Genomic DNA, 57,671 nt, shown 5'->3' on the forward strand with positions numbered 1-57,671 from the left:
GATCTCCTCGCTGGACTTCGGCTACCCGATGAACGGCTTCGGCACCGATCCCACGACGATCGAGAACGTCTCCCTGGACAGAACCGGCGGCCACTTCTGGGGCTCCCAGGTCTTCCCCGCCATCTGGGCGTTCTCCGCCTCGAAGGTCTTCCAGGGCATCCGGGTCAACGACGTCGACATCGACGACTCCACCTACGGAGGCGTCATGTTCCAGACCAACTACGTCGGCGGCCAGCCGCAGTTCCCGGTGAAGGACACCATCTTCACCGACATCTCCATCACCAACTCCAAGAAGAGCGGAGACGCCTTCGACGCCAAGTCCGGCTTCGGTATCTGGGCCAACGAACTGCCCGAACCCGGTCAGGGTCCCGCCGTCGGCGAGGCCACCTTCCGCAACCTGCGGATGAGCGGCAACGCCCAGGACATCAAGAACACGACCACCACCTTCAAGATCAACATCGAGTAGCTCCCGAACAGCGGTGAAGGGAAGGGGCGTCCCCGCCGGGGACGCCCCTTCCTGCCGCGCCGGGCCCCACCGCGATGACCGGCGCGCGGCTCCGGCGCCGAAGACGGCGTCCGGATCCCGCCGGTCTCCCAGTCCGGCCCGCGTCACGCTGCACACATGAATCCCGCCTTCCCTCCCCTTCCCATCCCCGCCGAGGCCCTGAAGGAACTGCGCGTCCACGACGACGCCGGGAACCCGCCACGCCCGTACCCGGACGACGAGGGCGGCGCACCGCTGCGCTGCTGCCTGCGGTCCAGTACCCGGGGCGAGTGGATCGCCCTCGTGTCCTACGCCCCGCTGCGCCGGTGGGCGGCGCGGACGGGCGCCGATCCCGGGGCGTACGACGAACAGGGGCCGGTCTTCATCCACGCCGAGGACTGCGGCGGCCCGTCCGACGAGCACCCCGGCTACCCCTGGGCACGCCCGGGAGCCCTGCGCGTCCTGCGCCGCTACGACGGGCGAGGCCGCATCACCGGCGGCCGCATGCTGGAGCTCCCGGACGACCCCCACGCGGCCTTCGAGCACGCACTGGCCGAGGCGTTCGCCGACCCCGGGACCGCCCAGGTCCACGTCCGTGCCGTCGAATACGGCTGCTACCACTTCCGTGTGGACCGCCCCTGACGGCGCCATACCGGGCGGGGCGCCCACGCCCCGCCCGGGAGCCACAGGGCGTGTGCGGTGGCGCGCGGAGCAGACCGTCGCCGGCAGGCGGCCACCTCCCTGTCGGCGTGGACCCAGCTCACGGGGCGTGATCCCGAAGCAGGACACGTACGCCGTCACCGCCGCCGCGCCGCGGTCGGCCGCGTCACCGCACGCCACAATTCCGGCGACAGCGGCGATCATCCCCGGAATACTGGTCGCCCATGGACGAGGTCGAAGTCGTCGTCGCCCATTCCGAGCGCGCGACCCTGCGCGTCGGCGACGTGTTCTTGAAGGTGGACGCCGATCACGCGCGCATCGACGTCGAGGTCGAGGCGATGGCCCTGGTGCCGGTCCCGACTCCGGAGGTCCTGTGGCGCAAGCGGCCCGTGCTCGCCATCGCCGCCGTCCCGGGGGCGGCGCTCGGCCGGCTCGGTCAGCCGTCGGCCGCATCGCCGGCGGCATGGGCCGCGGCGGGTGCCGCCGTCCGGCAGTTGCACGAGGCACCGCTGCCGCCCTGGCCCGGCCGGCGCCGCCGGGGTCCCGACGAACTGGCGGCCGAACTCGACGGCGAGTGCGAGTCGCTCGTGGCGAACGGCGTCCTGCCCGCCGACCTGGTCACCCGCAACCGCCAGGTCGCCGAGGCCGCGATCAGGCCGTGGACCCCGGTGTTCACGCACGGCGACCTGCAGGCCGAGCACGTCTTCGTCGACGGCGACGAGGTCACCGGCATCATCGACTGGTCCGAAGCGGGCCCGGGCGACGCCCTGTTCGACCTCGCCACCCTGACGCTGGGACACGAGGAGCACCTCGGCGACGTCATCGCCGGTTACGGCGCCGACGTCGACCTCGACGTGCTCCGCGCGTGGTGGTCGTTGCGCAGCCTGCTGGGGGTGCGCTGGCTGGTCGAGCACGGCTTCGACCCGTCCGCGCCGGGCTGCGAGGTCGACGTGCTGAGATCCCGGATGTGAGGCAGCGCGGGCCGGACTGGCGCGCGTGCACCGAGGAGACCCGGCACGTCGGGGACGGCGGGCAGGGAACCCCTGCCCGCCGTCCCCGGCTCCCCGTCCGGTCACTCCTCGGCGGCGGCCAAGGCGGTCAGCTCGCGGTTGACGGCGAGTTGGTGTGCCTCGGCGTCCATGCGCGCCTTCTTCGGGCTCCACCGGCCCGCCATCACGAAGACGAAGGGCAGGAAGACCACCTGGCCGCCGACGCAGATCCACCACCAGGTGCGCCATTCGCCGGGCCCGTCCTTCGACGCCTTCTGGACCTTGGCGCCGTACTCCTGCAGCAGCTTCAGCTGCGGCCCCGCCTTCTGTACGACGGCGAGGTTCTCCGCGCCGACCTCCTTGACCGCGCGGGCGCTCAGTGCGGGAGGGGTGGTGGCCGGGCTGTACTTGTCGAGCTCGGCGAAGAGGTCCGGATGCGCATCCACGATCGCCAGCGCGGGTGCCGCCTGCGCCGAGGCGGCCTTGACCTCGGCGCCGTGCTCCACGAGTGGGGTCACGGAGGTGACCAGCACCGGGATGAAGGCCGCGGAGACGGCGACCACGATGCGCACGGTCCAGCCCCACACCGCCAGACCCGCCGCGGTGGCCGCCGGGTTGTGCTTCTCCACCGTCTCGGTGAAGCTCGCCATCCAGGGCGCGTAGGCGATGCCGCTGAAGACTCCGATGCCGACGAACAGCCAGGCGAAGGTGTAATAGCCGGTCGTCAGGTGGGTGGCGCGGGTGGCGAAGGCCGCGGTCACCGCGATCGAGCCGAGCGCGCCGACGATCATGAAGGGCTTGCGCACCTTCAGCCGGTCCGAGACCAGGCCGACCAGGACCAGGGCGACGGCGTTCGCTCCCCAGTACCAGTTGGCCAGCGCGTTGGTGCGCTGCTCGCTGTAGCCGAAGACGGTCGAGAAGTAGACGACGAAGTTGCCGACCGCCGCGTAGTACAGCAGCAGGAACACGGCGATGGCGAAGGCCGAGCCCAGCACGTCCAGGCGCATCATCTGCCGCCACTCGCCGCGCCGCAGCGCCTCGGTGTCCAGCCCCTTGGCGCGTGCCTCGACCAGTGCCCGGTCCCGCAGGGTCACCATGATCTGGTCCCGCAGTGCCGGGGACAGCTCGCGCAGCGCGACGATCGCGAAGACGAAGACGACGAACCCGGCGATCGCCGAATAGCGCAACTCGTCCTGCCAGGTGGCACTGTCGAGGGTGTTGCTGGTGACGACGGTGACCACCAGGGAGCCGATGACCGGCCCCATCGTCCAGTACCCCATCGCGGTGGCCCGGCCGAGCTGTGGGGAGAAGTCCCTGATCAGCGCCGGGGTGGCGACCAGCACGATGCCCTCGATGAAGCTGACGAGCGCGAAGAGCACCAGGTAGGTGGTCTTGTCCGCCGCGTTCGGCAGACCGAAGAAGACCAGCAGCGCCGCGACCAGCAGTCCGTAGACCACCAGATTCGCCCGGCCCCAGCGGTCGGCAAGACCCGCCACGAGCGAGGCGAAGGCTCCGACCGCGTTGCCGATCACCGAGACCCAGATGAAGTAGCGGTACGTCATGCCGAAGTGCGTGATGATCGACGTCGCCACCGCGTACTGGATGTACAGCATGTAGTACAGGACGACGGTGGTGACGACCACGATCGCGAGGTACACCATGCGGCGGCCGGTGGGCGGATAGTCGGTCAGTTCGCGGCGGTACAGCCGGGCCAGCGGGGTGCCGGCGGCGGCGGAGGGCACATCGGGTGCGGGTCTGTCGGCGGCGGGCGGTGTCGTGGCAGCGGACATGCGGCTCCTCCCGGGGTTTCCGGAGACCGGGTGTTTCGCGTCGGCGCGACGAAGCCTCGCGCCGGCCCGGCTCCGGGAGCGTGGCCAGAGGGTAGTACCGACTGGTCGGTACGCCTAGGGGGTCTGCGCGAGATCATGCACGGCCCGGCTACGCCGAGTCGCGCACCACGAGCTTCGGGTCGAAGATGACCGACGTCGCGTCGCTGCGCGCGCCGTTCATGTGCTCGTCGAGCAGGCGGGCCATCTCGGCCGCCATCTCCTCGACCGGCTGGCGGATCGTGGTCAGCCGGGGCCGGCAGGTCTCGGCGATGCCGGAGTCGTCGAAGCCGACGACGGCGACGTCCTCGGGCACCCGGCGCCCCTGCTCCCGTACGACCTGGCAGGCGCCCTGCGCCATGAGGTCGTTGGCGGCGAACACGCCGTCCGTGTCGGGGTGCCGGGCCAGGAGGTCCGCCGTGGCCGCGAGACCGCTGTCCAGGGTGAACCCGCCCTCGGCGACCGGGACGCAGGGGTGGCCGTGGCGGGCGAGCGTGTCACGGAAGCCCGCGAGCCGCTCCCGGCTCGCCTCCACGTCCAGCGGGCCGCACACGGTGGCGGGGCGGCGGCAGCCGCGCGCGAGGAGGTGCTCCGCCGCGAGGCGTCCGCCGTCCCGGTGCGCCAGGTCCACGTAGCTGAGCGGGACCGGACGGGAGGGGCGGGCGAAGAGCACCGCGGGAAGCCGGGCGTCGGCGAGCAGGGCCGGCAGCGGGTCGTCGGCGTGGGTGGAGACCACGAGGGCGCCGTCGGCGCGGCCCTGGCGCAGATAGGTCACCACCTCCTCCCGGGCCTCGGCGGACTCGGCGAACATCAGGACGGGGTGCATCGAACGGGGGCGCAGGAAGCCCACGATCCCGCTGACGACCCGTCCGAAGAAGGGATCCGCGAACACCGACGTGGCGAAGGCGTTCTGGCCGGCGTCCGTGGTGTCCCCGGCGCCGGAGACCACCAGGGCGACGGTCTCGGACCGCCGGATCACCAGGGAACGGGCGGCCCGGTTGGGCGCGTAACCCGTCCGCGCGATGGCCCCGCGGACCATCTCCTGTATCTCCGGGTCCACGTTGCGGATGCCGTTGACGACCCGGGACACGGTCGCCCGGGAGACACCGGCCTCCCGGGCGACGTCCTCGAGCGTCGGGGCCCGTCTGCTCATGCAGGCACCCTAACGGACCTGCGAGGCCTGCAGTAGAGCGCTCTCCCGGAGCGGGGTCCGCCGCTCCGGGAGAGCCGCGTCCGTCAGGCGTAGACGCCGAACTCGTACAGCGAGTAGCCCCAACCGGTGCCCCGCGCGGTGCCGTTGACGCGGACGTAGCGGCCGGTCCCGGTGACGTCGAAGTCGTCGATCCCGCCGTTGCCGTCGGTCACGGTGTGCACGGTCTGCCAGTTCTGGCCGTCGTCGGAGGTCTGGATGGTGTACGCCTTGGCGTACGAGGCCTCCCAGGACAGCTGGACGTGCCGGAACGTGGTGCGGGTTCCGAGGTCGACCTGGAGCCACTGCGGGTCGCTCCAGTCACTGGCCCAGCGCGTGCTCTGGTCGCCGTCGACCGCGTTGGCCGCCGTGCACGGGCAGTCACCGTAACTCGCCTGGTACGACGAGGCGGTGGCGGGCTTGCCGCGTGCCACGTCGGTGCCGGACGGGACCGGCGGTACGACGCGGATCGAGCGCGTCTCCACGCCGACGTTGCCGTGCCCGTCGGTCGCCTTGACGTAGACCTTCCAGACGCCCGGACGGTCGGGCGCGGTGAACCTCAGGCGGCCGCCGCCGAGGTCGGTGAAGGGCAGTGAGGTCAGGTTCTTGTTCTGGTCGATGTACATGCTGTTGTCGAGGACCTCGTAGGAGATCCGGTCGCCGTCGGGGTCGCCGGCCTGCACGGACAGGACGAGGGCGCGTCCGGCCTGCACCTGGCCCGCGCCGCCCTCCACGGTCAGGCCGGAGATGACGGGCGGGGTGTTGTCGTGGCCGGTGTCACCGCCGTAGGCCCGCTTCACGGCGTAGTACGACAGGCGCCTCTGGCCGGCGGGCAGAAGGTTGAACCAGATGCCGCCGAAGTCGTACTCGGTGCCGTAGTGGAACATCGTCGCGCCGAGCGCAACTCCCTGGTGCCCGGTGACGCAGTTCCACGCACGGGTGTAGCCGTCGGCCTTCGCCTGGTCGGAGGGCTCCAGCGGGACCCCGTTGGCGTCGTCCGGGACCTCCCACTCGCCGGCCGGCCCGGTCTCGGTGACGATGTAGGGCTTGGTGTAACTCCCTTGCTGCCAGGCGGCCTTGACGTCGCAGACCGCGTTGTAGGAGTTCACGGCGTACAGGTCGAGGTCCGGCGCGTTCTTCTTGAAGTAGGGCCAGGCGCCGACCCAGGCGTCGGTGGACGTGACCGGGTGGTTCGGGTCGATGGCGTGGATCTTCTTGGTGATGTCGTTGACGAGGGTGGTGTAGGCGTCGCGCTGCCTCTCCAGTTCGTCACCGCTGTAGCAGTTCTGCAGGCCGAGGACAGACTCGTTGCCGACGTCCCACATGAGCACGCCGGGGTTGTCCTTGTAGGTCTGCACCCACTTGGGGAACTCGTCGAGCACCTGGTTCCGGTAGGCCGTGTCCGTCAGGTAGTTGACGCAGCCGCCGCTGCCGGGACCGCCGCCCGGTTGCAGCCAGAAGCCCGCGATCACCTTGATGCCGTGCGCGGCCGCCGAGTCGAACAGCGGCTTGCTGGTGGCGTCGGTGCCCCAGGTGCGGATCGTGTTGACGCCCATGGACGTGAGGTCGGGCAGGTACTTGTCGGCGTCCGAGACGCTCGGACCCCAGGTCAGGCCCTTGATCTGGTACGGCTGGCCGTCCACGGTCAGCTGCCAGGCGCCCTGGCCGCCGGTGACCTTGACGACGCTGCCCGCGGCGTGCGCCTGGGCGGCGGGCAGCGCGGCGAGGAATCCGGCGGCCAGTACACCGGCGGTCAGGGGTGCCGCGGCGCGGCGGGTACGGGAACGGGTGCGGGGTCGTGGGGTCATGAGAGCGAGCTCCTCACGGCAGTCGGTAGTGCTCGTCGAGTGCGGCGCCCGCCTCCGGGTGGGTCTCGTCGTAGCCGCGTGCGTCGCACTGGAGCCCGCCGACGACGCAGTGGTCGACCAGCGCCTGGAGGGTGCGGTCGTCCCACGCGTTGAAGAAGTCGTAGTGGAAGGTGTGCCCCGTCCCGCTGGAGAGCCGCACCTTCGACATGTCGCCGTTGACCGGGAAGGCCATCTTGAACTCGATCATCGGCAGGGCCACCGGGTGGTCAGCCGGGCAGATGTTGTCGTTCGTGCCGGGCTTGACCACGGGATAGGCCATGTGACTCTTGTGGTCGGGCGTGTCGAGGTACTTGCCGTCCCAGCAACTGGGCGCCTGGAAGCGGATGTTGAGCTGGACATCGGCCCGGTTGGGACAGCTCGCCGGGAACTCGGTGTTGAAGTAGCTGTCACCGCACTCCCAGCCCTCGACGAAGCCGGGGTGGCTGCGGAACTCGTCGGCGCTCTGCAGGGGGCTGCCGACGACGAAACGCAGGCCCTTGGGGAAGGGCCGGACGCTGGTGTAGTCGGTGACGCCGGCCTTGTAGTAGATGACCTGCGGGCCGACGGGCAGGATCTGCTGGTCGCCGTTGTACAGGGTGGGCATCCAGTAGCCGGACAGGTCGCCGGGGGCCTTGCACGTGGTGCCGCCGGCCGACAGCGAGGCGGTGGTGCTGTACGCGTCGGTCGTCGTGTTGCCCATGAAGGTGTGGTCGTGGGACTTGCCCGGCTGCTGCGGGTAGACGATGGGGTCGTCCGGCCTCGTACGGGAGACCGAGCAGTTGGCCTGGAACTCGTGGAAGTAGCGGTGCGGCGGGTCCTGGGTGGACGGCGTCACGCCGGTGACCTGCGGGTTCGCCAGGATGTAGCCGTCGCCGTCCGGATCCTCCGGGGAGGTGGCCGTGGACGCGGCCATCGCGTGACCGGAATGGGTGGCCGCGAACGACCGCGCGGCGGCGCTGTGCGGTGCGGGCGGCCCGGCGCTGACGGCGATGCCGCCGAGGCCGAGCGAGGTCAGCAGGAGCGCGCCGGTGATCAGCGTGGCTGACAGGCCTTTCGATCTCCGTGGCATGGAGACCTCCTCCTGAACGGTGGGGGTGGCAGAGGCCGTCGCCGGGCGACCCCATGACGTGACGTCAGGCGGACTGACGCGAGGGGGCGCCGGGAGACGTTCGGGAGAGCGCTCTCCCGCCGAGGAGTGTTGAGGCCATGTCATCGAGGTGTCAAGGGATCCGGCAGAAGAGGGCCCGGAAAGATTTCAACTCCCCGAGGCTTGCCGGACGTTGGACATCATTAGTTAAATCAAGCCATGAACTAAGCGGTGTGACGGCGCCCTTGACGCATCCGCGGAGGCCGTCATGAGACTCGGATCGGCGGGCGTCGCCTCGCCGTGGCGCGGCGACGCCCGCTCTGCCGCTCACCGGAGCCCTGCGCCTCGGCGGGGGACTCAGTACACCGTGACGTCCCAGTGGTTGCCTTCGTCGCAGTAGAGGTTGCCGGAGGCGGCCTGCCACTGCGGGTAGCCGTCGCCCCGGTAGCCGATGTAGGTGAAGCTGTTGTGCACATAGCCGTCCAGGCACGAGTTGTGCGCCAGGTCGACCTTGTAGCCGTTGTAGTGGCTGTAGGTGCCCGACGCGTGGCCGACCTCCGTGCCGCCCGTGATGTTGATGGCGCAGCCGCTGGCCCGCTTCAGCGTGATCACGGCGTCGACCGTGCCGGAGTTGATCTGGTCGAACGACGTGCACGTCGAGTTGGAGCGAGTGGTGCAGTTGCCGCTGGAGCTCCAGGTGATGCCCGCGGCGGAGAGCTTCGCGGCCGCTGCCGACTGGCTCATCTTGGCGCCGCTGGCCTGGGCGGCCGGAGCCGCGACGGCGAGGGCGGCAGCGGTGAGCAGGGCGGGGACGGCGAGCCGGCGAGGACGGATGGGCACGGAGCCTCCTGCGGTGGGGGGAGAGAGGTGGGACCTGCTGACCTGGCGCCCCCACGCTAACGGGAATCGGCGCTTGGGCAAGTGCGCGTCACCGCCCCGGTCGTGGGCCCGGCGCCGCCCGTGCGGGGCACCGGGGCGGACGCGCGGAGGGCAGGTCGCGGCATGGCTGACGCACGCTTGACGACCACCTCGTTCCTCGTCCCGAACGTCTCGGCTCTGACAGGTATGCCTCTCCCGACGTACGACTCGACGTGCGCGGCGCCACCTGTCCTGCCCGCACCTCCCCGCCATCCCGGACCGCCACCGGGGCTGGTGCGTGCGGCGGCGGGCACCTCGTGGAAAAGGCTCCACGGCGTCCGGCACAGGACTCGCCCCAGAGATATGGACGGCACGTTCATTTCATGGTTATATGAACGCGTCGTTCATTTGGACGCACCTGAAGAGGAGACCCTCATGAGCACCCCCACCCCCGACCGTGTCGCACTGGTCACCGGAGGCTCGGGCGGTATCGGCCGCGTCGCGGCCGAGCGGCTCGCCCGGGACGGCTTCGCGGTCGCCGTGCAGTACGCGGGAAACAAGGCCAGGGCCGAGGAGACCGTGGCCGCGATCACCGCCGCCGGCGGCAGGGCCCTCGCGGTGGGCGGCGACATCGCCGACGAGAGCGCGATGAGCGCGGCCTTCGACGCCGTCGAGTCGGCCTTCGGCGGCATCGACGTGGTCGTGAACACCGCCGGCATCATGATCCTGGCCCCGATCGCGACGTTCGACCTCGCCGACCTCGACCGGATGCACCGCACGAACATCCGCGGCACCTTCGTCGTCTCCCAGCAGGCGGCCCGCAGGGTCCGCCCGGGTGGCGCGATCGTCAACGTCTCGACCTCCGTGGTCCGCACCCAGTTGCCGGGCTACGGCGCCTACGTCGCCAGCAAGGCCGCGGTCGAGGGCCTGACCCTCATCCTCGCCCGTGAGCTGCGCGGCCGGGACGTCACCGTCAACGCCGTCGCACCCGGCCCCACCGCCACACCGCTGTTCCTCGACGGCAAGGACGACGCCACCATCGCGAACTTCGCCAAGGCGACCCCGCTGGAGCGTCTCGGCGAGCCCGGGGACATCGCCGAGGTCGTCTCGTTCCTGGCCGGTCCCGCGCGCTGGGTCAACGGACAGGTCCTCTACGCCAACGGCGGACTCGCCTGACCCCCGCCGCGCGCACCACCGGGCCCCCCGCACTGTCATCGCGGAAAGGAACACCTCCATGTCCACCACCGGCAACGTCGTCGTCATCACCGGCGCCTCCAGCGGTTTCGGAGCACTCACCGCCCGTGCGCTGGCGGACGCCGGCCACACCGTCTACGCAGGCATGCGCCAGACCACCGGCCGCAACGCGCCCCAGGTCCGGGCCGCCGCCCACTACGCCGACGAGCACCACGTCGACCTGCGCTCCATCGAACTCGACGTGAACTCCCAGCACTCGGTCGACACCGCCGTCAAGGGGATCGAAGCCGAGCACGGCCGCGTCGACGTGCTGATCCACAACGCCGGGCACATGGTGACCGGGCCCGCCGAGGCCTTCACCCCCGACCAGCTGGCCGAGCTCTACAACGTGAACGTCCTGTCCACCCAGCGCGTCAACCGCGCCGTGCTGCCGGGCATGCGCCGGCGCCGGCGAGGACTGGTGCTCTGGGTGTCCAGCAGCAGCGTCAAGGGCGGCACCCCGCCCTACCTCGCCCCCTACTTCGCGGCCAAGGCCGCCATGGACTCCCTCGCGGTGTCCTACGCCGGCGAACTCGCCCGCTGGGGCGTGGAGACCGCGATCGTCGTCCCCGGCTCGTTCACCAGCGGCACCAACCACTTCGCTCATGCCGGCCACCCCGACGACCCCGCCGTCGAGGCCGAGTACGAGAGCCGGTACCCGGGCCTGGTGGACCAGATGGCGACCAAGCTCGCCGCCCTCGCTCCCGAGGACGCGCCCGCGTCGCTCGTCTCCGAGGAGATCGCCCGCATCGTCGCCCTGCCCGCCGGAAAGCGCCCCTACCGCGTGCACGTCGACCCCGCCGACGACGGATCCGAGGAGGTCTCCAAGACCGCGGACCGCATTCGCCGGGGCTTCCTCACCCGCATCGGCCTCGCCGACCTGCTCACCGTCCAGAGCTGAGGAATCTGCCATGAGCACCATCGAAGTCCCCGCGGCCGTCCAGGCCTTCGTCGATGCGACCAACCGCGGCGACGCCGAGGCGTTCGCCGCCGCATTCACCCACGACGCCGAACTCGACGACTGGGGCCGCGCATACCGCGGCCGCGACGGTGTGCGCGCCTGGGACCGGACCGACAACATCGGCGTACAGGCGCACTTCACGCTGGACGCGATCGAGCCCGGCGCGTCGGACGGCACCTATGTCGCGACCCTGACCGTGACCGGCAACGGGTACAACGGCACCGGTCCCATGACCTTCCGCCTGCGCGACGGGCTGATCGCGAGCCTGCGGATCGCTCCGTGACACCGCGCGTGCCGCCCCGGCGTCGCCGCGAGCGGCGCCGCCCACGACCGGGCGGGCGGGTGCGTGATCCCCGCCGGCTGCGGGGATCACGCACCTTCGGCTCATGCCAGGGCGAACTGCTGGGCGCCGGAGCCGTTGCAGTCCCAGATCTGCAGCCGGGTGCCGTTCGCGGTGGCGCCCGAGGGCGAGTCGACGCAGCGGCCGGTGGTCGGGTTGTACAGCGAGCCGTCGGTGTTGGCGACCCAGGTCTGATACCCCCCGCCGTTGCAGGTGGCCAGCTGGAGCTTCGTGCCTGCCGTGCTGACACCGCCCGCTATGTCCAGGCACCTGCCCAGGGTGCGCAAGGTCTGGCCGCTCCAGGTCCACTTCTGGTCGAGCGAGGTCGCCTGCTGGCAGTCCCAGAGCTGGACCGCGGTGCCGTCGCCGCCGGTGTCGTCACCGGCCACGTCCACGCACTTGCCGCCCGGACCGTAGATGGGGGTACCGATGGCGAACTGCTGGGCGCCGGAGCCGTTGCAGTCCCATATCTGCAGCCGGGTGCCGTTGGCCGTGGCGCCCGACGGCGAGTCGATGCACCGGCCGCTGGCCGGGTTCCGCAGCGTACCGTCGGTCTGCCGTACCCATGACTGGTAGCCGCCGCTGTTGCACGTGGCGAGCTGCAGCTTGGTGCCCGCGGCGCTGTTGGCGCCCGCGATGTCCAGGCACTTGCCGAGGGTCTGCAGGGTCTGGCCGCTCCACGTCCAGTGCTGGTCCTTGGCGGCCGACTGGCAGTCCCACAGCTGGACCGCGGTGCCGTCGCCGCCGGTGTCGTCACCGGCCACGTCCACGCACTTGCCGCCAGGACCGGTGATCGTCTGGCCGGTCACCGAGCCGCCGCCACCGCCGGAGCCGGGACCCTTGTTGTACACGGCCACCGAGTCGATGACCAGCTTGCCGCCGGAGACCGTGGCCGCGTTCGGGCCCCCGCCGAACGCGTCGGGGAACCCGCCGCCGATCGCCAGGTCGTAGATGATGAAGAAGGGGTGGTCGATCGCGTCGGACCAGGTCGTGGCGTCCACCTGGTTGGCGTTGACGGTGAAGAAGTTGTTCCCGTCGAGGTAGAACCGGATCTGTTCCGGCGACACGGAGCGGTCGATCTCCACCGCGTAGTCGTGGAAGCCGGTCTGGCAGCCGGAGCAGGCGCGCTCACCCGATCCGATGCCGGTCGACTCGTTGCACGGCCCGCCCGGGTTCACCCCGCAGTGGATCGTGCTGAAGACGGAGCCGCGGCCGTTGATGTCCTCCATGACGTCGACCTCGCCGGACTTCGGCCAGGTCACACCGGAGCGCAGCGGTGCGCCGAGCATCCAGAACGCCGGCCAGTAGCCCGCGCCGTTGGCGGTGGTGACGTTGGGCTGCTGCAGGACGGACTCGATGCGGACGACTCCGCCGGCCGGGGCGCCGAAGGACGCCGACTGGGTCTCCACGCGCCCCGAGGTCCACCCGCTGCGCGGGTCGGAACCGGAGTGCAGGGCCTGGAGCACCAGGTGGCCCTGGCCGTCGTAGTAGACGTTCGAGGTGCTGCTGGTCATGGTCTCGATCTCACCGGTGCCGAAACTGCTGCCCGGCCCGGTGTCGTACTTCCACAGGCTCTGGTCGATGCCGGTGCCGGACGCGCCGTTGAAGTCGTCGCTCCAGGTGAGCGAGAAGCCCGCCGGCGTCGGGGGCACGGCCGCCTGGGCGGTGAGCGAGCCGGTGACGGTGGCCGCCACCATGAGAGCGACCACGGGAATCAGACCGAGGGTCCTTCTCCATCTGCCGGGCTGTGGTCTTGCCGACCTCAATGTCATGTACCTGACCTCCAGTGATGTGAACGACGGCAGTGGAACAGGGCGGACTCCCGGCCCTACCCGAACTGCCACAGGTGGTCGGCGGTCCCGTTGTCGTCGTACTGGACGACGTGTGCGCTGTCGGCGGTGGACATGAGGTCGACGCCGAGGACCTTGCCGGAGTTCTTGTTGCGGATGCGGTACCAGCCGTCGCCGTTGTCGATGAGTTGCCAGAGGTGGTCGGCGGTGCCGTTGTCGTCGAATTGGACGACGTGTGCGCTGTCGGCGGTGGACATGAGGTCGACGCCGAGGACCTTGCCGGAGTTCTTGTTGCGGATGCGGTACCAGCCGTCGCCGTTGTCGATGAGTTGCCAGAGGTGGTCGGCGGTGCCGTTGTCGTCGAATTGGACGACGTGTGCGCTGTCGGCGGTGGACATCAGGTCGACACCCATGACCTTGCCGGAGTTGCTGTTGCGGATCAGCCGGTACACGGCGACCGGCTGCCACGGATGGCCGGTCGGTGAGGCGGTGGGGAACGCGGAGATCCGCAGCCGGGCGGCGCCCATCGGAATCAGCGTCACGGTCTCGACGGCAGCGGTGCTGCGCGCCGGCGAGTCCTGTACGGGGGACACCACGTGCTGCTCGTCCGCCTGCCATTCGGCGATCCGCCGCGCGGGCGCGGTGATCCGGACCGGTGTCGCGCCGCTGCCGAACGGATCGTCCGGCAGCGGTCCGGCGCTGCGGCTGAACGTCCAGGTCCCGTCGTCAGGCGCGAGTCCGTAGTTCCACGCCGTGGTGGCGTGCACCTCGTACTCGGGGAACTGGGAAGTGCCGCCGTAGCGCACGTAGTTCTCGCCGATGCGGAGCGCGTACGTGAGCGGTCCCCGGTCGACCGCGGTGACCCCGCGGCCGCCGGTCCAGGTGCGCAGCACCGTCGGCTGCGGAAAGCGCAGCGTGACGGTGTCGCCGTCGTTCCAGGTGCGCCGGACCACGGACCAGGACGGCCCGGCCGACGCGGAGACGGCGGCGCCGGCGACGGTGACCTGCGGCGATCCGCACCAGCCGGGGATCCGCAGATACAGCGGGAAGGCGAGCGGGCTCGGGGTGGAGACCGTCAGGGTGACCGTGTCGCCGAAGGGATAGTCGGTGGTCTCGGTGACGGTCACCGCGGTGCCGTCGGCGACCTTCGCGGTGACCCGGCTGGGCGCGTACATCGCGGCCGCCAGCCCCTTGTCGGGAGTGGCGAGCCACAGCTCCTCGGTGAAGTAGGGCCAGCCCATCCCGTAGTTGTGCGGGCAGCAGCGGTACTGGTCGACGCCCGGCATGAACGACTGCATGGCGAAGCCGTTCTGGAACTGGCCCTGGGACTTCGGGGTGTTGTCGAGGTCGACGCTGTTGGCGCTGGTGATGTAGTGGACGGCCTTGCCGGACGGATCGAGCGCCGCGGGCAGCGAGTTGAAGGCCAGGTCCTCGCAGCGGTCGGCCCACACCGCGTCGCCGGTGATCCGGGTCAGCAGCTGGTGGCTGGCCATGAACTCGACGATGCCGCAGGTCTCGAAGCCCTGCCGGGGGTCGCCGAATCCGGGCCGCGCGTTCTCGTCGCCCGCGAATCCGCCGCCCGGGAACCGGCCGTACGAGGTCATCACCGACGTGTAGTTCTGGTACGCCGCCTGGGTGAGCGCGGCCGACGGCGAGCGCAGCGCGTACTGGGCGGGCTCGCGGAACCCCTGCGCGATGTTGACGTTGTGCAGCGACGGCAGGTTGTCGACCCAGTCGGCGCCGTTGGCATGGATCTTGTCCGCGAGAGCGAGCAGGAACGAGTCGCCCGTGCGGTTGTAGAGCCAGAAGACGCTGTCCAGGCCGTCGCCCCAGCGCACCGACACCCAGCTCTGGTCGAACGCGGAGGGCCCCTGCGCGTTCATGAAGCGGAAGAAGCCGGTGAGCAGGGGGACGATCCGGCTGTCCCCGCTGTACTCCTGCCAGTTGCGCAGGGCCCAGGTGAGCGGCAGGAAGGGCCAGAAGTCCGGGCCGCCGCCGAGCGACGTGCGCAGCGCGGTCGGACCGAACCAGCCGTCGGACTGCCGGGTGGCCACGATCGCGTCGATCCACTGGCGCACGGCGGCCAGTGCGGTGGCGTCCTTCGTGAGGATCGCCAGGTCGACGTATCCGCGCAGCCAGTACGGGACTTCCTCCCAGCCGGTGCGTTCGGGGTGCACCCAGCCCGAGTCGGACATCACCAGGAAGTGCGAGATCGCGGCGTACTGGCCGCACAGCCCGGCGAGTTGCTGCCGCAGCCGGTTGTCGAGCCAGCCGCGCGCCGTGACCGCGCCGGGCGGCAGGCGCAGAAAGGCGGTGGGGGAGAGGGGCGCAGCGTTGGGGGAGTAGAGCCCGCCGGGGGCAGGCGCCACGCGCGCCGATGCCGCGCTGGGTGCGGTGCCGGTACCGCGCGCCGCCTGGGCGGGGTCGGCCACGGCGAGCGGGAAGGCGCTCGCCCCGGCCGCGGTGAGCGCGCCGGCGACGAGGTGTCTGCGGTTCAGGGGCATGGGGGAGCCTCCTGGCACGATCCGGGACGTGCGGGGACCAGGGCCCTGGAGCTGATCACTGAGGCGCCTGGGGTATTTCAACGTTGGAAGGTAGAGACCAATCGGCATGACAGCACGGACGGGGGACCGTGTCCAGAGGGTGCGCAGGAGCAACGGGGCGGTCCGCCGCCGTTCGGGCGGCGGCGGACCGCACTCCTTTCAGGGATGGTTCAGGACACTCGGCGCGGCGCGGGGAGGCGGGCGCCGATTCCGGGCGGGCGTCAGGCGGTGCACCCGGCCGGCGTGGCCCGTGAGGCGTCGGAGATCAGCGCCTGCTGGGCCGTCCTGAGCCGTCGGACGTCGGGCTTGACCACCTTGCGGTCGTACGTCAGCAGGCCGTTGAGCTCACCCTCGACGTCCGAGATCTGGGTGTAGACCGCGCCGTTGCCGCCCCGGCAGGCGAGCGCGTGGACCTCGGCGAGCTTGGCCAGGTAGTCGTCGGTGTAGCTCGCCGGGTCGACGTCCACGTACGACTGCTGCACCGACCAGGCGTGCCCCGGCACCGCGAGGCCGAGGCCGCCGTACTCGCCGCTGACCAGGGCGCGTCGGCCGTCGGGATGCGGCGGCAGGGCCGGACTGGGGTAGCCGTGCTCGTCCATGATGTCGCCGGTGCCGCCGTCCGCGCCGAGGTTGAGCCCGGACATGGAGTTGACCAGCCGGGTCGGGTCCCAGGACTTGGCCTGGTCGGCGATGCGGGCCATGTCGTACTGGCCCCAGCCCTCGTTGAAGGTGACCCACATGACGACCGACGGGCTGCTGTAGTGCTCGTCGATCATCTGCTTCATCTCGCGCTCGTACTCGGCGCGCGCCTGCGTGGACGGGTTCACGCCTGCCGTCATCGCGGGCATGTCCTGCCACACCATCAGTCCGAGCCGGTCGGCCCAGTAGAACCAGCGGTCCGGCTCGACCTTGATGTGCTTGCGCACCGCGTTGAAGCCCATGCTCTTGTGCATCTTCAGGTCGTAGGCGAGCGCCTCGTCGGTCGGGGCGGTGTACAGCCCGTCCGGCCAGAAGCCCTGGTCCAGGGTTGCCATCATGAAGACCGGCTTGCCGTTGAGCAGGGTGCGCGGGACGCCGTTCACCTTCTCGACCCTGACCGACCGCATCCCGAAGTAGCTGCCGACACGGTCGGCGCCGACCGTCACCTTCAGGTCGTAGAGGAACGGGTCGGCGGGCGACCACAGACGGGGGTTGTGCAGGCGCAGGGTCAGCGGTGTGCCGCTGCGGCCGGTGACCGTGGCCACCTTGCGCTTGCCCTCGTAGGCGGTCGCGGTCACCGGCAGGCCGTCGCGGACGCCCTGCGGCTCGACGGTGAGGGTGCCCGCGTCGACGTCGGGGGTGAGCTTGAGCTGGTCGACGTGGTCGGCGGCCACCGGCTCCATCCACACCGTCTGCCAGATCCCGGAGGTCGGCGTGTACCAGATGCCGCTCGGGTCCAGGCGCTGCTTGCCGACCGGCGGGTTCTCGCCGTCGGCCGCGTCGGTGGGGTCGTAGACGCCGACGATCAGCTCCTGGGTGCGGCCGGGCTTCAGCGCGTCGGTGATGTCGGCGCTGAACTTGTCGTAGCCGCCCTGGTGTTCGGCCACCTTGGTGCCGTTGACGTACACCTCCGCCCGCCAGTCGACGGCGCCGAAGTTCAGCTGCAGCCGCCTGCCGGAGCCGATCTTCCAGCCGGCCGGCACGGTGAAGGTGCGCCGGTACCACATGTGGTCCTCGTGCCGTTCGAGCCCGGACAGCTGGGACTCCACGGGGTAGGGGACGAGGATCTTCTCGCCGAGCTTCCTGCCCACCGGCGGCTGCTCGCCCGCCGTGGCCGCGGCGAACTGCCAGGTCCCGTTGAGGTTCTGCCAGTCACCGCGGGTGAGCTGGGGCCTCGGGTACTCGGGGTGGGCGTTGCCCGGCCCGACCTGGTCGGCCCACTTGGTGCGCAGCTCGTAGGTCGACTTGTTGGCACCGCTGCTCCAGAAGGAGCCGACAACGTTGCCATCCGTGCCGGCCAGTCCGCCCTGACCGTCGTAGCGCACGTCGGCCAGGCCGGACGCGGTGCCGGTCTTGTTGCCGACGACGGGTTCCTTGAGCGTGATCAGCAGTTTCCGGGGGTCGGCGGAGTCCAGCCGGGCGTCGCCCAGGGGCCAACTGGCGCCCCCGATCACGGCGTCCAGGTGGTCGCCGAGCCCGGTCGGCGGCCTGCCGAGGGGCTGTGCGAACTCCAGGGCGAGGGTGCGGCCGCTCGCCTGGACGGCGGTGGAGACGGCGCCGTCGTAGTCGAAGCCGTCGGGCAGCCGGAACGCGGACTGCGGTACGGCTGTCTTGGTGCCGCCGGGCGGGGTCCAGCGCAGGTGGAGGTTGGAGCCGCCGTAGTGCTCGAAGTACTCGACCTTGATGTCGTAGGCCGTACCGGCGGTCAGCTCGACGGGCTGGCCCGTCTGTTCGATGTCCCAGTCGTCCACCCAGTGGTCGATGACCAGCCGGCCGTCCACCCACAGCCGGAAGCCGTTGTCGCCGATGACGGAGAAGGTGGTGGGGCCGGTCTTCTCCGGGACGATCTTGCCGGTCCAGCGGACGCTGACGTCGTCCGACTGGCCGGTGGCGAAGTTCAGGCGCGGCTCCAGGGTGTCGAAGTCGAGGTTCGGGTCGAACCCGGTGGCCTTGAGCTCGTGGAAGTCGAAGGCGCCGGGGGCCGACTGGGTGTAGTAGTCGCCCCTGAGGCCGTGGACTTCGACGCGATTGTCGGCCGCGGTGGCGGCGGCCGCGGTGGCGGCGGGTGGAGCGGTGAGGCCGGCCAGGCCCAGTGCCGCGGCGAGCAGCAGGGCGAGGCGTTGCCCGAGAGGTCTGATGCGCACGAATCCTCCTTGGGTGAGGAAGGGTGGCGGCTCGTTGCTTCAGTCTGTACAACGTTGGAAGGAACGGCAGTTGGCATGAGAGCACGGCTCTCGGCCTGTGTCCAGGGACATGACAATCCCGGGGGCGCGGGGCACCCATCGACGCTGAGGAGATCCCTTGCGGGTCAGCCTGAGGGACGTGGCGGAACGCGCGGGCGTTTCGATCAAGACCGTGTCCAACGTGGTGAACAACTATCCGCACGTCACCCCCGCCATGCGGGCCCGGGTGCAGGCGGCGATCGACGAGCTCGGCTACCGGCCCAACCTGACGGCGCGGCATCTGCGCAAGGGCCGGACGGGGATCATCGCGCTCGCCGTTCCCGAGCTCGGAAACCCGTACTTCGCGGAGCTGGCCGGCGCGGTGATCGACGCGGCCGCGGAGCACGAGTTCACCGTCCTGCTCGACCACACCCGAGGCGAGCGCGAACAGGAGATCCTGGTCAGCCAGGGCTTCCGGGGCGGGGTGATCGACGGGCTGATCCTCAGCCCGCTGACCCTGGAGGCCGAGGACCTGCGGGGCCGGCCGGGCGACGTGCCGCTGGTGCTGCTCGGGGAACGCGAGTACGGCCTGCCCTTCGACCACATCGCGATCGACAACGTGGCGGCGGCCCGGTGCGCGGTGCGCCATCTGCTGGGCCGCGGCCGGACCCGGATCGCCTACCTCGGCGTGCGCACCGACTCCGTGAACCGGCCCGCCCATCTGCGCCTGGACGGCTGGCGCGCGGAGCTGGCGGCGGCCGGGGTGCCCGCCCCGGACGGCCTGGTGGTGCCGGTCGGCGGCTGGGACCGGGACGACGGCGCGCGGGCCATGGCCGAGCTGCTGGACTCGGGAGTGCGTCCGGACGCCGTCTTCGCCTTCAACGACCTGATCGCGATCGGGGCGATGCGGGTGCTGCACGAGCGGGGCCTGCGGGTGCCCTGGGATGTGGCGGTGGTCGGCTTCGACGACATCGCGGAGGGGCGGTTCGGCGCCGTCACCCTGACGACGGTGTCACCGGACAAGCAGGCCATCGCGAAGATGGCCGTGGCCTCGCTGCTGCGCAGCCTTTCGGGCCGCGCGGAGCCCGGCGGCCGCGAACTGACCGCGGAATTCAGGCTGGTGGAGCGGGAGAGCACTCTGGGCCGACGTTGACGAGATTTCGGACGGAAGGCTTTACACGACCCTTCCAACGATGTAAAAACCTCCCCTGAACGACGAGCACGCCGAGTTGACGCAAGAGCAAGTCTCCCCCGAGAGCGCTCTCAGCTCCGGGGCCGTGCCGTTTGGGGACACTCATGAAGCCCACCGCACTCGCCCGTCGCACTTCCGCTCGAACCCTTCTCGCCGCCGGCCTGGTGACGAGCCTCGCCCTCGCGACCGGCTGCACCAAGTCCGAGGACTCGGACACGAAGCCCTCCGCCGCCCAGCAGGACAACGCCGGCCAGGCGGTCGCCTCGCCCGGCACCGCCGCCGGCCCGACCTGCACCGTCGACGCCTACGGCGGACAGAAACTCGACCTGAAGACCGCCACCGTCGGCTTCTCCCAGTCCGAGAAGGAGGCCAACCCCTTCCGCATCGCGGAGACCGCCTCCATCAAGGCCGAAGCCAGGGCACAGGGCGTCAGACTGCTCACCGCCAACGCCCAGTCGCAGTTCTCCAAGCAGATCAGCGACGTCCAGGACCTCATCGCCAAGGGCGCGAACCTCCTGGTCATCGCACCGCTCAACTCCGACGGCTGGGAGCCGGTGCTGCGCACCGCGGCCGCCAGACACATCCCGATCGTGACCATCGACCGCAAGATCAACGCGACGGCCTGCAAGGACTACGTGAGCTTCATCGGCTCCGACTTCACCGAACAGGGCAAGCGGGCCGCGGACCAGATGATCGCGGCGACCGGCGGCAAGGGCGAGATCGCCGTCCTCCTCGGCTCGGCCGGCAACAACGTGACCACCGAGCGCACCAAGGGCTTCGAGGACCGCATCAAGGAGAAGGCACCCGGCCTGAAGATCGTGTTCCGCCAGACCGGCGACTTCGCCCGCGAGAAGGGCCAGTCGGTCACCGAGAACCTCATCCAGTCCAAGCCCGGCATCACCGGGATCTACGCCGAGAACGACGAGATGGGCCTCGGCGCCGTGAACGCCCTCAAGGGCGCCGGCAAGAAGCCCGGCGACGTCAAGATCGTGACGATCGACGGAACCCGCAACGCCGTACAGGGCATCGTGGACGGCTGGATCTACGCGGTCATCGAGTCCAACCCGCGCTTCGGGCCGCTCGCCTTCCAGACCCTCGGCACCTTCACCAAGGGCGAGAAGGTCGGGCAGGACATCGTCATCAAGGACAGCGCCTACGACAAGAGCAACGCCCGGGCGGACCTCGGCAAGGCCTACTGACATGCTCTCGGTCACCCGGCTGTCCAAGACCTTCCCCGGCGTGCGCGCGCTGGCCGACGTGGACTTCACCGCGCGTGCCGGACACGTGCACGCGCTCGTCGGCGAGAACGGCGCCGGCAAGTCGACGCTCATCAAGGTGCTCACCGGCGTGTACCGGCCCGACCACGGCGAGGTGACCTACGCCGGGGAGCCGGTCCGCTTCACCACCCCGCTGCAGGCCCAGCAGGCGGGCATCTCCACCATCTACCAGGAGGTCAACCTCGTCCCGCTGATGAGCGTGGCCCGCAACCTGTTCCTCGGCCGCGAGCCGCTGAACCGGCTGGGCCTGATCGACTTCCGGCGCATGCACCGGGAGGCCGACGAGGCACTGCGCGGACTCGGCATCCGGGTCGACGTCCGCCGGCCGCTGCGCGAACTCGGCGTCGGCGCCCAGCAGATGGTCGCGCTCGCCCGCGCCGTCGCCGTCGACGCCCGCGTGGTCATCATGGACGAACCGACGTCCTCCCTCGAACCACGCGAGGTGCAGACCCTGTTCGAGGTGATCCGCATGCTGCGCGAGCGCGGCGTCGCGGTCGTCTACGTCAGCCACCGCCTGGACGAGCTGTACGAACTGTGCGACACGATCACCGTCCTGCGCGACGGCCGCGTCGTGCACACCGGCCCGCTCGCCGGCCTCGACCGGCTGCGGCTGGTGGCCCTGATGCTCGGCCGGGAGATCGGCGAGGTACGCGCGGAGGGCATGACCAAGTTCTCCGGCTCGCACGACACACAAGCCGAACCGGTCCTGACCGCAACGGACCTGACGGTCCGGCACCAGCTGCGGAACGTGTCGCTGTCGGTCCGCCCCGGCGAGGTCGTCGGCCTGGGCGGACTGCTCGGCTCCGGCCGCAGCGAGACCGCGAAGGCCATCGCCGGCGCCCTGCCCACCGACACCGGCCGGGTCGCCGTCGCCGGTGTCCCGGTGCGGCCGGGCTCGACCGCCGCCGCGATCCGCGCCGGTATCAGCCTGCTGCCGGAGGACCGCAAGAGCGAGGGCATCCTGCCGGGTCTGTCGGTCCGTGAGAACATCGCGCTCGCCGCACTTCCCGGCCTGTCCCGCTTCGGCCTCGTCGACGACGCCCGGGTCGACCGGATCGTGGAGACGTTCATGAAACGGCTCCGCATCAAGGCCGCGGGCCCGCACCAGACGGTGGGTGAACTCTCCGGCGGCAACCAGCAGAAGGTCCTGCTGGCCCGCTGGCTCGCGATGCAGCCGAAGGTCCTGCTCCTGGACGAGCCGACCCGCGGCATCGACGTCGGCGCCAAGGCCGAGGTGCAGGCGCTCGTCGACGAACTCGCCGACGACGGCCTCGCCGTGCTGCTGATCTCCTCCGACCCCGAGGAACTGATCGAGGGCAGCGACCGGGTGGTGGTCCTCAAGGACGGCGCCGTGGTCCGCGAGCTGACCGGTCAGGCCGTGACCGAGGGCGAGCTGATGCGCGCCATCGCCGCCGTACCCGCTGGAGGGAGCGATGACTGACCTCACCCTCGCGCCCGGCACGCCGGACCGCGCCCGGCTGCTGCGCCTGCTCCAGGACTACGGCGTGTACACCGGCGTCCTGGTGCTGCTGCTGTTCAACTTCGCCTTCACCCCGCACTTCGCCTCCGCGGAGAACTTCCGCACCCAGGCCGTCCAGGTCGCCCCCGTCCTCATCGTCGCCCTGGGCATGGCGCTGGCGATCGGCACCGAGGGCGTCGACCTGTCGGTGGGCTCGGTGATGGCCCTGGCCACCTCGCTGCTCTCGCTCTACCTCGGCTACGGGCCCTGGATCGCCACGTTGACCGCGGTGGTCGCCGGTGCCGCGGTCGGGGTCGCGAACGGCGCGCTGATCGCGTTCGTCGGCGTCCAGCCCATCGTCGCCACCCTCGCCCTGATGGTCGCCGGACGCGGCCTGGCCCTGGTCCTGCTGCCCCAGCTCAAGGACGTACACGACCCGGGCCTCGCGGCACTCGGCTCCGGCGACGTGTCGGGCGTGCCCTACCTGGTCCTCATCGCTGCGGCGCTCGCCCTGCTGGTCGCCTTCGTGATGCGCCGCACCACCTTCGGACGGCAGGTCCTGGCCATCGGCGACAGCCGGGCCGCCGCCCGGCTCGCCGGCCTCCCGGTACGCCGGGTCCTGGTCGTGGTCTACGTCTGCTCCGGTGCCCTCGCCGCGGTCGCGGGCGTGCTGGCCACCGCCCGCCTCGCCGCGAGCGATCCCACCTCCCTCGGCACTCTGATGGAACTGTCCGCCATCACCGCCGTGGTCGTCGGCGGCACCCCGCTCAGCGGCGGCCGGGTGCGCATCGGCGGCACCGTCGCGGGAGCCGTGCTCATCCAGTTGCTCACCACCACCCTCATCAAGCACGATCTGCCGCCGTCGTGGACCCAGATCGCCCAGGCCGTGGTGATCGTCCTCGCCGTCTGTGCGGCCCGGGAACGAGGCAGGCGATGACCACGCAGACCGAAGAGGCCGGAATGCCCCCCGACACCGCGAGCCGCAGGGGCGCCGCTGCCGGGCCCACGAACCGCTCCGAGCGGCTGAGCGGCCTCGCGCAGCAGCACGGTGCCCTGGTCACCCTCGTGATCGCCATGGCCGTGGCGTCGCTGAGCTTCGACACCTTCTTGACGGGCGACAACCTGGAGAACATGGCGCTGTCCTCGGCGTTCCTCGCCGTGGTCGCCCTCGGCATGACCTTCGTGATCGTCACTGGCGGCATCGACCTGTCGGTGGGCTCGCTGTTCGCCCTCGGCGGGGTCCTCGCCGCCTGGGGCTCGCGGTACGGCACCGCGGTGGCCCTGCTGCTGCCGCTCGCCGTCTGCGGACTGATCGGCCTGGTCAACGGAGTGCTCATCGCACGGGTCCGGCTCGCGCCGTTCATCGTCACCCTGGCGGCGATGCTGGGCGCCCGGGGCATCCTGCTGGCCGTCACCGACGAGGGCTCGACGACGTATCTCGTCGACAAGGACTCCTTCTTCGCCACCCTCGGGCAGAGCTCCCTGGCCGGCATCGGCGTGCCCGTCTGGATCACCGTGGCGCTGTTCGTGCTCGGCGCCGTCGTGCTGCGCCGGACCAGATTCGGGCAGTACGTCTACGCGGTCGGCGGCAACGAGGACGCGGGAGCCCTGATGGGCGCGCCGGTGGCCCGTACGAAGATCTCCGTCTACACCCTCTCCGGTCTGTGCGCCGGGCTCGCCGGCGCGCTCAACGCGGCCTGGCTGCTGTCGGGCGTGACCATCCTCGGCAACGGCATGGAACTGGAGGCCATCTCGGCCGTGGTCATCGGCGGCACGCTGCTCAGCGGCGGTTCCGGCTTCATCAGCGGCTCCCTGGTCGGCGTGCTGCTGCTGAAGGTCATCCAGAACGTGATCAACCAGATCGGCGCGCTCGACTCCGCCTACCAGCAGGTCGTCAGCGGAGCGTTCCTGGCCGTGGTGGTGGTGGCCCAGACCTGGCTGGGCCGGAGACGGAGGGTGCTGTGAAACTTTTCTCGTCGAAATCCCGCCGCACGCAGGTCGCCGCGGTGGCGGCCGGCGCGTTGGCCGGGCTCTGCCTGGTCACGCCGGGCGTCGCGGCGGCGGGCGCCACGCCCGCCAGGGCCCGCACCGCCACGGTGCGCGTCGACAACGCCCGATTCGAGGTCCTGTCACCGACACTGATCCGGACCGAGTACTCCGGAGACGGCCACTTCGAGGACCGTGCCACCTTCAACGCGATCGGCCGGGACTCCTTCAGCCCGCCGCACTACACCTCGTCCGTGCGCGACGGCGTCCTGACCCTCACCACCAGCGCCATGACCCTGCGCTACCGGGTCGGCTCCGGCCCGTTCGACGCCGACAACCTGACCACGTCCCTCAAGGCCGGCCGGACACCGGTGCTGGCGGCGCCCTGGCAGCACGACGTCTGCGCCGTCGGCGCCCTGTGCGAGGCCGAGGACCAGCAGTACGACGGTCCGGGCCTCGCCGCCGACCACGGCGGATTCACCGGCAAGGGCTTCCTCGCCGGATTCGAGGTCGACAACAACTCCGTTTCCGCGGACATGAGCTCGCCGGCCTCCGGCACCTACGACCTCGCCGTGCGCTACGCCAACGCCGTCGGCGGCGACGGCCGGCACGAGGCCCGCACCCTCAGCCTCAGCGTGGACGGCGGCGCCGACAGGACGTTCACGCTGCCCGCGACGCCGGACTGGAACACCTGGAGCGTGGCCAGGCTGCCGCTGACGCTCGGCGCCGGCCCGCACACCGTGCGACTGCACCGCACCGCCGCCGACTCCGGAAGCGTCAACATCGACAGCCTCGCCCTGCTCACCGCCGGAGCGGACTACCCCTCCCGAGCGCGGAGTACGGTCGACGGCTGCCGGTTCGGCACCAGTTGCGAGGCCGAGGACGCCCTCCTGTCGGGCTCCGCGACCGTCGCCACCGATCACAGGAACCACGCCGGCTACGGATTCACCGCCGAACTCAACCAGGGATCGCGGGTCTCGGACCGCGTCACGGGCGTACCCGAGGACGGCACGTACGTGCTGAACCTGCGCTACGCCAACGGGACGGGCAGCGACGGCCTGCACCAGGCCCGCACGATCGACGTCGCCACCGGCGGCGGTGCCACCCGGACCCTCACGCTCCCGGCCACCGACAACTGGGACACCTGGCAGTCGGCCGCCATCCCCGTCCAGTTGAAGGCGGGCACCGACGAAGTCGCCCTGAGCTGCCCGGAGGCAGCCAGCTGCCACGTCAACATCGACACCCTCGCCCTGAGCCGTCAGGACGAGGCGGCCCCCGCACCCCACCTCGCCCTGGGCGGCTACCGCCGCAGCCTCGACGGACTCGACGGCGACAACGACCCCACCCCCTGGACCACACCCGGCCTGCTGCACCGCGACGGCTGGTACCTGCTCGACGACACCTCGTCCGCCATCTACGACTCCGCCACCGAGACGGCCTCCGCACGCCCCGCCCATGACGGCCGCACCTACCAGGACGGCTACCTCTTCGGCTTCGGCCACGACTACCAGCAGGGCCTGTCCGACCTCGCCACCCTGACCGGCCCGCCACAGCTGCTGCCCCGCTGGGCCTACGGCGTCTGGTACTCCGAATACATCGACCGCACCGCGAGCGACTACGAGAACACCATCCTGCCCGCCTTCCGCGCCGCGGACGTCCCCCTGGACGTGCTGGTGACGGACACCGACTTCAAGTCGCCCAACACCTGGAGCGGCTGGAACTTCGACCCGGCCAAGTTCCCCGACCCCCAGGGCTTCTTCGACTGGTCCACCCACCAGGGACTGCACAACACCCTGAACGTGCACCCGAGCATCCTCGGCACCGACCCGCAGTTCGCGAAGGCCCAGGCCACGGCCAAGGGCCGGCTACGCAAGGGCGGTTGCGCGGGCGGCGCGGGTTCGGACTGCTACACCTTCGACTTCGGCGACCCCGACCAGCTCAAGGCCTACCTCGACCTGCACCGGCCGATGGACCAGGCAGGCAACGACTTCTGGTGGCTCGACTGGTGCTGCGACGCCTCCCGCTCCTCCCTGTCCGGGGTCACCCCGGACGCGTGGATCAACCAGCAGTACGCCGACCTCACCTCCGCCGAGACCGGTGACCGCGGCTTCGTCCTGTCCCGCGCCTACGGCTCCCTCCAGGCCGGCGGCTACAGCGGCGGCGTCGGCCTGCCCACCGGGCCCTGGGCCGACAAGCGCAGCACCCTCCACTTCACCGGTGACACCACCTCGAACTGGGGCACCCTGCGTGCCGAGGTCGGCTACACGCCGGGGGAGTCGGCCGCCACCGGCCTCGCCGCCGTCAGCCACGACATCGGCGGCCACAACGACGGGTACGGCATCCCCGGAGCCGAGACGTACACCTCGAACGGCCAGACCCACCGCACCACCAAACTGCCCGACGACCTGTACGCACGCTGGGTCCAGTTCGGCACCTTCCAGCCCGTCGACCGGCTGCACAGCAACCACAGCGACCGCCTGCCGTGGCAGTACGGCGCCGAGGCACAGAAGTCGGCGGAGAAGTTCCTCCGGCTGCGCGAGGCGCTCGTGCCGTACACGTACACCCTCGCGCAGCAGGCCAACACCACCGGCACCCCGATCGTCCGCCCCCTGTACCTCCAGTACCCGGAGGAGGAGAACGCCTACACCCGCGCGGACAGTGAGTACCTCTACGGCCCCGACATGCTGGTCGCCCCGGTCACCACCCCCGGCACCGGCACGACCACGCCGGTGTGGTTCCCGCCGGGCCGCTGGACCGACTACTTCACCGGCCGCACCTACACCGCATCCGCCGGCGGAGCCACGTACGACATCGCGACCACCCTGGACACCATGCCGGTCTTCGTCCGGGCGGGCGGCATCGTCACCACCCGGTCCGACAACGTGCCGGACGACAGCCAGAGCCCGCTCGACAAGATCAGCGTCACCGTGGCCACGGGATCATCCGGCGCCTTCTCCCTCTACGAGGACGACGGCACCACCGCACAACCGCTTCGTACGGCAACCACCCGGATCCGCTACACCGAGCACAAGGACACCCACCTGCTGAGGATCGCACCCGCCAGGGGAACCTTCCCCGGACAGACAGGCCGTCGCACCTGGACGGTGTCCTTCCTGGGTGTCGACACGCCACCGACCCAAGTAGCCGCGGACGGTGCCCGGTTGGCGACCCCGGCCTGGCACTGGGACGCCGGCGCCCACGTACTGCGGATCACCCTGCCCCCGCAGAGCATCCGCGCCGCCACGGCCATCTCGTACAGATAGAACAGATTGAGGGGGACGGAGCCCGGCAGACCTCGGCGCGGTCGGCGCGCCGAGGTCCGCCGCCGGTCACCGCGCCTCGTCGGCAGAAGCCGGTGACTCCGGCTTCTCCTCGGGGGCGGACTCGCTGCCGGTGACGATACGGCGGATCGTCTCCAGCGGCAGCTTCGGCGAACCGTCCGCGTACAGCAGGCCGTTGGTCTCCTGGGCGGTGTCCATGAACTGCGTGTAGCAGAAGCCCGCGACGATCGGGCTCCTGTGCAGCACCCCGAAGACGTCGTCGAGCAGTGCGGCGTACTGCGCGTCCGAGCTGGTCCGCGTGTAGGAGAACTCGTCCTCCTCGGCGCCCACGGACAGCCCGCCGAACTCGGTGACCATCAGGGGGACTTCACCGGCGCGGCAGCGCTCCGTCTGCCGTGCGTCCAGGGAGAGGGTCCGCCCGGCCGGGCCCGGCGAGGCCAGCAGCGCCTCGAAACCGGCGGCGTCGCCGTAGCGGCGGGTGAGCAGATCAGGGTCGGAGGAGTAGTCGTGCACACCCATGATGTCGCTGTCGGTGTGCTCCCAGCCCTCGTTGGACATGACCGGCCGGGTCGGGTCCAACGCGCGGGTGAGGTTCGCGAGCGCGACCGTGTAGGCCCGCTGTGCCGGGTCGTTCGCGATGTCGGAGCAGCCCCAGCTCTCGTTGACCGGCACCCAGGTGACGATCGAGGGATGGCTGCGGTCCCGCCGCACCATGTCCAGCCACTCCCGGGTGAGCAGCTCCACGGCCTCGGTGCCGTACTCGTACGCGGCCCCGGTCTCGCCCCACACCAGCAGGCCGAGCCGGTCGGCCCAGTACAGGAAGCGGGGGTCCTCGGCCTTCTGGTGGATGCGGACCGCGTTGAACCCCATGGCCTTGATCAGCTCCACCTCGCGGCGCAGTTCCGCGGTGCCGGAGTTCGCGATCAGGGTGTCGGGGCGGTAGCCCTGGTTGAGCACCGAACGCACGTGGTAGGGGCGGTCGTTGAGCAGGAAGGCGCCCCGGCCGACACCGGCGCTGCGCAGGCCGACGTAGCTGTCGACGGTGTCGAGCACCTCGGAGGTGGCGGCGTCGCGGACGGTCACCCGCGCGTCGATCAGCGTGGGCCGCTCGGGGCTCCACAGCAGGTCCTCGCGGTCGATTCCGTTGCGCAGGGCGGGGACGACGAGGTCGACGCGGCTGCGCGGGGTGCGGACGGCGGTGGTGGCCTCGGCGAGCACCTCACCGTCGTGGCACAGCACGATCGCCACGCTCACCGGCGTGGCGGGCACCGCGGACAGGGTGATCTCGGCCACGACGCCGCGCTTCGGATCGGGGATCCAGGCCAGGTCGGTGAGGTGCTGCGCGGAGACGGTCTCGGCCCACACGGTCTGCCAGATGCCGGTGGTCCGCTCGTACCAGACCGCGTGCGGGCGGTCCTGCCAGTCCTGCTTGCCGCGCGGCTGTGCCAGGTCGGCCGGGTCGTCCTCGGCGCGGACGACGAGCACGTGCTCCTCGGCGCCGGAGCGCAGCGCGTCGGTGACGTCGGCGGTGAACGGCGTCTGACCGCCGACGTGTTCGGCGACCAGGCGGCCGTCCAGCCAGACCTTCGCGCGGTGGTCGACGGCTCCGAAGTGCACCAGGGCCCGGTCGCCGCCGCCGACGGCGAGGACCTCGTGGGGGATGCGGCGGCGGTACCAGACCACCGCGTGCGCGGCGGGCTCGCCGATGCCGGAGGCAGGGGCCTCAGGCGGGTACGGGACGGTGATCTCCCGGTCGAACGCACCCGCCGCCGGATCGGCGAACCACCCGTCGCGCTCGCCCTCCCGGGCGTCGTCGTACCCGAACTCCCAGACGCCGTCGAGGCTGTGCCACCGCTCCCGCCGCAGGATCGGCCTCGGATACGTCCCGTCCTGCTCGCTCGCCTTCACGAACCCTCCTCCTGCCTTTTCCGGAATTCCCGGCATAGGCGTTTCCACGATCGAAGCTCTGCCATCATGAGTGATCGTTTGCATCGATGCAATACCTCGATGAGATGGGACGATGAGGCGGGGCTCCCCGGTGCGGCAGACTCGGACAGCCGGTCCGGCGCCGATCGAGGCCGGCCGGCGGGCTCCGGGCGCCGGCACGACGGGAAGGAGGCCCCAGTGGCCAAGGTGCGGATGCGGGACGTGGCCGAGCACGCCGGGGTGTCGGTGCGCACGGTGTCGAACGTGGTCAACGGCTACTCGCACGTCAGCCCCGACACCCGAGCCAAGGTGCAGCGCTCGCTCGACGAGCTGGGCTACCGCATGGACTACCTGGCGCGCGGGCTGCGTTCGGGGCGCACCGGCTTCATCGCCCTGGCGGTGCCGTTCCTCGCCGAGCCCTACTTCGCCGAGCTCGCCCAGGCCGTGATCCGGGCCGCGGGCCGGCGCGGCATCACGGTGCTCGTCGAGTCGACCGCGGGCGACAGCGAGGTGGAGCGGCGGATCATCGAGGGCGGTCTGACGAATGTCGCCGACGGCGTACTGCTGAGCGCCCTGACGCTGCCGGCCAGCGACATCGCCGTCAAGAAGCCGGACTTTCCGCTGGTCATGCTGGGTGAGCACAGTGTCGGCGACCAGTTCCCGAGGGTCGGCATCGACAACGTGGCGGCCGCGCGGACGGCAGTCGAGCACCTGCTGGAGCAGGGCTGCCGCTGGATCGTCGCGCTCGGCCGCAACGGCAGCGAGAACGGCCGCCAGCGCACCGAGGGGTACGAGCAGGCGATGTCGGCGGCCCGGGTGCGGCGGGTGAACTGGCTGGTCGTACCGGTCGAGGACTGGACCAGGGAGCAGGGCTACATGGCCGTCCGTGAGCTGCTGGAGGGCGACGGCCCGCTGCCCGACGCCATCTTCGCCTTCAACGACGCGCTCGCCGTCGGCGCGCTGCGGGCCCTGGACGCCTCCGGGGTGCGGGTACCCGAGGACGTCGCCGTCGTCGGCATCGACGCCGTCCAGGAGTCCGCCTACACCCACCCGCCGCTCACCTCCATCGCCCCCGACCTCGACGTCATCGCCGAGCGTTCGCTGACCCTGCTGGAGGAGCAGATGCAGGCCCCCGAGGAGGCAGAGGAGGCCGCGCCGGGCGAGGACGCGCAGGCGGGGGCGGGGTCGGCGGCCCCCCAGGAGGCCACGCCGTACCGGCTGGTCGTCCGCGAGTCCTCGCGCCGGGGGCCCGTGCCGGAGTGACACCGGGCCGCGACGACGGCGGGGGCCACTTCTTCCCGGCGATCTATTGCATCGATGCAAAAGCTGTGCGAGGGTCTGCGCCATCGAGTTCACATCGAATTAACGAGGTGAATACCCCCATGAGCGGAGCGATGGCGCGCCGACGGTTTCTTGCCCTCGGCGGTGGCCTTGCCCTGACCGGAGGGCTCGCGGCGTGCTCCTCCCCGCTCGCGGCCGGTCTGACGGGCTCGCAGCCGAACACGGCCGACGTCGTCTTCTGGAACCTCTTCACCGGCGGTGACGGCGCCAACATGGTGCTGATGGAGAAGGCGTTCGAGAAGGCCGACCCGGGAACGACGGTCGAGGCGACAGTCCTCGGGTGGGGCAATCCGTACTACACCAAGCTGGCACTGGCCATCGCGAGCGGTACGCCGCCGGACGTCGGCATCACCCACCTCTCCCGGCTTCCGCTGCTGGCCGCCGCCGGCCTGCTGGACCCGATCGGGCGGACCCCGCTCGCGGAACTGGGCGTCACCCAGGACAAGTTCACCCCGGCGGCCTGGAAGAAGGCCACCGTGGACGGCACCGTGTACGCGGTCCCGCTCGACACGCACCCCTTCGTCCTCTATTACAACGTGGACATCGCCCGCAAGGCCGGTCTGCTGAACTCCGCGGGCGACGACCTCGTGCCTCTCAAGGGCAAGCAGGACTTCGTCGACGCGGTGAAGGCGATGAAGGACGCGGGCGGTGCCCAGTACGGCGCGGTCATGTCGGTCACCGCCGACCCGTCCACCGCCTGGCGCTTCTTCAGCATGGTCTACTCCGGCCTCGCCGGCCCGATCGTCACCGACTCAGGCACGAAGATCGCCATCGACGACGAGGCGATGCGGGAGACGGTCGCCTTCATGCAGAGCCTGACCGGCCCGGACCTGATGCCGAAGAACCTCACCGGCGCCGGCGCCAACGCCCTCTTCAGCACCGGCAAGGCCGGCTTCCTCTTCGACGGCGAGTGGCAGATCCCCACCTACCGGCAGGTCAAGAACCTCAGGTTCAACGTCGTGCCGTTCCCCGCACTGCTCGGCCCGAAACCGGTGGCGTACGCCGACTCGCACGCGCTGGTCCTGCCGCGCAACGACCGCGGCGACGAGACGCGCACGCGCAACGCGGCGAAGTTCGTCAGGAGCCTCCTCGACAGCAGCGCGGTGTGGGCCGAGGGCGGCCACATCCCCGCCTGGCTGCCGACGCAGCGCAGCAAGGCGTTCCTGGACCAGTCGCCGCAGCGCAACTACGTGGAGGCCGCGTTCAACGCCCAGTACGACCCGGTGGCCTGGTACACCGGCGCGGGCTCGGACTTCCAGGGCGTGATCGGCGGAACGGTCATCGAGGCGCTCGCCGGACGGATCACGCCAGGGGGCATGGCGGGCGCGATGCGCTCCGCCCTGAAGCGGTACACCACGTCCCGACCGCCGGTCACGACGAAGTAGGAGGCAGTCACCATGACGACCGTCGTCCCGACGCGACCGGTACGAGCCGTTTCCCCGGCCGGGCTCACCACCGACCGGCCCACCCGTTCCGAACGCCGGGCGGGCAGGCTGCTGACCGCCCCCTTCCTCGTGATCTACCTGCTGTTCCTGGTCGGCCCGCTGCTCGTCGGCGTGGTGCTGAGCTTCTTCAACACCACCACCGTCAAGAGCGGTCTCGGGGACTTCGTCGGCCTGTCGAACTACCACGAGGTGCTCACCGACTCCCTCTTCTGGGAGAGCATGTGGCACTCGGTGCTCTTCACGCTGCTGACCACGCCCCCGCTGGTGATCCTCGCGCTCGGCGTCGCCGTCCTGGCCTCGCGCATCCGCCGCGGCCGGCTCTTCTACCGCATCGCCTTCTTCGTGCCGTACGTCGTGCCGTCCTCGGTGGTCACCCTGATCTTCCTGTGGATGTACACCCCGCAGATCGGCCTCCTCCCGAAGGTCTTCGACGCCGTCGGACTGCCGGTACCGGACTTCATCGGCAGCACCTCGGGTGGCTGGACCGCCGTCGTGCTGATGACCGTGTGGTGGACGTTCGGCTTCAACTTCGTCCTGTACACCGCCGCGATCCAGGACGTCCCCGCGGACGTCTACGAGGCGGCGGCCCTCGACGGCGCGAGCCCCTGGCAGCAGATCCGCCACATCACGGTGCCGCTCCTCGGCCGGACCACCAGCCTGGTGCTGATCCTGCAGATCCTCGCCTCGCTGAAGGTGTTCGACCAGATCTACCAGCTGCTCGGCGGCGGACCCGACCAATCCACCCGGCCGGTCATCGAGTACATCTACGACACCGGCTTCACCGCCTACCGGGGTGGCTACGGCGCTGCCGCCACCATGGTGTATTTCGTCATCATCGTCGCGGTCTCGGCGGCCTGGTACGGGCTGCGGCGCCGTCGCGCCACCGGCAGCGCGGCCTGAGCGGAGGACTCATGACCACCATCATCCAGCCGCGGACCGCCGATCCGAAGGGCGCGGTCAACGGGGCCAAGCTCTTCAACCGGCTCTGCGCCACGTGCCTGACCCTGTTCGCCCTGATCTGGCTGGTGCCCTTCGCCTGGGCGCTGATCACCTCGCTGCGCGACGACGCGGCCATCACCCAGAGCCCCACGTCGATCTTCGCCGGCGGCTGGTCGCTGGACGCCTACTCCACCGCCTGGGACAACCACCCGATCGGCACCTGGTACCTCAACAGCCTGGTGATCTCGACCCTCGCCGTGATCTTCACGGTGGCGTTCTGCTCGATGGCCGGATTCGCTCTGGCCTTCCTGCGCTTCCGCGGCCGGGCCCTGGTCATGGCCGTCGTCACCGCCGGTCTGATGCTGCCGACCGAGGCGCTGGTGCTGCCCCAGTTCATCGAGTACCGGTCGTTCCACCTGCTCGGCACGTTCTGGGCGCTGGTCCTGCCGTCGGTCGCGGCACCGATCTCGGTGTTCGTCTTCCACTCCTTCTTCCGTGGCATCCCCACGGCACTGATCGAGGCGGCCCGCATCGACGGCGCGAGCTGGTGGCGCGTCTATGCCACGGTCTGCATGCCGATCTGCCGCCCGGCGGTGTCCACGGTCGCGATCCTCACCTTCATCGGCTCCTGGAACTCCTTCCTGTGGCCGCTGCTGGTCCTCAGCCAGACCAGGTCCCAGACCATCCCGGTCGGCCTCGCCTCACTGGTGGACGCCACCAGCCCCCAGTACGCCGAGATCATGGCCTCCTCGGTCCTCGGCTTCATCCCGCTCATCGCCGTCTTCCTGGTCTTCCAGCGCCAGATCGTCCAGGGAATCGCCACGACGGGCATCAAGTGACGCACCCGTCCCCCCGCCGTACCCGGTCCGAACACCGCAGAAGGACGGCCGCCGGTGGGCGGCTCGCGAACACGCGGGCGGTCGGCCCGGGACGGCTGCTACCGGTCGACGGCGGCCTTGGGGTTGACCTCACAGCGATCGATGTCGTCCACGCCTCCCGAGCCGGCGAGGGCTGCACGGAGGGTGCCTTGTCCCTCGCGGAGACGAACGTCTGGTCGGAGGTCTTGATGATGGTGTTGCCGTACCGGTCCTTGAAGGTGATCTTCACGGTGAAGAGGCTGTCGCGTGCGTTCGGGTTGCTGACCTCGACGGTGGCGTAGGGGGCGCCCACGGTCGCGCAGTGGACGAGGACAGCCGTGCCGTCCTTCTGCGGGCGGGCCGTCGCGCCGGAGGGGGACGGGGCAGGGGTGGAAGGGCGGGTCGCGTGGCCACCGGAGCCGGGGCGCGTCGCGGAGTCGTGCGGGGCAGCGCCGCCCGAGGACGGCGTCGAACCGTCGTGATCCTGCTGGGAACTGCTGCAGCCGCCGCCGTCACTGCCGTGCTGGCCGCGGCTGCCGTGGCCGTGGCTCGACGAAAAACCGGTCAGGGCCAGAACGACCATGGCCGACCCCGCTGTGAATCTGAGCCTGCGCCCCCGTGTACATACCGTCACCCTATCCACAGGAGCCACACATGATCCGGCGAGGTCAGGCCGGGCGGAAGGAGGCCGTCGGCAGTGGCCGCACAGGAAACGCGGCATGCCCCGGATTCTTTCTGCCGGCGTGAGGTCAGGGCCGACGGCGTCACAACTCGTCGTTCAGCAGCGCGTACATGAACATGTCCCGGCGTTCGTCCCCGACCCGCTGCCACCCCCGCAGCAGTCCCTCGCGGTGAAATCCCGCACGCTCGGCGGTGCGCACGGACGCCGTGTTCCAGGGCTCGACCCACAGTTCGAGCCGGGGAATCCGCAGATCCCGCAGCGCCCAGGCGACCACCGCGTTGACGGCGGTCACGGCGGCCCCCTGGCCACGCGCCGCCTTGACGACCCAGTAGCCCAGCGACGCACGGCCCTGCTCGAGGTTGTCCAGCCACAGCCCCACCTGGCCGACCGGCCGGCCGGCGGAGGTCGCGATGACGAACGTGTACCCAGCCCTCGTGGTCGCCCGGCCCCACTGCCGTTCGACGAACGCCACGCCTGCCGACTCGGTGTACGGCGAGGGCACCGTCGTGATCAACGGGATGTAGTCGTCCTCCGACGCCTCACGGACCAACGGGAGGTCGGAGAGACGCCACTGCCGCAGCATGAAGCCGCCACCGGCGGCGAGTTCGGGCACGACGAGCGGTTGCTCCATGCGCCCATCCTGCCGTGATCCACGGCGGACCCGCACTGGGTTTCCACGGTGCGGCCGTCGTAGGAACGGGGGACCGGATGAGCGCGGCCCCAACGGCCCGCGGCGGACCCTGCTTTGAGCCCTGTCGCGGCCCTCGCCATGTCTGTGATGTTGATCTCATGGTTACGGAGAGTGGCGTGGGTGTGAAATCGGTGAGGAGCCGGTGCATGTCGCTCACAGGCCACGCACAGGATCCGTCCGGGCCCTCGCGCCACGCGGGAGCTACCGAAAGTAACTATCGCTGGCCGTAACGTCCTTGTCAGGAGTCTCAGCCGTGTGTCTATGGTGACGTCCGCTCCTGGACGGACCTGACCAGTCCCTGTGTCCAGGAGTGCTCGGCGTGTCCACGGGGGGAGCGCCACCACCATGTGAGGGCCCATGCGCGGGCCTGAGCTGTCCCTCCCAGGAGTGCGCCTACAACAGGCACCCCAACAGAGAGGGATACGCGTGTTGCGTAGACCTGCACGCCGGCAATTCGGACGGCCCAGATGGATGGCGGGCTTGGCGACTCCGGTCGTCTCGGTCCTCTCCCTCGCTCTCCTCGCGACCGGGGCGGTACAGCCCGCTTCGGCCGTCGCCGGTACTCCACGCACTGCTCCGGCCGCCGACTCCTACGACGGGTACGACGCCAAGGCGGCCGAGCAACTCCGTTTCGACCAGTGTCTGATGGCCGACGGGCTGCGCAGGGGCGGGCCGAACATGTACGGCCTGTCCGCCGCCTCCCTGCCGTTGCCGGCGGACCAGTTGCACCAGAAGGCGGACCGCACCTGGGGCACCGGCGCCTTCGCCCAGGCACTGCAGAAGGACCACGACGACTCCGACGCCTGGGTGAAGAAGGCCGACGACACCCGTCAGGCATGGGGCAACGCCGTCAGCGGCCTGGACAGTTATCCCGGCGCCCCCGAGAAGGAGAACCTCTTCGACAAGACGGGGCTGCTGCCCTGGCTCTACCAGTCGTACTTCAAGTCGGTCGACCTGCTGTCACCGCTCTACGACCCGTCACCGCAGGCGGACGACCAGACGAAGAAGGCCGCTCTCGCGGTCGGCGACCCGCAGTACACCAACGGCGGGACGAGCCAGGAGCAGGAAGCCTGGAAGCTGTGGAAGAAGAACTCCGGGGCCCCGGTCCCGAACGAGATCTTCGTCCCGCGGGTGTTCGCCGACGACGCCCGTGTCTTCCTCGCCTCGGGGGGCTTCCCGAGAACCGCGCCGACGCCGGACACCCCGGAGTTCCGTATCGCGGTGGAGGACCTCAAAACCCGGTTCGCCTCGTGCGCCTGGCACGACCCGATCGACCCCGACCGGGTGCTGGGCAAGGAGGTGGCGCAGGCGTCCGCCGAGTGGCAGCAGGAGATCACTTCGCAGGCCGCCCAGCGCAACCAGGTCCTTGCCGCCTCCAGCAGCGCCGGCACGGCCCTGCGGGACGGCACGTTCGCACTGGGGAAGTTGCTGGGACAGTCGTGGATCGCGGACTACTCGACCCGCTGGCTGGACTACTACACCGAGGGCGGCTTCAACTGGATCGGCGACGGCGAGCTGGAGATCCAGGTGCCGGGCGCGGCCGGCAAGTGCCTCGACGTCCAGGGCGCCGGCAAGACCAACGGCACCCCGGTGCAGGTCTACACCTGCAACGCCGGGGCCGGCCAGAAGTGGCAGATGTGGGCCACTTACGACGGCGGCCGCACCCTGCGCAACCCCAACTCGGGCAAGTGCCTCGAGGTGCTGAACGGCGGTACCGCCGACGGCACGAAGATCCAGATCCGCGACTGCGGCAGTGCCAAGGCCCAGCAGTGGAAGTTCGACGTGCGCAGCGCCGGTCCGCTGGTGAACGCGGGGTCCGGCAAGTGCCTGCATCTGCCGACGTTCGACAACAGCAGGGACGCCGTCTCGTCGGCGTGCAACGGCTCCGCGGCACAGAAGTTCCGGGTCGTCGCCAAGACCCACACCGGCAGTGCGCCCGCCAAGGCCGACGTGGACAAGGCCAAGGCGGCCATCACCGCGGCGCAGGCCGAGGCGAAGAAGCAGCTCGCCGTGGTCAAGACGCAGCTGACCACGGCGCAGCAGGCCGCGACCACGTCGGACACCGCGCTCCAGGCCGCCTACGCCATCGCCGATGCGGCGGGTGCTCCGCGGGGCCGGGGTCTGCTGGTCGGCTTGCAGAAGGACCAGGTCATCAAGGGTGCGGCCGCCGCCCTCCAGGCGCTGGAGAAGGCCGGCGAGACCGCGGAGGCCGCAACGCGCGCCGCGGCCGGGGACAGCGCGACCATCACGCAGCGCGCCCTGGCGCAGGCGGCGCAGTCGAACGCGGAGTTCCGCAAGAAGGCCGCGGAGGCGGCCGAGTTGCAGGCCAAGGCCGCGGCCGACGCGGCCAAGGTCCATCGCGACAACGCCAAGAAGGACAAGGAGACCGCGGAGGCCGAACTCGCCGTCGCGGTGAAGGCCGAGGGCGACGCCAAGGCGGCCGCCGCCGACGCGCACGCCAAGCGCCTCGCGGCCGAGGCGGAGGAGAAGACGGCCGAGGCGGAGAAGGAGAACGCCGCCGCCAGCCGGGCCGAGGCCCTGGAGCACCGCAAGAACGCCGAGTCCGAGGCGACGAAGGCGAAGGACGCCAAGGACCGGGCCGAGGCCGCCGAAAAGACCGCCGAGGACCGGCGGGACGACGCGGTCACCGCCAAGGACCACGCCCGGGACATGCGTGACGACGCGTGGGACGCCGAACAGAAGGCGGACACGGCGCGAGCCAAGGCCGACGCGAAGCAGGCCTACGCCGACAAACTCGAGTCCGGTGACGCCGCCGACGCGGCTCGTGCCGCGGCGAACCAGGCGGACACGGCGGCTGACAACGCCGAAGCCGCGGCGGGCAGGGCCCGTTCGGAGGCGGATGCCGCCACGCAGGCCGCGGCCGACGCGGACGCCGCGGCGACGCGTGCGGAGGCCGCGGCCAAGCGTGCCCGTTCCGACGCGGACGCGGCGCAAGCGGCCAAGCTGCGGGCCGACTCGGCGGTGAAGACGGCCACCAGCGCCGTCGCGGACGCGATCGCGGCTTCGCAGCATGCGGCGTCCGAGGCGGCGACGGCGGTGAAGCTGGCCGACGAGGCCGAGCAGCACGCGAAGGACGCCCGGGCCCAGGCCGACAGCGCGGGCAAGGAGGCCGGCAACGCGCTCGCGGCCGCGGCGAAGGCAGCCGGGTTCGCGCACGTCACCGCTCAGGCGGCCGTCGACGCGGGCAAGTCGGCCCAGCAGGTCGCCGCGCCCGCCAACGACGCCGTGGAACTCGGCTCGCCGTACGTGGACACGGACTCGGCCGCCGGTCTGGTGGTGCTGACGGGGCAGTCGTCGAAGACGATCGCCGAGCAGCAGCAGGCCGTCGCGGACGCGCACGCCAAGAACGCCGCCGCTGAGGCCGACGCGGCGAAGAACCTCGCCGACCAGGCCAAGGGCGACGCCAAGGAGGCGTACCAGCACGCGGCCAACGCTGCTCGGTACGCCGCCGACGCCCGCACCTACGCCAAGGACGCCCTGGACTACGCGGCCGACGCCGCGAAGACCGCGGCCGCCGCGCAGGCGTCACTGGCCCGGACCGTCGGCTACGACCAGCAGGCCGCCGAGGACGCGGCAGCCGCCGACAAGGCCGCGGGCAACGCCGAGGGTTACGCCAAGGACGCCCGCGACTCCGCCGACGCCGCCGAACTGGACGCGGAAGCGGCCCGCTCCGCGGCCGGCCAGGCCGAGCAGGCCGCCAAGGACGCCCGCGCGGCGGCCGATCGCGCCGACGCCGCCGCCACCGAGGCCGAACAGGCGGCGAAGGATGCGGACAAGTATGCGAGGGAAGCTCAGGAAGCGGCCGACCGGACGGAACGGGGGGAGGCCAACAAGGAGGCGTCCCAGGGCACCGGCACGGGCATCCCGGGCGTGTTCGCCGTGCCGGACGAGTCCACCGTGCAGATCGTCAGCTCCCGGCAGATCGGCACTTGCCCGGGGATGCCGGACGCCGCGTTCGTGGGCTGTGACGCGACGTTCGACCTGGTCGTCACGTACGAGGCGGACGTCTACCTGTGCACCGACGACCAGGCCCAGGCCACGGCCGACGGATGCCCGAAGTCGGCGTGGGAGTTCCTCAAGCGGGTGACGCTGAAGAACATCAAGATCGACGGCTGGACGCACAAGTTCTCCGGCAAGGACATCGTCCGTGCCGGATGGCAGAGCCTCTTCGGTGATGTCGCCGGATCGATCCTGTTCTCGTTCTTCGCCGAGGACCTGTTGGACTGCTGGCACGGAGACAAGTCCGCCTGCGCCTGGAGCCTCGCCACGTACGTCCCGCTCGAAGGCGCCCTCGCGCCGATCGCGCGCGCCGTCAAGGCCCTCGACGCCGCTGCCAGGACCGGGATCGGCTACGCGGACGCCTGGAAGGCGCTGCGCGCCCTCGACGGGCTGTCCAACGAGGCCCTCGCCGGTCTCGCCGCCAAGATCGGCAAGATCCTGGGCAAGACGTGCGAGCGCAACAGTTTCCCCGGCACCACCCGGGTGCTGATGGCAGACGGAACGACCAAGCAGATCCAGGACGTCCGGATCGACGACGCGGTCCTTGCCACCGATCCCGAAAGCGGCCGTACCGAAGGCCACACGGTCACCCACACCATCTACACGCCGGACGACACCGACTTCGCCGACATCACGATCGACGCCGGCGATGCACGGATCACCGCCACCCAGCACCACCCCTTCTGGTCGCCCAGCTCCCGTCACTGGATCGACGCCGGCGACCTCGCGCCCGGGCAGACCCTGCGCACCAGTGACGGCCGGACCGTCGCCGTGGCCGGCGTCCACCGCTATCACCGGCTGCACTCGGCCTACAACCTCACCGTCGACGACCTCCACACGTACTACGTCCTCGCGGGCGGTACGCCGGTCCTCGTACACAACTCGGGCTCCGTATGCGAACACATCGCTCTCGGCCTGCAGACGGTGGGGGAGAACGAATGGGCCCTCGACGAGTTCGCCATGGAACGCGAAGCGTTGACCTACCACGACTGGCCTGGCAATGGCCCGTGGTACAAGAAGTTCGAGGCGTACCTTTCTTCGGAATCCACGACGAAGATCTCGTTCAACCTGGACGGGATCACGGACCCCGTTGCCGCGGCCCGCGCGGGGAAGTCGGTCGATCCGAGCGGCTTCGAGAAACTGACGAACTGGGAGCTCTACAAGATCAGTCAGTCTCCGGAAGCGTGGGACAGGATCACCTGGTACAAGGGAGGTAAGGTAGATGCCAACCCCTTCAAATGACGGCCCGAGCGCGGCCGTGAGTTCGGCTGTGATGTTCAGATCCGATCGGACCTTCAGGGTCTGGCGATACGGTGTCGGCCATTCCCAGCTGCTTCTTCGAGCCGTTCCCGACAGCGTGGACACCGTATGCCTGGACCTGCGTTTCGAAGGGGTGAGCGCCATGCAACTGGTCCAGCAGTACAAGTCGATCGAACTCCGCGCCGCGAGCAGCACCGAAGCCGAGGAGATTCTCGGATTCTCCGGAATCACCCCGTCGCGCAGAGAGCTCTATCTGCCCGTCGTCCTCCGGTCCGCAAGCGGATCGGGGTTCGTGCTGTGCCGAAGCGTCACCGCTGAGCGCGGCGGAGAAGACCCGGTCGCATCCGATTTCGAATGCGAGGACCGCAGCGTCATCTGGAGCACTCGCCCGCAGCCGTAGGCGGGAAGCGAGAAAGCCACGACGAGTAGCGCCCCACCACCGCACGGCATCGGGGCGCTACTCGCAGGGCGGTTCCCTCGTGACGGGCGGGCTCAGCGCAGCACGACGTCGAAGACCATGTGGAAGAACGCGTCGACGGGGGCGGACGACTTGTCGGCGCGGGCCGCGATCAGGGCGCCCTCCCAGGCGCTGAGGATGAACAGCGCCGTCGCCGGCACGTCGAGCGAGGCGCTCACCGCGCCCGACTCCTGGGCTTCGGCGAGTACGCGCTCGATGTGTGAGGCCCACTGCCGGAAGCCGCGCTGGAGCGCCGAGCGTATCTCCTCGGAGTGATCGGCCACTTCGGCGCCGAAGTTGCCGACCAGGCAGCCACGGACGAAACCGCTGTCCAGCGTGTCCGAGCCCATGAACTCGAAGTGCGCCCTGAGGCGCTCCAGCGGGGGACGCCCGGCCGTGTCCAGCATGTCGAAGCGCAGGCCGGCGGCATAGCGGTCCAGCGCCTCCAGGGCGCTGGCCTCCTTGCTCGCGAAGTGGTTGTAGAAAGAACCCTTCGGGGCGCCGGCCGCCGAGGTGATGTCGCTGATGCCGGTGGCGTTGAAGCCCCGGGTGCGGAACTGCTCCAGTGCCGCCTGCGCGATCTCCTCGCGCTTGGACGCACGTGCCATTCGGATCACCTCCGTATCAATATGGCCGGTCGTCTTGTCTGCTGTCAATCCCGGAAAGCGGGCCCGCGCACCCCTGGGCGGTGCGGCTTGACGCCATCTAAGACGACCGGTCATATTGGAATGGCATCGCACACACCGAGCCCCGCCGGACCACATCCGGCGGGCGGTACCAAGGAGCCTCCATGTCCACCACCTACCGAGCCTTCGAGGCCACCGGAGTCCACAACCTGCGGCTGGTCGAGCGCGAGCCGGTCGATCCGGCGCCCGGACACGTCCGCCTCCGGGTGGAGACCTGCGGGGTCTGCCACTCCGACGTCCTCGCCGTGGAGGGCCTGCGCGCCGACCCGTCGAGTCCGATCGTGCCCGGCCACGAGATCGTGGGCGTCATCGACGCCGTGGGGCCGGGCGTCACCGCCTGGCACCCCGGCGACCGCGTCGGCGTCGGCTTCCTGAACGGGCACTGCGGGGAGTGCGAGCCGTGCCGCCGGGGCGACTTCGTCAACTGCCTCGACCAGGGGCAGACCGGCACGAACGTCGACGGCGGCTACGCCGAGGTGACCTACGCACGCGCCAGCGGACTGGTCCGCATCCCCGACGGCATGTCCGCGGCCGAGGCAGCCCCCTTGCTGTGCGCCGGTCTGACCACCTTCTCCGCCCTCCAGCAGGACTCCGTCAGGGCAGGCAGCCTGGTGGCCGTGCAGGGCATCGGCGGGCTGGGACACCTCGCCCTCCAGTACGCGCGCAGCCTCGGTTACCGGGTCGCGGCCGTCGCCCGCGGCAAGGAGAAGGAGCCGCTCGCCCGTGAGCTGGGCGCTCACGAGTACATCGACAGCTCGGAGACCGACCCCGGGGAGGCGCTGGCCGGCCTGGGCGGCGCCTCGCTCGTCGTCGCCACGGCGTCGAGCGGCGCGTCCATGACCCCGCTGCTGCGCGGTCTGGCGCCGGGCGGGAAGCTCGTCGTCGTGGGTGCCGCGCCCGACCCGCTGTCGGTGTCCACCGCCGACCTGATCTTCGGGACCCGGAGCATCGTCGGCAGCCTGACCGGCTCGTCGATCGAGAACGAGGACAACCTCGGCTTCAGCCTGGCCCACGGTATCCGCCCCGCCATCGAGAGGATGCCCTTCGAGCGGGCCATGGACGCCTACGAGCGCATGCTCTCCGGCAAGGCGCGGTTCCGCGTCGTCCTCGACGTCAACGCCTGATCGTCACCACCTGATCGTGGCACCCTGATCGTGGCCACCTGATCAGCCGCGCCGGCACCGCCCGCCGCGCCCGACTACAGCTCAAGCAGGGCCTGCTCGACGGCCTCCGTCAGAGCCGGGTGGATGTACATGACGTCGCGCCCGATCCGGTCCACCGTCAGTCCCAGGGACATGGCCTGGATGAGGGGCTGGATGAGCGTGGCGGCCTGGGGCCCGATGATGTGTGCGCCCAGGAGCATGCGGTCGGCCGGGCTCGCGAGGAGTTTCACGAAACTGGTGGTGTCCTCAAGGGCCCATCCGTAGGCGGTGTCGGCGTAGTCGCGGACGCTCACCAGGCAGTCGATGCCGCGCCGCCGCGCCTCCTGTTCCGTGAGGCCGACACCGGCGATCTGCGGGTGGGTGAACACCGCGTGCGGTGCCACCGCGTTCGGCAGCGTCCGCACGTCCTGCGGATGGAGGATGTTGTGCCGTACCACCCGCGATTCGGCGTTCGCCACGTGCTTGAGCTGGAAGTGGTTCACCACGTCGCCGAGTGCCCACACCCCGGGCACGGACGTGCGGTAGGCGCCGTCGCTGACGATGTGGCCGTGCTCGTCCAGCTCCAGCCCGCCGTCGACGGCCCGCAGCCGGTCGGTGTTGGGCCTGCGGCCGACGGCCACCAGCAGCATGTCGGCCTCGACGGCGTGCTCACCGTCCGGACCCGCCACCCGCGCCACCACACCCTCCCCCTTCGGTGCGACGGAGACGGCCTCGGAACCGAGCAGCACACGGTGCCGCTGCGCGGCGAGTTCGGTGAAGCGCCGCGACACCTGTTCGTCCTCCCCCATGAGCAGGCGCGGCCCGCGCTGCACGATGGTGATGGCCACGCCGAACGAAGTGAACACGTGGCCGAACTCGGCCGCGATGAAGCCGCCGCCGAGCACCAGCATGGAGGCGGGCAGGTCGTCGATCCGCATGATCGTGTCCGAGGTGTGGAAGGGCACGGTGTCGAGCCCCGGGATGTCCGGCACCACCGGCCGTGACCCGACGGCGACGACGAAGGTCTCGGCGGTGATCCGCTCCGCCCCGACCTCCAGCACCTTCGGGGCCACGAAGCGGGCCGCCTCGGTGAACACGTCCACGCCCCGGCTCCTGCGGTAGTCCACGGCGCTCTGGTGCAGCGGGTCGATGCGGTCGAACACGCGGTCCCGGACGGACTTCCAGTCGACGTGCGAGACACTCGCGTGGACACCGAGGCGCCGCGCCTCCCGCGCTCCTTCGGCGGCGTCCGCGGTGACGACGAACATCTTGCTCGGAATGCACCCCCGGTTCAGGCACGTGCCGCCGAAACGGTCCGGCTCGACGATGGCGATCCGCAGCTGGTCGAACTCCTCGGACAGCAGCATGTTGCCGCTGCCCGCCCCCAGGATGACGAGGTCGTAGTGCCGCATGTCTTCCACCCTCCGTCGGCGGGACACCGGCCTTGCGGTGTGCGGCTGTGGGAAGACGGTCCCACGGATCACAATTCTGTTCGCATGTGCCGCTTTCCACCACTGCCGGACATGGGCGCCGCCTCAGTCCGCGGAACCGCCGTCGACCGGGATGCCCAACCGGTGGGCCACGGCGGTCAGGGCCGGCCCGAGGGGGAGCGCGACCCGGGTGCGGGCGAGCGGGTCGCCCCGGGTCGGGTCCTGGTTGACGATCAGCACCGGCTTTCCCTCCTGATGCGCCTGGCGGACGAACCGGAGTCCGGACATCACCGTCAGCGAGGAGCCCAGGACCAGCAGCGAGGACGCGTCACGGACCAGCCGCCGGCAGTGCTCGACACGCTGCGGCGGAACCGCCTCGCCGAAGAACACCACGTCCGGTTTGAGGACGCCGCCGCAGTGGGCGCAGGGCACGACGCGGAAATCCCCGACCTGCGCGTCGGTGAGGTCGGCGTCACCGTCCGGGTTGATCCCGGCGGCCACCGGGTCGAAGCCCGGGTTCTCGGCCTCCAGCCGCCGGGCGAGTTCGCCGCGCGGGCTGAAGACGCCGCAGGAGAGGCAGACGACCCGGTCCAGGCTGCCGTGGAGTTCCACCACACCCTCGCTGCCGGCGGCCTGGTGCAGGCCGTCCACGTTCTGGGTGATCACACCCGAGACACGGGCGTGCCGCGCGTAGGCGGCCACGGCCCGGTGCCCGGCGTTGGGGACGGCGCGGCCGAAGGTGCGCCAGCCGAGGTGGCTGCGCGCCCAGTAGCGGCGCCGCGCGTGGGCGCTGCCGGTGAAGTCCTGGTAGGTCATCGGGGTGTGCCGAGTCAGGCTCCCGCCCTTGCCCCGGTAGTCCGGGATGCCTGACTCCGTGGAGAGGCCCGCGCCGCTGAGCACCAGCACACCGCCGGTGCTCAGCGCGTGGACGACCGGTTCCAGGTCGGTGGTGCCCGGCGGCAGATCCGCGGCAGGGGTCCAGCTCAGGGTGGGGCGCATGCGCATGCCGCCAGGGTACGGAGTCGGCCGGCGCCCGACGGCCCGCTCCGGCCCGGAATCCTGCGAGGGCAGGCCACCAGGCCGTCCCCCGGACCACCGCGGCATCGGGACAGCGCCGGCGGGCGACGGCCCAGCTCCCGCGCAGCGCGGCCGTCGGCGGGCTTCAGCCGGCTGGTCCGACCCGTCCAGGTCCTCTCCGGCGGCGAGCCGGCCCCCTTCCGCGACGAGGGGGCGCCTGGGCGCGGGCAGCACCAGCGCACGGCCGTCCCGAGCGGCGGAGACGACCCCGGTCACATGCAGAGCCGTCACCGCTCGCCCCCCCCGCGGCCGGCACGAACCAGCCGGGCGAGGCCGCGGCCGGCCACGCGCTCGCCCACCTGCTGGTCGCCTCCCAAGGACCGCCGGTGCAGGTCCCGGCCGGTCTGACCGCGGACGTGTTCCGTCGCGCCCTCGACGCCCTGCCGCCCGCAGTCCCCCCGGAGCGGCGCGCCGTCCTGGCGGGGCCAGGACGGGCCGCCTCTGACGCGGGCGCCGACATCCTCCTCGTAGCGGTCCATTCCCGGACGGGCAGGACCTGGACCCCCCGCCGGTCCGGCCGCGTCGGCATACCCGGTTCCCCTGCCACTGGGGGTGTGGCTGTGGCTGGCCTCTCCCCAGCCGTAGGCCGTACCCAACCCACCGGTCCCCGCGTGGCCCGGCTGCCGGCCGTGCGCAGCCCGTGGCTGCGCGCCGTCTTCGGCAACCCCACGCGGGGTCCCTGGGCCGATTTCCCCCAGCCGCCCGGGATCTGCTGTCCTGCTGTCCGGTGGAGACCGGAGCTCCGGCGGTCCGCGGACGTCGAGAACGTGTCGCCGGCTCCGTCCCAGGGACGACAGCGGCTGCCCGGCCGCATGCGGAGAGGGAGAGACCAGCATGGCGATTCAGCGGATGGACAACGTCGGCATCGTCGTCGAGGACATGGACGCCGCCATCGCGTTCTTCGTGGAGCTCGGCATGGAGCTGGAGGGCAGGGCGGAGGTCCAGGGCCGCTTCGCCGACCAGTGCACCGGACTCGACGGCGTCCGCTGCGACATCGCGATGGTCCGGACCCCGGACGGTCTCAGCCGGCTCGAACTGGCGAAGTACCGCAGCCCCGCGGCGATCAGCGCCGGGCCGCGCAACCGGCCGCACAACATTCTGGGCACGCACCGCGTCATGTTCGCCGTCGACGACATCGAGGACACCGTCGCCCGGCTGCGACCGCACGGCGCCGAACTGGTCGGCGAGATCGCCCGGTTCGAGGACAGCTTCCTGCTCTGCTACCTCCGCGGCCCGGAGGGCATCATCGTCGGACTGGCCGAGCAGCTGCGCTGAGAAGGAGGAACCGGCCCGTGCAAGGCGGCCTGCTTCACCGGCCTTTCATCAATGTCTGCTGATGAGCCAGAAGCAGGTGCCGGCTCCCAGCCCGAACACGAGGTGTGCGCTCAGGTCGTCGGCCAATGTCTTGGGGCTGTATTTCCAGACCTGCTGGTAGAGCCCCGCCTGCGGCAGGACCACGTACGCACTGGCACACACAGCCGCACCGAAGGGAAGGCCGAGCAACGGGTTCGGGCGCCGGACCGACCCGGCGACGATCCCGTACAGCGCACCCCAGGCCGAGCCGTAGGACCAGTGCGTCGCGGTGCTCAGGAGCCACGCCCACCGGTCAGGGACCTCGCGCTGGGTGAACCCCTCCAGCAGCCGCTTCGCCACCTTGCCCGGATCCGGGGCCTCTTCCCAGTCTTCCACCGGCGCGAACTCCCAGTCCTTGGGACTGTCGGCGCCTCCTGTGCGGCGGTATCGCAGATAGCGCGTGGCATCCATGCACACCGTCCCGGCCACGCCGGCGAGGACGCCGTCGACGACGGCGGCCAGCGGCGTGAGAGGCCGTCGTCGTGGACGTCCTGCTGTCATGATGCCCATCACGTCAACCACCTCGGGCAACTGCCGGTGCCTGGGTTCGCGCTGTCGCCCCCCGCCTTCCAGGAAGTACAGAATCCCACCGGTCACCTTCGCCCGCACCCCAGGAACGCACCGCCGCGGCGCCCGGACCGACCGGATCGCCGGTACCGCCTGGTCGGGTGGCGTGCGGGGCGTGGCGGTCCAGGGTGGTTGGTATCCGGCGGTGCCGTCGCCGGGGGCCGGGCTCCTCGACGTCGTCGTGCCGCCCGCGCGCGTGGAAGTATGACACCACGCGGCACCCGCGGCCGGTCCGGCCGGCGCGATCGCCGAGGGCCCGTGGCCGGTACCGGGATCTGCTGCCCCGGCCGGTCGTACCGGTGGGGAGGCGCTTTCCGGCATGTGTGACGATCACGGGCACCCGGCGGCCGAGGCGGCCTGGTCGGCGCCTCGCGTCGCGGAGGGACCGGCTGTCGACCCGGTGACGCTGCCGGAGGTCGACGAGGTCACGGTCACGACGATGGTCGACAACACCTTCGACGCCCTGCTGGCCTCTGCCGAAGGCGTCACCCGGGCGCCGGTCGGTACCGGGCGGACCGCCGCACCGCAGTTCGCCGACGGCGAGACCGTCGCCGGGCTGCGTGCCGAGCACGGCTTCTCCGCCCTGGTCACCGTCCGCACCGGCAACGCGAGCAGCACGCTGCTGTTCGACACCGGCGCGTCCCCGGACGCGCTGGCGGTGAACGCCGAACGACTTGGCATCGATGTCGGCGGCCTGCAGGGCGTCGTGCTCAGCCACGGGCACTTCGACCACGCGGGCGGCTTCGACGGCCTGGCCCGGTTGCGCGGGCGCTCCGGTCTGCCGCTGACCCTCCATCCCGCGGTCTGGACCCGCCGGCGCCTGGAACTGCCCACAGGCGAACGCCTGGAGATGCCCACGCTGTCACGGGCTGCCCTGGAGCGCGAGGGGTTCGAGGTCATCGAGCGACGGCAGCCGTCGCTGCTGGCCGGCGGCGTCCTGATCACCGGCGAGGTGGACCGCGTCACCGAGTTCGAGCACGGCATGCCGCGGGCCCACCAGGCCTGGGACGGGAGCGGCTGGCGGCACGACCCCCTGGTCATCGACGACCAGGCACTCGTCATCAACGTGCGCGGCCGGGGACTTGTCGTCGTCACGGGGTGCGGTCACGCCGGAGTGGTCAACATCGTCCGGCACGCCATGAGGCTGACCGGCGTCGGCAGACTGCTGGCCCTCATCGGCGGCTTCCACCTGAGCGGGCCCGCCTTCGAGCCGGTCATCGGCCCGACGGTGGCCGCGCTCACCGAACTCGCGCCCGAGCTGATCGTCCCCGGTCACTGCACCGGGTGGCGCGCCCAGCACACCCTCGCCGCAGCCCTTCCCGGCGCATGGGTGCAGACCAGCGTCGGCACCACGTACACACTCAAGGCCCCACAGACGGGCGCCGCCTGATCCCAGTTCAGCAGCGCCGCCGGCTCTCGGCTCTGCGGAGACGGGCTCTCCACCCTGCGGAGAACCGTGAGACGTGCGCACACCGAGACGGCCGGCCCCGCACATGCCGACGTCAGAGGTCGTCCAAGCTGGCGGGGCCCGCGACACACTTCCCCGTCTTGTCCACCACGTAGATGATGTCCCGGGTGCCGACTTCGCCGGCCGCCTTGGCGGGCTTGGGGTCGATGACCGGGCAGGCCGATTCCGCTCCTCGGACGACCACCTTGTACGTCACGGGCCATGCGCGTTCTTCGGTCCACCCGAAGTAGCTGCCCGCCACGACCCCGAGACCGCGCTTTCCGCATTCCGGACAGCCGAATACATGAGTGTCCCAGGCAGAGTTGTTGACCAACCGCACCGGGAGTCCTTCATCATCACTCGAACCACCGCAGCCCGTAACGAAGACGGCGGTGATGCCCAGTGCCGCCAGGAGTGCGACGCGCGGTCGTCTCACACTCCGGCGGGGCGCGGTGCTGTGGCTGCCTGGTCTCAAGGGTCTCATGCTCGGACTTCCCCCCATGATCACGGATCGTGGCTGGATCATCGCAGGTCACAGGGTGATGAGCAACGGTCCGGGGACCGCCTGCTGCTTCCGTTGCCGACGAGGAGGGAATCGCTGATCGGCGCCCTCTGGGCCTAGCCCGCCCGGCAGCGCCGCGAGAAGCGTGAGCGTGGTCCGCGGAACGACGTCGTGCGCAAGTAATCGACAATCTCTTGCAGGAATCCTACTTGGGCATGGAAAGAAGTGTCCGTTGTCTTGTCCGGCTGTCTTGTCGCGCCCTAATGTCCCGGTACGCAGCGGCACGGTCCCTTCCCGTCGCGCCGCCGCGCACCGAGCTGCCCTCGGTGACCTCCGCTCCTAGAGAAACGAGAACCCGATGGCGCGGTACACCCAGCACGTGACTTCGGAGCGGCTGAGAGGCCGTGCGCGAAGACCGGTTCGGACCCTGGTGGCGCTGACCGCGGTCACCGCCGGACTCGTGCTCGGCCTCGGCGCTCCGGCCCCGGCGGCGTCGGGGCACGCCGGTGGTGAGGGCTCCCCGGTGGTCACCCGGGCCGGGCTCGATCCCGCCCTCGTCGCGGGGCGGGGCGCCGCGGTGGACTTCGACGAACAGGAGGCGGAGAACGCGGTGACGGACGGCACCGTCATCGGCCCCGACCGCACCGCCTACACGCTGCCTTCGGAGGCATCCGGCCGCACGGCGGTGCGCCTGAAGCCGGGCCAGTACGTCGAGTTCACCCTGCCCCGCGCGGCCAACGCCCTCACCGTGCGGTACAGCATCCCCGACGCTCCCGCAGGCGGCGGCATCACCGCACCCCTCGACGTCTCCGTGGACGGCCGCCACCGCACCACGATGACCCTCACCTCGCAGTACTCCTGGCTCTACAACCAGTACCCGTTCAGCAACGACCCCCAGGGCGACCTGCTGCACCCCGACTGGTGGATCACCGAATGCGGTTGCGTGCCCGCCGCCACCACCCCGGCGCCCACCATCGACAAGCCGTTCAGGCCGAGCCACTTCTACGACGAGCAGAGACTGCTGCTCGGCAAGCGGTACGCGGCCGGCGACACCGTCCGCCTCACCGCGCCCAGGAACAGCACGGCCGCCTGGACCGTCATCGACCTGCTCGACACACAACTCGTCGGCGCGCCCCACGTCGAGACACAGGCCGCGAACGTCGTCGCCTTCGGAGCCGACTCCACCGGCCGGCGTGACGCGGGCGACGCATTCGACCGGGCCATCGCCTACGCGAAGAAGCGGCACCTCAAGGTGTACCTGCCGCCGGGCACGTACCAGGTGAACCGTCACATCATCGTGGACGACGTGACGATCGTCGGGGCCGGCAGCTGGTACACGATCGTCAAGGGTCACCAGGTCACCCTCGATACCCCCGCCCCCGACGGCTCGGTCCACACCGGGGTGGGCTTCTACGGCAAGGACGCCGCGGACGGCGGCAGCCACGACGTCCACCTGTCGGGCTTCGCCGTCGAGGGCGACGTACGCGAACGTATCGACACCGACCAGGTCAACGCCATCGGCGGCGCGCTCAGCGACTCGACGATCGACGGCCTCTACCTCCACCACACCAAGGTCGGCATGTGGTTCGACGGCCCGATGACCCGTCTGCGCGTCACCCGCACCCAGATCGCCGACCAGATCGCCGACGGCCTCAACTTCCATACCGGCGTGACGGATTCGAGTGTCTCCGACACCTTCGTCCGCAACACCGGAGACGACGGTCTGGCCATGTGGTCGGAGAAGACCGGCGACGCACGCAACGTCTTCGCCCACAACACCGTGCAGACCCCGGTCCTCGCCAACGGCATCGCTCTGTACGGCGGCACGGACAACACGGTCACCGGCAACCTCATAGCCGACCCGATCAGAGAGGGCAGCGCCATCCAGGTCGGCTCCCGGTTCGGCGCGGAGCCGTTCACCGGCTATCTGAAGATCTCGGACAACACCACCGTCCGCTCAGGGCCGTTCGAGCTCAACTGGAAGATCGGCCTGGGAGCCATCTGGTTCTACGCCCTGGAACGGGACATCGACGCCGACATCCAGGTCACCGGCGACCACTTCCTCGACAACACCTACAACGCGATCATGCTGGTCTCCGACTTCCCGGTGAAGGACAAGTACGCCATCCGGGGCGTCCGCTTCAAGGACATCCGCGTGGACGGCACCGGCACCTCCGTCCTCAGCGCCCGCTCCGCCGGATCGGCGTCCTTCGAGAACGTGGACGCCCGCAACGTCGGCGCGGTCGGCATCAACAACTGCGGATCCTTCAACTTCCCTGCCTCCGGCTCCGAGTTCACGGTGAACGACCTCGGCGGCAACGACGGCGGCGGCACGACCGGCCCCTGGCTGGCGTCCTGGGAACTGCCGAACACCATCACCTGCGACGACCGGCCCACGGTGGTCCCGCCACCGGCCCCGGCACCCTGGTGAGGCGCGACGGATGAAGTAGCCACGCCGTCGCGGGACGACGGGCCGCCTCCACCGGTGAGAGGCGGCCCGGCAACGGCCGTACGCACAGGCAGACTTGACAGAGCAGGCCGAACAGATCCGGGACACGGACGATCAGATCCCGGGGCCGCCGGATCCTGGGAACGCGTCGGCGCCGGTGAGCAGGGCCGTGGCAGGGCCGGGATCCTTCCGCAGCCACGCCACGGTGTGTTCCCGGACCGCTTCCCGGACGCAGCGGCGTACCGCGGCCCCGCCCAGTGCGCCGTGGGTGGCGCCTTCGAACTCGGGGCGGTCGAGTTTCACCGAAACCACCGCCGTCAGGTGGGCGCCGATGCGGTCGGGGCCGACCGCGGGTGCTCCGGGCGCCGGCAGCCGCCGCTCCCGCGCGAAAGCGTTGACCGCGGCCGCCACCCCGTCGAGGAAGCCTGCGACATGGGTGCCGCCGTGCGGGGTGGGCGAGCTGTTGGCGAAGCTCCGGATGTGCCCTCCGGGTGCACTCGTCCACGTCATCGCCACCTCCACCGTCCCGGCCATCCGCGGGTCCTCCTTCTCGAAGCCGGTGATGTCCGGCGCGGCGGCGGCCGAGGTCCGGTCTGTCAGGAAGGCCACGAAGTCCCGCAGGCCGTCCGGGAACCGGCACCGCACGGACCGGGTCGTGCCGGTTCGGCGCCGGTCGGTGAGGGAGAGCTCGAGGTCCCGGTTGACGAAGGCGAGTTCCCGCAATCGCTCCGCCAGCGCGTCGAAGGAACACCGCGCCGTGCCGAACACCCCGGGGTCGGGCTGGAAGGTGATCGTGGTTCCGGTCCGGGTCGTCGGCCCGTGCGGTACGGGCGGCCCGACAGCCGCACCGCGCTCGTAGTCCTGGGCCCACCGGAGCCCCTCGCGCCGCACCTCGGCTCTCAGGTGTACGGACAGCGCGTTGGTCACGGCTGGACCGAGGGCGAAGCGGCTTGCGATCACGCTGTGCCGGTCGAAGGGGCTGCGGCCTCCGGTGTGCAGGAGGGTCAGCAGTGATTCGAGTCCGGTGCCGGGCTCACCCCCGGCGGCCTCGAAGGGATCCCCCGGCCCGTCGTCGGCGACCCGGACGCGGCCCTCGGGCAGCAGGACGACGTCGACGGTGCCGGCACGGCCGGCCGGCGCCTTCTCCAGAGCCCGGTCGACGAGCAGGTACACCACCTCGTGCAGCCCGCGTTCCCCGGTCGAGCCGACGTACATGCCGGGCCGCTTCCGAACGGCCTCCAGCCCCTCCAGCACCGTGATGTGGGAGGCGTCGTACCCGACGGCGTCCTCGCTCATGGAATCCCCCTGCGCAACGGTCCGGCAACAGGGCTCCAGCATACGGATTCCCCGAGGAAACACCAGGTCAGAGGCATGATGGCGAGGCCGGGAGCGGTTGCGTGGGAGCCCGTCGGGCGCGCGGTGTCCAAGGGGTCGGGCAGCGTCCCCGGGGTGCGCTCAGGGTGCCCTCGGAGCCGCCCGGCACCCCTTTTTCCGGTGCACCCGGGGCCACGGAAATCATCGGATCCGGCCGCCGCCAGACCGCGGCGGTCGGAACCGCGCTCCGTCCCCGGGTACGTGGCCTGGGTCACCCGGTGCCGCGTAGCCCCCGCGGACCGCCGCCCCCTCGATGGTCAACTGGACGTTCATTGCCGGGCGGCGCCAGGCTGCTGCCGCGCACGCGCCCGGAGTGCCACGGTCACCGAGGGTGGGCAACGGCTCAACGTCCGGTTCCGCCCCGGACGGCCGGCTCGCCGTGAAGGCCTACGGCCGTCCGGTCGCCGCCGGCCCTGATCGCCGAGGCCGCCACCCGGGCCGGAGCGCTGCGGGCCGCTCACCGCGGTCTGGGCCGACCGCCGTTCACCGGGACGGGCAGACCGTCGTCGTCTCCAGCATCCTCCTGGCCTCGCCGACCACCGATGGGTCCGTGACGAAGTGCGTGTCCTGGTCGGCCGCCGAACCGGAGGCGCCGAGCGGAACCCACGCGGCCCCGCGCCGGGATTCCGCGCGGCGCTTCGCCGACAGGTGGACGGCGGCCACCCCGGCGGCCGTCAACGCCGGTATGTCCGACGGCCGTACCCCGCCGCCCGCCATCACCTGCACACCGGGCGCGGCCTCGACCATGGCGGCCAGGCGCTCCAGCCCCTGTCCTGCGGCCGCGGCGCCGCCCGAGCTGAGCACCCGGGTGAGCCCAAGCGCGGGCAGCAGCGCCGCCGTGGCGACGGGGTCCACGGACACGTCGACCGCGCGGTGCAGCGTCACCTCGACGGGACGGCCCGCGTGCTGGGCCGCCGTGGCGAGGCGGGTGACGGCCGCGGTGTCGAGGGTGCCGTCGGCGGCGAGCGCGCCCACCACCACACCGGAGGCACCGGAGGCGATCACGGACCGCACCTCGGCGGCCATCAGCGCGATCTCCTCGGCGTCGTAGACGAAGTCGCCCGGCCGGCACCGGACCAGTACCTGGACCGGCAGGCCCACGGCGGCGACCGCCTCGACCAGGGCGGCCGACGGGGTCAGACCGCCCAGTTCCAGACCGGTGCAGAGTTCGACGCGATCGGCTCCCTGGTCCAGGGCGACGCGGGCGCCGGCCGGTGAGGTGACGGCGATCTCCAGTGCGGGCACGGCGGCCCCGTTCACTCGTCGTCCCCGGTGAGCGGCAGGTCGGAGGCCGGGATGATCCGGGCCGTCAGGTCCGGCGCAGGCATGTCGCGGTCGAAGGGGAACATCGGGCGGCGGATGCGGCGGTGGCCGAGGCGCACCAGATCCTGGTCGACACCGCCGGGGGTGAGGGCCATCTTCCAGCCGACCGACATGTCGAACAGCTCGGGCTCCAGGTAGCCGATCTTGACGATCACGATGTCGGCGGAGCGCGGGTCGAGGCCGAGGTCGGTGAAGTCGTGCTCGTGGTGGTACGGCTTGCGCAGCCTGGTGAGGATCGCGTGCACGCTGCCGACCCGGACGACGACCTCGGTCTCGGCGTCCCGGTCGCCGTGCCGTATCGCGTGCACCACGCCGGTCAGGGTGACGGGGCCCGCGTGCCGGTCGTCGACCTCGGCGCCGGCGGTGACGGTGACCGTGGCCCCGACGCCCGCGGCGACGGCGGCCTCGACGGCGGCGGGCCCGGGCACCGAGGCGTAGATGACGGTCGGCCCGTCCTCCTTCTGGAACTCGGGCCGCTCCAGCAGCCGGGTCAGCCCCCAGGTGACGTCACCGGCGCCGCCCGCCGTCGGGTTGTCGCCGGTGTCGCTGATGAAGTACGGCCGCCGGTCGGAGGCGAGGGCCTCGTCGAGGAGCTCGTCGTAGGTGCCGGTCGGGGCGACGAAGCCGAACTCGTCGCGGGCGTCCCAGAAGCCGCGGGCGAGGCGTTCGGCGCCGGCGGTGACCGCGGCCGTGTCCTCGCCGGTGACGACCACCACCGCACGGTTGCGGGGTTCGTCCGCCCACGCGTAGCCCACCCAGATCGCCGCGTCCGTCACTCCCGCGGTGGCCTCGACCTCGCCGACGGCCGCGTACACGCTCCTCGCGGGTTCGATCCGGGTGGAGGTCTGCTCGCCGGCCAGCAGCACGGGGACCGGCACCCACGCCTTGACCGGGCGGGGGCCGCCGGAGACCAGGAGGTCGACCAGGTTGCGCACGGCGCGTTCCTTGGTCTCCATGTGGTCCTCGTGCGGGGCCATCCGGTAGCAGGTGATCAGGTCGCTGCGGTGGGCGAGTTCACGGGAGACGTTGCCGTGCAGGTCCATCGAGGTGGAGACGGTCACGTCCGGGCCGACGGTGGCACGGATGCGCTCCAGCAGCACGGCCTCGGCGTCGTCGACGCCTTCCACGGTCATGGCGCCGTGGATGTCGTACCAGAGGCCGTCCAGCCGGGGGAGTGCGGCGAGGCGCTCGATCAGTTCGTCGGTGAGCGCCGTCCAGGCGGCGGCGGTGACGGTGCCGCCCGGCAGGGACTTGCCGACCAGCGCGCCGTGCCACTCGGCGGCCTCGCGCAGTTGCTCGCCCGGCGCGAGGAAGGGGTACCGGTCGAACACCTCGGCGCCGCGCGCGGGATGGAAGGCGGGTGCCTCGGTGCGGGCGGGGGAGAAGGTCGAGGACTCGATGCCGAGGCCGGCTATGGCGATGACGGGACGGGCGACGGCGGTGCGGGTGTGCGTCATGGCTCCTCGTGCGGGGTGGTGCGGAGGGGGCGGTGGTGCGGAGTGGGCGGTGCTGCGGGGTGGACGTCTCGGCGCGGGGTCAGCCCTTCCTCGGGGCTGCGACGGTGTGGAACCGGTTGGTGGCGTCGCCGCCGGCGTCGCCCAGGGCGCGGGCCAGGGCGCGCTGGAGGGCGAACAGCCCGACCCCGACGAGGCCGGCGTCGGCACCGAGGATGGCCCGCTCGATGGTGAGGTGCTCGGTGGCCAGCGGGTGGCAGCTCTCGTAGAGCTGGCTGCGCACCGCGGCGACGAACGGCTCCAGGGTGGAGAGGATGCCGCCGAGGTAGACGGCGTCCGGGTTGAAGAAGTTGACGTTGGCGGCGAGCACCCGGCCGAGGTGGTCGCCGGCCCGGCGGACGGCGCGGGTGGCCTCCGGGTCGGCGTCGGTGGCGAGTTGGACCACGTCCTCGGTGCTGGCCACGTCCACCCCGCGTTCGTGCAGGATGCGGACGAGCGCGGCGCCGGACGCCACGGTCTCCAGGCAGCCGGTGTTGCCGCAGGAGCAGGGGATGTCGGCGCCGCTCTCGATCCGGATGTGGGTGATGTCGCCGGCCGCCCCGGTCGCGCCCCGGTAGAGGTTCCCGTCGACGATGACGCCGGCGCCGATCGCGGTACCGATCTTGACCGTGATCGTCCGGCGGTGCTCGGCGGGCCGGACGCTCTGCTCGCCGACCGCCATGCAGTTGGCGTCGTTGTCGACGACGGCCGGGACGCCGAAGCGCTCCTCCAGCCAGGCGGCCACCGGGAAACGGTTCCAGCCGGGCATCCGGGACGGCAGGACGACGGCCCCGGCGGCCACGTCCACCGGTCCGGGCAGGGAGAGCCCGACGCCCCGGAGCCGGTCGCGCCCCCGCTGCTGGGCGAGGGACTCCAGGTGCTCGGCGAGCCTCGGCAGCGCCGCCTCGGGACCGTCCGCGATCTCGAAGGGCACGTTGGCGACGTCGCGGACGCCGTTGCCCGGCAGCACGACACCGATCCGGGCGTGCCGGCCGCCTACGTCCGCGGCCACGGCGTACTCGTCGGCGCTGCCGGCCCTGAGCACCCTGCGGGGGCGGCCCCCGGTCGAGGACTGGGTGCCCTCCTCCGCGATGAGCCCGCGCTCGACCAGCTCGGCCACCGTGAGGGAGATGGTGGAGGGAGCCGTGCCGAGGAGCTGCGCGAGTTCGGCGCGGGACGACGCCTGCCCCGACGCGACGAGTTCGAGGACCCGGGTGGCGAGGGCGGCGCCCTTCGGGTTCACGCCCTTGTTGCTCTTGCGGTCCCGTGCACTTATTTCGGTCATGTACGAAGTAACTTCCGCAGTAATGGGTGTGCCGGAGACAGTACGCCCGATCCGGCACATGG

General features: G+C 71.1%; 42 protein-coding genes and 1 pseudogene (1 of these 43 cut by a window edge). 23 read left to right on the forward strand and 20 right to left on the reverse strand.

The window, feature by feature from the left end; translation table 11 throughout:
- From ACFY0K_RS04965 to ACFY0K_RS04975, 3 genes are all read left to right on the forward strand, one after another.
- On the forward strand, positions 1-466 hold the end of the coding sequence (locus tag ACFY0K_RS04965) for a discoidin domain-containing protein (RefSeq protein ID WP_390638626.1). 3,809 nt of this gene lie to the left of the window's left edge; only the last 466 of its 4,275 coding nucleotides appear in the window; its start codon lies off the left edge, out of view; it ends in the stop codon at positions 464-466.
- Between the two features lie 156 nt (positions 467-622).
- Positions 623-1,126, forward strand: a complete 504-nt coding sequence (locus tag ACFY0K_RS04970; protein ID WP_390638627.1) for a DUF1203 domain-containing protein — start codon at positions 623-625, stop codon at positions 1,124-1,126.
- A 242-nt stretch (positions 1,127-1,368) separates the two neighbouring features.
- A complete protein-coding gene (locus ACFY0K_RS04975) occupies positions 1,369-2,115 on the forward strand; it encodes a phosphotransferase family protein (protein ID WP_390638628.1) in 747 nt (248 codons plus the stop codon).
- Between the two features lie 101 nt (positions 2,116-2,216).
- Here the strand turns inward: ACFY0K_RS04975 and ACFY0K_RS04980 are convergent, their stop codons facing one another.
- The 5 genes from ACFY0K_RS04980 to ACFY0K_RS05000 all read right to left on the reverse strand — a co-directional run bounded on the left by ACFY0K_RS04980 (position 2,217) and on the right by ACFY0K_RS05000 (position 8,922).
- The gene (locus tag ACFY0K_RS04980; protein WP_390638629.1) at positions 2,217-3,923 is read right to left on the reverse strand and encodes a nitrate/nitrite transporter; all 1,707 of its coding nucleotides are present in this window, start codon (positions 3,921-3,923) and stop codon (positions 2,217-2,219) included.
- Between the two features lie 148 nt (positions 3,924-4,071).
- Positions 4,072-5,112: a LacI family DNA-binding transcriptional regulator gene (locus tag ACFY0K_RS04985; protein ID WP_390638630.1), complete on the reverse strand. Its 1,041-nt coding sequence runs from the start codon at positions 5,110-5,112 to the stop codon at positions 4,072-4,074.
- A gap of 83 nt (positions 5,113-5,195) precedes the next feature.
- On the reverse strand, positions 5,196-6,956 hold the full coding sequence (locus ACFY0K_RS04990) for a discoidin domain-containing protein (RefSeq protein WP_390638631.1): 1,761 nt from the start codon (positions 6,954-6,956) through the stop codon (positions 5,196-5,198).
- Between the two features lie 13 nt (positions 6,957-6,969).
- Positions 6,970-8,064 carry a DUF1996 domain-containing protein gene (locus ACFY0K_RS04995; protein WP_390638632.1) on the reverse strand — a complete coding sequence of 365 codons (1,095 nt, stop codon included), beginning with the start codon at positions 8,062-8,064 and terminating at the stop codon, positions 6,970-6,972.
- 375 nt (positions 8,065-8,439) lie between these two features.
- Positions 8,440-8,922: a hypothetical protein gene (locus ACFY0K_RS05000; RefSeq protein WP_390638633.1), complete on the reverse strand. Its 483-nt coding sequence runs from the start codon at positions 8,920-8,922 to the stop codon at positions 8,440-8,442.
- A gap of 453 nt (positions 8,923-9,375) precedes the next feature.
- On the opposite strand from ACFY0K_RS05000, the gene ACFY0K_RS05005 reads away from it, so the two are divergent.
- From ACFY0K_RS05005 to ACFY0K_RS05015, 3 genes are read left to right on the forward strand one after another with little or no spacing between them, the layout of a single operon-like run.
- On the forward strand, positions 9,376-10,116 hold the full coding sequence (locus ACFY0K_RS05005; protein ID WP_390638634.1) for an SDR family oxidoreductase: 741 nt from the start codon (positions 9,376-9,378) through the stop codon (positions 10,114-10,116).
- A 58-nt stretch (positions 10,117-10,174) separates the two neighbouring features.
- A complete protein-coding gene (locus ACFY0K_RS05010) occupies positions 10,175-11,074 on the forward strand; it encodes an SDR family oxidoreductase (protein WP_390638635.1) in 900 nt (299 codons plus the stop codon).
- 10 nt (positions 11,075-11,084) lie between these two features.
- Positions 11,085-11,417, forward strand: coding sequence for a nuclear transport factor 2 family protein (locus tag ACFY0K_RS05015; protein ID WP_390638636.1), 333 nt, complete (start codon positions 11,085-11,087; stop codon positions 11,415-11,417).
- Between the two features lie 101 nt (positions 11,418-11,518).
- On the opposite strand, the gene ACFY0K_RS05020 is transcribed toward ACFY0K_RS05015, so the two are convergent.
- The 3 genes from ACFY0K_RS05020 to ACFY0K_RS05030 form a co-directional block, all read right to left on the reverse strand.
- Positions 11,519-13,183: a ricin-type beta-trefoil lectin domain protein gene (locus ACFY0K_RS05020; RefSeq protein ID WP_390638637.1), complete on the reverse strand. Its 1,665-nt coding sequence runs from the start codon at positions 13,181-13,183 to the stop codon at positions 11,519-11,521.
- Positions 13,184-13,302: 119 nt separating this feature from the next.
- On the reverse strand, positions 13,303-15,768 hold the full coding sequence (locus tag ACFY0K_RS05025; RefSeq protein ID WP_390638638.1) for an RICIN domain-containing protein: 2,466 nt from the start codon (positions 15,766-15,768) through the stop codon (positions 13,303-13,305).
- A gap of 260 nt (positions 15,769-16,028) precedes the next feature.
- Positions 16,029-18,650 carry a PA14 domain-containing protein gene (locus ACFY0K_RS05030; RefSeq protein ID WP_390638639.1) on the reverse strand — a complete coding sequence of 874 codons (2,622 nt, stop codon included), beginning with the start codon at positions 18,648-18,650 and terminating at the stop codon, positions 16,029-16,031.
- Between the two features lie 157 nt (positions 18,651-18,807).
- On the opposite strand from ACFY0K_RS05030, the gene ACFY0K_RS05035 reads away from it, so the two are divergent.
- The 6 genes from ACFY0K_RS05035 (at position 18,808) to ACFY0K_RS05060 (ending at position 27,845) form a co-directional block, all read left to right on the forward strand.
- Positions 18,808-19,821, forward strand: a complete 1,014-nt coding sequence (locus tag ACFY0K_RS05035) for a LacI family DNA-binding transcriptional regulator (RefSeq protein WP_351962437.1) — start codon at positions 18,808-18,810, stop codon at positions 19,819-19,821.
- 143 nt (positions 19,822-19,964) lie between these two features.
- Positions 19,965-21,059: an ABC transporter substrate-binding protein gene (locus ACFY0K_RS05040; RefSeq protein WP_390638640.1), complete on the forward strand. Its 1,095-nt coding sequence runs from the start codon at positions 19,965-19,967 to the stop codon at positions 21,057-21,059.
- Between the two features lies 1 nt (position 21,060).
- The gene (locus tag ACFY0K_RS05045; RefSeq protein ID WP_390638641.1) at positions 21,061-22,578 is read left to right on the forward strand and encodes a sugar ABC transporter ATP-binding protein; all 1,518 of its coding nucleotides are present in this window, start codon (positions 21,061-21,063) and stop codon (positions 22,576-22,578) included.
- Complete coding sequence (locus ACFY0K_RS05050) at positions 22,571-23,533, forward strand: ABC transporter permease (RefSeq protein ID WP_390638642.1); 963 nt, start codon at positions 22,571-22,573, stop codon at positions 23,531-23,533. Before ACFY0K_RS05045 ends, ACFY0K_RS05050 begins: the two co-directional genes overlap by 8 nt.
- Positions 23,534-23,556: 23 nt before the next feature.
- Positions 23,557-24,561 (forward strand): ABC transporter permease, encoded by a 1,005-nt coding sequence (locus ACFY0K_RS05055; RefSeq protein ID WP_390638851.1) that lies wholly within the window; start codon positions 23,557-23,559, stop codon positions 24,559-24,561.
- 56 nt (positions 24,562-24,617) lie between these two features.
- On the forward strand, positions 24,618-27,845 hold the full coding sequence (locus ACFY0K_RS05060; protein WP_390638852.1) for a TIM-barrel domain-containing protein: 3,228 nt from the start codon (positions 24,618-24,620) through the stop codon (positions 27,843-27,845).
- Between the two features lie 66 nt (positions 27,846-27,911).
- On the opposite strand, the gene ACFY0K_RS05065 is transcribed toward ACFY0K_RS05060, so the two are convergent.
- Positions 27,912-29,771, reverse strand: a complete 1,860-nt coding sequence (locus tag ACFY0K_RS05065) for a glycoside hydrolase family 2 protein (protein ID WP_390638643.1) — start codon at positions 29,769-29,771, stop codon at positions 27,912-27,914.
- A gap of 216 nt (positions 29,772-29,987) precedes the next feature.
- On the opposite strand from ACFY0K_RS05065, the gene ACFY0K_RS05070 reads away from it, so the two are divergent.
- The 4 genes from ACFY0K_RS05070 (at position 29,988) to ACFY0K_RS05085 (ending at position 34,353) form a co-directional block, all read left to right on the forward strand.
- On the forward strand, positions 29,988-31,052 hold the full coding sequence (locus tag ACFY0K_RS05070; protein WP_390638644.1) for a LacI family DNA-binding transcriptional regulator: 1,065 nt from the start codon (positions 29,988-29,990) through the stop codon (positions 31,050-31,052).
- Between the two features lie 119 nt (positions 31,053-31,171).
- Entirely contained in the window at positions 31,172-32,515 is a 1,344-nt protein-coding gene (locus ACFY0K_RS05075) for an extracellular solute-binding protein (RefSeq protein ID WP_390638645.1), read from the forward strand.
- Between the two features lie 12 nt (positions 32,516-32,527).
- A complete protein-coding gene (locus ACFY0K_RS05080) occupies positions 32,528-33,475 on the forward strand; it encodes a carbohydrate ABC transporter permease (protein WP_390638646.1) in 948 nt (315 codons plus the stop codon).
- Between the two features lie 11 nt (positions 33,476-33,486).
- Complete coding sequence (locus ACFY0K_RS05085; RefSeq protein WP_351962446.1) at positions 33,487-34,353, forward strand: carbohydrate ABC transporter permease; 867 nt, start codon at positions 33,487-33,489, stop codon at positions 34,351-34,353.
- On the opposite strand, the gene ACFY0K_RS05090 is transcribed toward ACFY0K_RS05085, so the two are convergent.
- Together ACFY0K_RS05090 and ACFY0K_RS05095 are read right to left on the reverse strand one after the other, a co-directional pair.
- Entirely contained in the window at positions 34,346-34,954 is a 609-nt protein-coding gene (locus ACFY0K_RS05090) for a hypothetical protein (RefSeq protein WP_390638647.1), read from the reverse strand. The two genes, ACFY0K_RS05085 and ACFY0K_RS05090, sit on opposite strands and share 8 nt — an antisense overlap.
- 181 nt (positions 34,955-35,135) lie before the next feature.
- On the reverse strand, positions 35,136-35,684 hold the full coding sequence (locus ACFY0K_RS05095) for a GNAT family N-acetyltransferase (protein WP_390638648.1): 549 nt from the start codon (positions 35,682-35,684) through the stop codon (positions 35,136-35,138).
- A gap of 531 nt (positions 35,685-36,215) precedes the next feature.
- Here ACFY0K_RS05095 and ACFY0K_RS05100 point away from each other — a divergent pair.
- Both ACFY0K_RS05100 and ACFY0K_RS05105 read left to right on the forward strand, forming a co-directional pair.
- The gene (locus ACFY0K_RS05100) at positions 36,216-41,006 is read left to right on the forward strand and encodes an RICIN domain-containing protein (protein WP_390638649.1); all 4,791 of its coding nucleotides are present in this window, start codon (positions 36,216-36,218) and stop codon (positions 41,004-41,006) included.
- A gap of 160 nt (positions 41,007-41,166) precedes the next feature.
- A complete protein-coding gene (locus ACFY0K_RS05105) occupies positions 41,167-41,424 on the forward strand; it encodes a hypothetical protein (RefSeq protein ID WP_390638650.1) in 258 nt (85 codons plus the stop codon).
- A 92-nt stretch (positions 41,425-41,516) separates the two neighbouring features.
- Here ACFY0K_RS05105 and ACFY0K_RS05110 read toward each other — a convergent pair whose 3' ends face one another.
- On the reverse strand, positions 41,517-42,089 hold the full coding sequence (locus ACFY0K_RS05110; RefSeq protein ID WP_388601449.1) for a TetR family transcriptional regulator C-terminal domain-containing protein: 573 nt from the start codon (positions 42,087-42,089) through the stop codon (positions 41,517-41,519).
- 182 nt (positions 42,090-42,271) lie between these two features.
- On the opposite strand from ACFY0K_RS05110, the gene ACFY0K_RS05115 reads away from it, so the two are divergent.
- Positions 42,272-43,291 carry an alcohol dehydrogenase gene (locus ACFY0K_RS05115; protein WP_390638651.1) on the forward strand — a complete coding sequence of 340 codons (1,020 nt, stop codon included), beginning with the start codon at positions 42,272-42,274 and terminating at the stop codon, positions 43,289-43,291.
- Between the two features lie 74 nt (positions 43,292-43,365).
- Here ACFY0K_RS05115 and ACFY0K_RS05120 read toward each other — a convergent pair whose 3' ends face one another.
- Both ACFY0K_RS05120 and ACFY0K_RS05125 read right to left on the reverse strand, forming a co-directional pair.
- Positions 43,366-44,721 (reverse strand): mycothione reductase, encoded by a 1,356-nt coding sequence (locus ACFY0K_RS05120; RefSeq protein WP_390638652.1) that lies wholly within the window; start codon positions 44,719-44,721, stop codon positions 43,366-43,368.
- Positions 44,722-44,844: 123 nt separating this feature from the next.
- Positions 44,845-45,744: an NAD-dependent protein deacetylase gene (locus tag ACFY0K_RS05125; protein WP_388720517.1), complete on the reverse strand. Its 900-nt coding sequence runs from the start codon at positions 45,742-45,744 to the stop codon at positions 44,845-44,847.
- A 341-nt stretch (positions 45,745-46,085) separates the two neighbouring features.
- Here ACFY0K_RS05125 and ACFY0K_RS05130 point away from each other — a divergent pair.
- Both ACFY0K_RS05130 and ACFY0K_RS05135 read left to right on the forward strand, forming a co-directional pair.
- Positions 46,086-46,392 (forward strand): annotated as a pseudogene (locus tag ACFY0K_RS05130) (hypothetical protein); the annotation flags it as partial.
- 258 nt (positions 46,393-46,650) lie between these two features.
- Positions 46,651-47,091 carry a VOC family protein gene (locus ACFY0K_RS05135; RefSeq protein WP_390638653.1) on the forward strand — a complete coding sequence of 147 codons (441 nt, stop codon included), beginning with the start codon at positions 46,651-46,653 and terminating at the stop codon, positions 47,089-47,091.
- Positions 47,092-47,139: 48 nt separating this feature from the next.
- Here ACFY0K_RS05135 and ACFY0K_RS05140 read toward each other — a convergent pair whose 3' ends face one another.
- Positions 47,140-47,766, reverse strand: a complete 627-nt coding sequence (locus tag ACFY0K_RS05140; RefSeq protein ID WP_390638654.1) for a hypothetical protein — start codon at positions 47,764-47,766, stop codon at positions 47,140-47,142.
- Between the two features lie 289 nt (positions 47,767-48,055).
- Between ACFY0K_RS05140 and ACFY0K_RS05145 the strand changes: the two genes are divergently transcribed.
- Positions 48,056-49,126, forward strand: coding sequence for an MBL fold metallo-hydrolase (locus ACFY0K_RS05145; protein ID WP_390638655.1), 1,071 nt, complete (start codon positions 48,056-48,058; stop codon positions 49,124-49,126).
- A 112-nt stretch (positions 49,127-49,238) separates the two neighbouring features.
- On the opposite strand, the gene ACFY0K_RS05150 is transcribed toward ACFY0K_RS05145, so the two are convergent.
- Complete coding sequence (locus ACFY0K_RS05150) at positions 49,239-49,400, reverse strand: hypothetical protein (protein ID WP_390638656.1); 162 nt, start codon at positions 49,398-49,400, stop codon at positions 49,239-49,241.
- Between the two features lie 643 nt (positions 49,401-50,043).
- Here ACFY0K_RS05150 and ACFY0K_RS05155 point away from each other — a divergent pair.
- The gene (locus ACFY0K_RS05155) at positions 50,044-52,116 is read left to right on the forward strand and encodes a glycosyl hydrolase family 28-related protein (RefSeq protein WP_390638657.1); all 2,073 of its coding nucleotides are present in this window, start codon (positions 50,044-50,046) and stop codon (positions 52,114-52,116) included.
- Between the two features lie 132 nt (positions 52,117-52,248).
- Here the strand turns inward: ACFY0K_RS05155 and ACFY0K_RS05160 are convergent, their stop codons facing one another.
- From ACFY0K_RS05160 to ACFY0K_RS05175, 4 genes are all read right to left on the reverse strand, one after another.
- Positions 52,249-53,430 (reverse strand): DNA gyrase subunit B, encoded by a 1,182-nt coding sequence (locus ACFY0K_RS05160; protein ID WP_390638658.1) that lies wholly within the window; start codon positions 53,428-53,430, stop codon positions 52,249-52,251.
- A gap of 561 nt (positions 53,431-53,991) precedes the next feature.
- On the reverse strand, positions 53,992-54,753 hold the full coding sequence (locus tag ACFY0K_RS05165; protein ID WP_390638659.1) for a copper homeostasis protein CutC: 762 nt from the start codon (positions 54,751-54,753) through the stop codon (positions 53,992-53,994).
- 11 nt (positions 54,754-54,764) lie between these two features.
- The gene (locus ACFY0K_RS05170) at positions 54,765-56,288 is read right to left on the reverse strand and encodes a M81 family metallopeptidase (protein ID WP_390638660.1); all 1,524 of its coding nucleotides are present in this window, start codon (positions 56,286-56,288) and stop codon (positions 54,765-54,767) included.
- 79 nt (positions 56,289-56,367) lie between these two features.
- On the reverse strand, positions 56,368-57,609 hold the full coding sequence (locus ACFY0K_RS05175; protein ID WP_390638661.1) for an ROK family protein: 1,242 nt from the start codon (positions 57,607-57,609) through the stop codon (positions 56,368-56,370).
- Positions 57,610-57,671: the final 62 nt, after the last annotated feature.

The sequence above is a fragment of the Streptomyces sp. NPDC001507 genome (genome assembly GCF_042894765.1).
GTDB lineage: Bacteria > Actinomycetota > Actinomycetes > Streptomycetales > Streptomycetaceae > Streptomyces.

Bases quoted from the DNA above. Each gene is read 5' to 3' on its own strand.
- ACFY0K_RS05080 (WP_390638646.1), top strand. From the start codon at position 32,528: ATGACGACCGTCGTCCCGACGCGACCGGTACGAGCCGTTTCCCCGGCC.
- ACFY0K_RS05105 (WP_390638650.1), top strand. From the start codon at position 41,167: ATGCAACTGGTCCAGCAGTACAAGTCGATCGAACTCCGCGCCGCGAGC.
- ACFY0K_RS04985 (WP_390638630.1), bottom strand. From the start codon at position 5,112: ATGAGCAGACGGGCCCCGACGCTCGAGGACGTCGCCCGGGAGGCCGGT.
- ACFY0K_RS04980 (WP_390638629.1), bottom strand. From the start codon at position 3,923: ATGTCCGCTGCCACGACACCGCCCGCCGCCGACAGACCCGCACCCGAT.
- ACFY0K_RS05005 (WP_390638634.1), top strand. From the start codon at position 9,376: ATGAGCACCCCCACCCCCGACCGTGTCGCACTGGTCACCGGAGGCTCG.
- ACFY0K_RS05050 (WP_390638642.1), top strand. From the start codon at position 22,571: ATGACTGACCTCACCCTCGCGCCCGGCACGCCGGACCGCGCCCGGCTG.
- ACFY0K_RS05160 (WP_390638658.1), bottom strand. From the start codon at position 53,430: ATGAGCGAGGACGCCGTCGGGTACGACGCCTCCCACATCACGGTGCTG.
- ACFY0K_RS05100 (WP_390638649.1), top strand. From the start codon at position 36,216: ATGGCGGGCTTGGCGACTCCGGTCGTCTCGGTCCTCTCCCTCGCTCTC.
- ACFY0K_RS05090 (WP_390638647.1), bottom strand. From the start codon at position 34,954: ATGGTCGTTCTGGCCCTGACCGGTTTTTCGTCGAGCCACGGCCACGGC.
- ACFY0K_RS05155 (WP_390638657.1), top strand. From the start codon at position 50,044: ATGGCGCGGTACACCCAGCACGTGACTTCGGAGCGGCTGAGAGGCCGT.
- ACFY0K_RS05110 (WP_388601449.1), bottom strand. From the start codon at position 42,089: ATGGCACGTGCGTCCAAGCGCGAGGAGATCGCGCAGGCGGCACTGGAG.
- ACFY0K_RS05125 (WP_388720517.1), bottom strand. From the start codon at position 45,744: ATGCGCATGCGCCCCACCCTGAGCTGGACCCCTGCCGCGGATCTGCCG.
- ACFY0K_RS04970 (WP_390638627.1), top strand. From the start codon at position 623: ATGAATCCCGCCTTCCCTCCCCTTCCCATCCCCGCCGAGGCCCTGAAG.
- ACFY0K_RS04995 (WP_390638632.1), bottom strand. From the start codon at position 8,064: ATGCCACGGAGATCGAAAGGCCTGTCAGCCACGCTGATCACCGGCGCG.
- ACFY0K_RS05170 (WP_390638660.1), bottom strand. From the start codon at position 56,288: ATGACGCACACCCGCACCGCCGTCGCCCGTCCCGTCATCGCCATAGCC.
- ACFY0K_RS05045 (WP_390638641.1), top strand. From the start codon at position 21,061: ATGCTCTCGGTCACCCGGCTGTCCAAGACCTTCCCCGGCGTGCGCGCG.
- ACFY0K_RS05040 (WP_390638640.1), top strand. From the start codon at position 19,965: ATGAAGCCCACCGCACTCGCCCGTCGCACTTCCGCTCGAACCCTTCTC.
- ACFY0K_RS05055 (WP_390638851.1), top strand. From the start codon at position 23,557: ATGCCCCCCGACACCGCGAGCCGCAGGGGCGCCGCTGCCGGGCCCACG.
- ACFY0K_RS05075 (WP_390638645.1), top strand. From the start codon at position 31,172: ATGAGCGGAGCGATGGCGCGCCGACGGTTTCTTGCCCTCGGCGGTGGC.
- ACFY0K_RS05095 (WP_390638648.1), bottom strand. From the start codon at position 35,684: ATGGAGCAACCGCTCGTCGTGCCCGAACTCGCCGCCGGTGGCGGCTTC.
- ACFY0K_RS05115 (WP_390638651.1), top strand. From the start codon at position 42,272: ATGTCCACCACCTACCGAGCCTTCGAGGCCACCGGAGTCCACAACCTG.
- ACFY0K_RS05010 (WP_390638635.1), top strand. From the start codon at position 10,175: ATGTCCACCACCGGCAACGTCGTCGTCATCACCGGCGCCTCCAGCGGT.
- ACFY0K_RS05025 (WP_390638638.1), bottom strand. From the start codon at position 15,768: ATGCCCCTGAACCGCAGACACCTCGTCGCCGGCGCGCTCACCGCGGCC.
- ACFY0K_RS04990 (WP_390638631.1), bottom strand. From the start codon at position 6,956: ATGACCCCACGACCCCGCACCCGTTCCCGTACCCGCCGCGCCGCGGCA.
- ACFY0K_RS05085 (WP_351962446.1), top strand. From the start codon at position 33,487: ATGACCACCATCATCCAGCCGCGGACCGCCGATCCGAAGGGCGCGGTC.
- ACFY0K_RS05175 (WP_390638661.1), bottom strand. From the start codon at position 57,609: ATGACCGAAATAAGTGCACGGGACCGCAAGAGCAACAAGGGCGTGAAC.
- ACFY0K_RS05135 (WP_390638653.1), top strand. From the start codon at position 46,651: ATGGCGATTCAGCGGATGGACAACGTCGGCATCGTCGTCGAGGACATG.
- ACFY0K_RS05145 (WP_390638655.1), top strand. From the start codon at position 48,056: ATGTGTGACGATCACGGGCACCCGGCGGCCGAGGCGGCCTGGTCGGCG.
- ACFY0K_RS04975 (WP_390638628.1), top strand. From the start codon at position 1,369: ATGGACGAGGTCGAAGTCGTCGTCGCCCATTCCGAGCGCGCGACCCTG.
- ACFY0K_RS05120 (WP_390638652.1), bottom strand. From the start codon at position 44,721: ATGCGGCACTACGACCTCGTCATCCTGGGGGCGGGCAGCGGCAACATG.
- ACFY0K_RS05015 (WP_390638636.1), top strand. From the start codon at position 11,085: ATGAGCACCATCGAAGTCCCCGCGGCCGTCCAGGCCTTCGTCGATGCG.